The sequence below is a fragment of the Streptomyces sp. NPDC090442 genome, assembly GCF_044769405.1.
Lineage (GTDB): Bacteria > Actinomycetota > Actinomycetes > Streptomycetales > Streptomycetaceae > Streptomyces.
Genome location: NZ_JBIVXW010000026.1, coordinates 1 through 54,971 on the forward strand (window position 1 = coordinate 1; position 54,971 = coordinate 54,971).

56 protein-coding genes, 1 pseudogene and 2 riboswitches (1 of these 59 running past the window's edge) are annotated in these 54,971 nt (G+C 70.2%); of the genes and pseudogenes, 38 read left to right on the forward strand and 19 right to left on the reverse strand.

Features of this window, described 5'->3' with window-relative positions; genetic code table 11:
- Positions 1-385, forward strand: a 385-nt coding sequence (locus tag ACIQU6_RS19375; protein ID WP_403482854.1) for a DNA-directed RNA polymerase subunit alpha C-terminal domain-containing protein, incomplete at its 5' end; no start/stop codon positions are given.
- A gap of 235 nt (positions 386-620) precedes the next feature.
- Here ACIQU6_RS19375 and ACIQU6_RS19380 read toward each other — a convergent pair.
- Positions 621-1,019, reverse strand: coding sequence for a VOC family protein (locus tag ACIQU6_RS19380; protein ID WP_403482855.1), 399 nt, complete (start codon positions 1,017-1,019; stop codon positions 621-623).
- 92 nt (positions 1,020-1,111) lie between these two features.
- Here ACIQU6_RS19380 and ACIQU6_RS19385 point away from each other — a divergent pair, with 92 nt between their 5' ends.
- Positions 1,112-2,101, forward strand: coding sequence for a helix-turn-helix transcriptional regulator (locus tag ACIQU6_RS19385; RefSeq protein ID WP_403482856.1), 990 nt, complete (start codon positions 1,112-1,114; stop codon positions 2,099-2,101).
- A 117-nt stretch (positions 2,102-2,218) separates the two neighbouring features.
- Here the strand turns inward: ACIQU6_RS19385 and ACIQU6_RS19390 are convergent.
- Positions 2,219-2,638, reverse strand: a pseudogene (locus tag ACIQU6_RS19390) (MBL fold metallo-hydrolase); the annotation flags it as partial.
- A gap of 200 nt (positions 2,639-2,838) precedes the next feature.
- Here ACIQU6_RS19390 and ACIQU6_RS19395 point away from each other — a divergent pair.
- The gene (locus ACIQU6_RS19395) at positions 2,839-3,699 is read left to right on the forward strand and encodes a helix-turn-helix domain-containing protein (RefSeq protein ID WP_403482857.1); all 861 of its coding nucleotides are present in this window, start codon (positions 2,839-2,841) and stop codon (positions 3,697-3,699) included.
- Between the two features lie 91 nt (positions 3,700-3,790).
- Here ACIQU6_RS19395 and tpx read toward each other — a convergent pair whose 3' ends face one another.
- The 3 genes from tpx to ACIQU6_RS19410 form a co-directional block, all read right to left on the reverse strand.
- The gene (tpx, locus tag ACIQU6_RS19400) at positions 3,791-4,291 is read right to left on the reverse strand and encodes a thiol peroxidase (protein WP_403482858.1); all 501 of its coding nucleotides are present in this window, start codon (positions 4,289-4,291) and stop codon (positions 3,791-3,793) included.
- A 160-nt stretch (positions 4,292-4,451) separates the two neighbouring features.
- Positions 4,452-5,156, reverse strand: a complete 705-nt coding sequence (locus ACIQU6_RS19405; protein ID WP_403482859.1) for a WXG100 family type VII secretion target — start codon at positions 5,154-5,156, stop codon at positions 4,452-4,454.
- Positions 5,157-5,322: 166 nt separating this feature from the next.
- On the reverse strand, positions 5,323-6,039 hold the full coding sequence (locus ACIQU6_RS19410; protein WP_403482860.1) for a ferric iron reductase: 717 nt from the start codon (positions 6,037-6,039) through the stop codon (positions 5,323-5,325).
- 30 nt (positions 6,040-6,069) lie between these two features.
- A riboswitch (cobalamin riboswitch) is annotated at positions 6,070-6,240 on the forward strand.
- A 36-nt stretch (positions 6,241-6,276) separates the two neighbouring features.
- Here ACIQU6_RS19410 and ACIQU6_RS19415 point away from each other — a divergent pair.
- The 9 genes from ACIQU6_RS19415 (at position 6,277) to ACIQU6_RS19455 (ending at position 16,517) form a co-directional block, all read left to right on the forward strand.
- On the forward strand, positions 6,277-7,263 hold the full coding sequence (locus tag ACIQU6_RS19415; protein WP_403482861.1) for an ABC transporter substrate-binding protein: 987 nt from the start codon (positions 6,277-6,279) through the stop codon (positions 7,261-7,263).
- Positions 7,260-8,285, forward strand: coding sequence for a FecCD family ABC transporter permease (locus ACIQU6_RS19420; protein WP_403482862.1), 1,026 nt, complete (start codon positions 7,260-7,262; stop codon positions 8,283-8,285). Before ACIQU6_RS19415 ends, ACIQU6_RS19420 begins: the two co-directional genes overlap by 4 nt.
- A 73-nt stretch (positions 8,286-8,358) precedes the next feature.
- On the forward strand, positions 8,359-9,123 hold the full coding sequence (locus ACIQU6_RS19425) for an ABC transporter ATP-binding protein (RefSeq protein ID WP_403482863.1): 765 nt from the start codon (positions 8,359-8,361) through the stop codon (positions 9,121-9,123).
- Positions 9,124-9,206: 83 nt separating this feature from the next.
- Positions 9,207-9,381, forward strand: a riboswitch (cobalamin riboswitch).
- Between the two features lie 216 nt (positions 9,382-9,597).
- A complete protein-coding gene (locus ACIQU6_RS19430; RefSeq protein ID WP_403482864.1) occupies positions 9,598-11,121 on the forward strand; it encodes a CoA-acylating methylmalonate-semialdehyde dehydrogenase in 1,524 nt (507 codons plus the stop codon).
- 5 nt (positions 11,122-11,126) lie between these two features.
- Positions 11,127-12,275, forward strand: coding sequence for an acyl-CoA dehydrogenase family protein (locus ACIQU6_RS19435; RefSeq protein WP_403482865.1), 1,149 nt, complete (start codon positions 11,127-11,129; stop codon positions 12,273-12,275).
- On the forward strand, positions 12,272-13,351 hold the full coding sequence (locus ACIQU6_RS19440; RefSeq protein ID WP_403482866.1) for an enoyl-CoA hydratase/isomerase family protein: 1,080 nt from the start codon (positions 12,272-12,274) through the stop codon (positions 13,349-13,351). The genes ACIQU6_RS19435 and ACIQU6_RS19440 overlap by 4 nt, the downstream gene beginning before the upstream one ends.
- Complete coding sequence (gene mmsB / locus ACIQU6_RS19445; RefSeq protein WP_403482867.1) at positions 13,348-14,247, forward strand: 3-hydroxyisobutyrate dehydrogenase; 900 nt, start codon at positions 13,348-13,350, stop codon at positions 14,245-14,247. The genes ACIQU6_RS19440 and mmsB overlap by 4 nt, the downstream gene beginning before the upstream one ends.
- Positions 14,244-15,038, forward strand: a complete 795-nt coding sequence (locus ACIQU6_RS19450; protein WP_403482868.1) for an enoyl-CoA hydratase — start codon at positions 14,244-14,246, stop codon at positions 15,036-15,038. Before mmsB ends, ACIQU6_RS19450 begins: the two co-directional genes overlap by 4 nt.
- 345 nt (positions 15,039-15,383) lie before the next feature.
- On the forward strand, positions 15,384-16,517 hold the full coding sequence (locus ACIQU6_RS19455; protein ID WP_403482869.1) for a glutamate--cysteine ligase: 1,134 nt from the start codon (positions 15,384-15,386) through the stop codon (positions 16,515-16,517).
- 76 nt (positions 16,518-16,593) lie between these two features.
- On the opposite strand, the gene ACIQU6_RS19460 is transcribed toward ACIQU6_RS19455, so the two are convergent.
- The gene (locus ACIQU6_RS19460; protein ID WP_403482870.1) at positions 16,594-17,748 is read right to left on the reverse strand and encodes an AAA family ATPase; all 1,155 of its coding nucleotides are present in this window, start codon (positions 17,746-17,748) and stop codon (positions 16,594-16,596) included.
- Positions 17,749-17,799: 51 nt separating this feature from the next.
- Positions 17,800-18,822: an ETX/MTX2 family pore-forming toxin gene (locus tag ACIQU6_RS19465; RefSeq protein WP_403482871.1), complete on the reverse strand. Its 1,023-nt coding sequence runs from the start codon at positions 18,820-18,822 to the stop codon at positions 17,800-17,802.
- Positions 18,823-19,244: 422 nt separating this feature from the next.
- Here ACIQU6_RS19465 and ACIQU6_RS19470 point away from each other — a divergent pair, with 422 nt between their 5' ends.
- Positions 19,245-19,535, forward strand: a complete 291-nt coding sequence (locus tag ACIQU6_RS19470; RefSeq protein ID WP_403482872.1) for a hypothetical protein — start codon at positions 19,245-19,247, stop codon at positions 19,533-19,535.
- A gap of 81 nt (positions 19,536-19,616) precedes the next feature.
- Here ACIQU6_RS19470 and ACIQU6_RS19475 read toward each other — a convergent pair whose 3' ends face one another.
- Positions 19,617-20,126 carry an NUDIX hydrolase gene (locus tag ACIQU6_RS19475; protein ID WP_403482873.1) on the reverse strand — a complete coding sequence of 170 codons (510 nt, stop codon included), beginning with the start codon at positions 20,124-20,126 and terminating at the stop codon, positions 19,617-19,619.
- 68 nt (positions 20,127-20,194) lie between these two features.
- On the reverse strand, positions 20,195-20,740 hold the full coding sequence (locus ACIQU6_RS19480) for a MarR family winged helix-turn-helix transcriptional regulator (protein WP_403482874.1): 546 nt from the start codon (positions 20,738-20,740) through the stop codon (positions 20,195-20,197).
- 357 nt (positions 20,741-21,097) lie between these two features.
- Here ACIQU6_RS19480 and ACIQU6_RS19485 point away from each other — a divergent pair, with 357 nt between their 5' ends.
- The 5 genes from ACIQU6_RS19485 (at position 21,098) to ACIQU6_RS19505 (ending at position 24,820) form a co-directional block, all read left to right on the forward strand.
- Entirely contained in the window at positions 21,098-21,532 is a 435-nt protein-coding gene (locus ACIQU6_RS19485) for a hypothetical protein (RefSeq protein WP_403482875.1), read from the forward strand.
- Between the two features lie 69 nt (positions 21,533-21,601).
- Positions 21,602-21,796 (forward strand): hypothetical protein, encoded by a 195-nt coding sequence (locus ACIQU6_RS19490; protein WP_403482876.1) that lies wholly within the window; start codon positions 21,602-21,604, stop codon positions 21,794-21,796.
- Positions 21,797-22,004: 208 nt separating this feature from the next.
- Positions 22,005-22,214, forward strand: a complete 210-nt coding sequence (locus ACIQU6_RS19495; protein ID WP_403482877.1) for a ferredoxin — start codon at positions 22,005-22,007, stop codon at positions 22,212-22,214.
- Positions 22,204-23,574 (forward strand): NAD(P)/FAD-dependent oxidoreductase, encoded by a 1,371-nt coding sequence (locus tag ACIQU6_RS19500; RefSeq protein ID WP_403482878.1) that lies wholly within the window; start codon positions 22,204-22,206, stop codon positions 23,572-23,574. Before ACIQU6_RS19495 ends, ACIQU6_RS19500 begins: the two co-directional genes overlap by 11 nt.
- A gap of 31 nt (positions 23,575-23,605) precedes the next feature.
- Positions 23,606-24,820, forward strand: coding sequence for a cytochrome P450 (locus ACIQU6_RS19505; protein WP_403482879.1), 1,215 nt, complete (start codon positions 23,606-23,608; stop codon positions 24,818-24,820).
- A 29-nt stretch (positions 24,821-24,849) separates the two neighbouring features.
- On the opposite strand, the gene ACIQU6_RS19510 is transcribed toward ACIQU6_RS19505, so the two are convergent.
- The gene (locus ACIQU6_RS19510) at positions 24,850-25,761 is read right to left on the reverse strand and encodes an MBL fold metallo-hydrolase (RefSeq protein WP_403482880.1); all 912 of its coding nucleotides are present in this window, start codon (positions 25,759-25,761) and stop codon (positions 24,850-24,852) included.
- Positions 25,761-26,339 (reverse strand): TetR/AcrR family transcriptional regulator, encoded by a 579-nt coding sequence (locus ACIQU6_RS19515; RefSeq protein ID WP_403482881.1) that lies wholly within the window; start codon positions 26,337-26,339, stop codon positions 25,761-25,763. The genes ACIQU6_RS19510 and ACIQU6_RS19515 overlap by 1 nt, the downstream gene beginning before the upstream one ends.
- 513 nt (positions 26,340-26,852) lie before the next feature.
- On the opposite strand from ACIQU6_RS19515, the gene ACIQU6_RS19520 reads away from it, so the two are divergent.
- From ACIQU6_RS19520 to ACIQU6_RS19595, 16 genes are all read left to right on the forward strand, one after another.
- On the forward strand, positions 26,853-27,614 hold the full coding sequence (locus ACIQU6_RS19520) for a chitinase (protein ID WP_403482882.1): 762 nt from the start codon (positions 26,853-26,855) through the stop codon (positions 27,612-27,614).
- Positions 27,615-27,786: 172 nt separating this feature from the next.
- Positions 27,787-28,428, forward strand: coding sequence for a TetR/AcrR family transcriptional regulator (locus ACIQU6_RS19525; RefSeq protein ID WP_403482883.1), 642 nt, complete (start codon positions 27,787-27,789; stop codon positions 28,426-28,428).
- A 145-nt stretch (positions 28,429-28,573) separates the two neighbouring features.
- Entirely contained in the window at positions 28,574-29,410 is an 837-nt protein-coding gene (locus ACIQU6_RS19530; protein ID WP_403482884.1) for a class I SAM-dependent methyltransferase, read from the forward strand.
- 155 nt (positions 29,411-29,565) lie between these two features.
- Positions 29,566-29,943: a VOC family protein gene (locus tag ACIQU6_RS19535; protein WP_403482885.1), complete on the forward strand. Its 378-nt coding sequence runs from the start codon at positions 29,566-29,568 to the stop codon at positions 29,941-29,943.
- Positions 29,944-30,431: 488 nt separating this feature from the next.
- On the forward strand, positions 30,432-30,839 hold the full coding sequence (locus ACIQU6_RS19540) for a YciI family protein (RefSeq protein ID WP_403482886.1): 408 nt from the start codon (positions 30,432-30,434) through the stop codon (positions 30,837-30,839).
- Between the two features lie 20 nt (positions 30,840-30,859).
- Positions 30,860-32,005 carry an RNA polymerase sigma factor gene (locus ACIQU6_RS19545; RefSeq protein ID WP_403482956.1) on the forward strand — a complete coding sequence of 382 codons (1,146 nt, stop codon included), beginning with the start codon at positions 30,860-30,862 and terminating at the stop codon, positions 32,003-32,005.
- 323 nt (positions 32,006-32,328) lie between these two features.
- Complete coding sequence (locus ACIQU6_RS19550; protein ID WP_403482887.1) at positions 32,329-33,306, forward strand: metal ABC transporter solute-binding protein, Zn/Mn family; 978 nt, start codon at positions 32,329-32,331, stop codon at positions 33,304-33,306.
- 9 nt (positions 33,307-33,315) lie between these two features.
- Positions 33,316-34,257, forward strand: coding sequence for a metal ABC transporter ATP-binding protein (locus ACIQU6_RS19555; RefSeq protein ID WP_403482888.1), 942 nt, complete (start codon positions 33,316-33,318; stop codon positions 34,255-34,257).
- The gene (locus ACIQU6_RS19560; protein WP_403482889.1) at positions 34,244-35,149 is read left to right on the forward strand and encodes a metal ABC transporter permease; all 906 of its coding nucleotides are present in this window, start codon (positions 34,244-34,246) and stop codon (positions 35,147-35,149) included. Before ACIQU6_RS19555 ends, ACIQU6_RS19560 begins: the two co-directional genes overlap by 14 nt.
- Entirely contained in the window at positions 35,146-36,021 is an 876-nt protein-coding gene (locus tag ACIQU6_RS19565) for a metal ABC transporter permease (protein WP_403482890.1), read from the forward strand. Before ACIQU6_RS19560 ends, ACIQU6_RS19565 begins: the two co-directional genes overlap by 4 nt.
- A gap of 25 nt (positions 36,022-36,046) precedes the next feature.
- Positions 36,047-36,499 (forward strand): Fur family transcriptional regulator, encoded by a 453-nt coding sequence (locus ACIQU6_RS19570; RefSeq protein ID WP_403482891.1) that lies wholly within the window; start codon positions 36,047-36,049, stop codon positions 36,497-36,499.
- Between the two features lie 770 nt (positions 36,500-37,269).
- Positions 37,270-38,760 carry a sensor histidine kinase gene (locus ACIQU6_RS19575; protein WP_403482892.1) on the forward strand — a complete coding sequence of 497 codons (1,491 nt, stop codon included), beginning with the start codon at positions 37,270-37,272 and terminating at the stop codon, positions 38,758-38,760.
- A 50-nt stretch (positions 38,761-38,810) separates the two neighbouring features.
- Positions 38,811-39,188, forward strand: a complete 378-nt coding sequence (locus ACIQU6_RS19580) for a roadblock/LC7 domain-containing protein (protein WP_274919391.1) — start codon at positions 38,811-38,813, stop codon at positions 39,186-39,188.
- Between the two features lie 5 nt (positions 39,189-39,193).
- Complete coding sequence (locus ACIQU6_RS19585) at positions 39,194-39,565, forward strand: DUF742 domain-containing protein (RefSeq protein WP_274918603.1); 372 nt, start codon at positions 39,194-39,196, stop codon at positions 39,563-39,565.
- Positions 39,546-40,169, forward strand: coding sequence for a GTP-binding protein (locus ACIQU6_RS19590; RefSeq protein WP_403482893.1), 624 nt, complete (start codon positions 39,546-39,548; stop codon positions 40,167-40,169). The genes ACIQU6_RS19585 and ACIQU6_RS19590 overlap by 20 nt, the downstream gene beginning before the upstream one ends.
- A complete protein-coding gene (locus ACIQU6_RS19595; protein WP_403482894.1) occupies positions 40,166-41,635 on the forward strand; it encodes a cytochrome P450 in 1,470 nt (489 codons plus the stop codon). Before ACIQU6_RS19590 ends, ACIQU6_RS19595 begins: the two co-directional genes overlap by 4 nt.
- 102 nt (positions 41,636-41,737) lie before the next feature.
- On the opposite strand, the gene ACIQU6_RS19600 is transcribed toward ACIQU6_RS19595, so the two are convergent.
- The 8 genes from ACIQU6_RS19600 to ACIQU6_RS19635 form a co-directional block, all read right to left on the reverse strand.
- On the reverse strand, positions 41,738-43,432 hold the full coding sequence (locus tag ACIQU6_RS19600; RefSeq protein ID WP_403482895.1) for a hypothetical protein: 1,695 nt from the start codon (positions 43,430-43,432) through the stop codon (positions 41,738-41,740).
- A gap of 556 nt (positions 43,433-43,988) precedes the next feature.
- The gene (locus ACIQU6_RS19605) at positions 43,989-44,768 is read right to left on the reverse strand and encodes an SDR family NAD(P)-dependent oxidoreductase (RefSeq protein ID WP_403482896.1); all 780 of its coding nucleotides are present in this window, start codon (positions 44,766-44,768) and stop codon (positions 43,989-43,991) included.
- Positions 44,769-45,179: 411 nt separating this feature from the next.
- Positions 45,180-45,749: a YbaK/EbsC family protein gene (locus ACIQU6_RS19610; RefSeq protein WP_403482897.1), complete on the reverse strand. Its 570-nt coding sequence runs from the start codon at positions 45,747-45,749 to the stop codon at positions 45,180-45,182.
- On the reverse strand, positions 45,749-46,558 hold the full coding sequence (locus tag ACIQU6_RS19615; RefSeq protein WP_403482898.1) for a hypothetical protein: 810 nt from the start codon (positions 46,556-46,558) through the stop codon (positions 45,749-45,751). Before ACIQU6_RS19615 ends, ACIQU6_RS19610 begins: the two co-directional genes overlap by 1 nt.
- Entirely contained in the window at positions 46,545-47,297 is a 753-nt protein-coding gene (locus ACIQU6_RS19620) for a class II glutamine amidotransferase (RefSeq protein WP_403482899.1), read from the reverse strand. Before ACIQU6_RS19620 ends, ACIQU6_RS19615 begins: the two co-directional genes overlap by 14 nt.
- Before the next feature lie 21 nt (positions 47,298-47,318).
- Positions 47,319-48,611 carry an acetyl-CoA carboxylase biotin carboxylase subunit family protein gene (locus ACIQU6_RS19625; protein ID WP_403482957.1) on the reverse strand — a complete coding sequence of 431 codons (1,293 nt, stop codon included), beginning with the start codon at positions 48,609-48,611 and terminating at the stop codon, positions 47,319-47,321.
- 2 nt (positions 48,612-48,613) lie between these two features.
- Entirely contained in the window at positions 48,614-50,140 is a 1,527-nt protein-coding gene (locus tag ACIQU6_RS19630) for a PqqD family protein (protein WP_403482900.1), read from the reverse strand.
- Between the two features lie 442 nt (positions 50,141-50,582).
- Positions 50,583-51,512, reverse strand: coding sequence for a LysR family transcriptional regulator (locus ACIQU6_RS19635; RefSeq protein WP_403482901.1), 930 nt, complete (start codon positions 51,510-51,512; stop codon positions 50,583-50,585).
- Between the two features lie 105 nt (positions 51,513-51,617).
- Here ACIQU6_RS19635 and ACIQU6_RS19640 point away from each other — a divergent pair, with 105 nt between their 5' ends.
- The 4 genes from ACIQU6_RS19640 to ACIQU6_RS19655 form a co-directional block, all read left to right on the forward strand.
- On the forward strand, positions 51,618-52,523 hold the full coding sequence (locus ACIQU6_RS19640; RefSeq protein WP_403482902.1) for an EamA family transporter: 906 nt from the start codon (positions 51,618-51,620) through the stop codon (positions 52,521-52,523).
- Between the two features lie 484 nt (positions 52,524-53,007).
- On the forward strand, positions 53,008-53,535 hold the full coding sequence (locus ACIQU6_RS19645; protein ID WP_403482903.1) for a thiamine pyrophosphate-binding protein: 528 nt from the start codon (positions 53,008-53,010) through the stop codon (positions 53,533-53,535).
- A gap of 2 nt (positions 53,536-53,537) precedes the next feature.
- Complete coding sequence (locus ACIQU6_RS19650; protein ID WP_403482904.1) at positions 53,538-54,125, forward strand: thiamine pyrophosphate-dependent enzyme; 588 nt, start codon at positions 53,538-53,540, stop codon at positions 54,123-54,125.
- On the forward strand, positions 54,122-54,971 hold the 5' portion of the coding sequence (locus ACIQU6_RS19655; protein ID WP_403482905.1) for a hypothetical protein. It continues 161 nt past the right edge of the window; 850 of the gene's 1,011 nt are visible here — the first part of the coding sequence; it begins with the start codon at positions 54,122-54,124; its stop codon lies off the right edge, out of view. The genes ACIQU6_RS19650 and ACIQU6_RS19655 overlap by 4 nt, the downstream gene beginning before the upstream one ends.

Sequence of the window (54,971 nt, forward strand, 5' to 3'; positions counted from 1 at the left end):
CGGTAAGACCCTGGTGGAGCTGTTCGGCCTCGCCCGCGAGCTGAACATCGACGCCGAGGGCATCGACATGGGCCCGTCCCCGACGGACGCCGCGCAGGCGGCCGATCTGGCAGTGCCGATCGAGGAGTTGGAGCTCACCGTCCGCTCCTACAACTGCCTCAAGCGCGAGGGCATCCACTCCGTGGGCGAACTCATCGCACGGAGCGAGGCCGACCTGCTCGACGTTCGCAACTTCGGTGCGAAGTCGATCGACGAGGTCAAGGCGAAACTCGCCGCCATGGGCCTGACGTTCAGGGACAGCCCACCCGGGTTCGACCCGAGCGCCGCGGCCGACGCCTTCGACGCGGGCAACGACACGGGCTTCACCGAGACCGAGCAGTACTGAACCGCGACGCGGTGTCATCACGCGGCTGAGTTGTGGAAGGCCGCGTTCAACGTCCGGCTATCGCCCCCGCCGCCCTTGTTCGCCACTTACGGGTTGCCTGCCGCTGCCGTAAGTGGCCGCTGCGGGGGCGATCAGCCGTCCGCCGCGGCCGAGCCACCGTGCTGTGACTTGTGGCGCGTGTCGAGCGGGAGCCCTGGAATCTCATGGCTCCCGCGTGGGTGGCCGCGTGCGGGCGTCAGCGTGCGAACTTCTGGATGGCCGCTGGGGTGATGGGCGTGAAGAAGTTGACGAGGTTGCCGTCGGGGTCGCGGAACAGCAGCGACCGGTTGCCCCACGGCATCGTGGTGGGCGCGGTGACGAAGTCGGTGACGAAGCCGGACAGGTTCTGGTGGACGCGGTCCACGTCGTCGACGAGGAACTCGGTGATCACGCTGTGGTTGGCCGCCGGGCGGGCGGAGCCCGGGGCGAACAGCGGGACAGTGCGGGTGCTGGCGATCGCGAGGGTTGCGCCCGCGGTCCTGAGTTCGGCGAAGTCTTCGGTCGCCCACGTCGCCGGCGTCCCGGTGGCTCGCTCGTAGAACTCGACGAGGCGCGCTATGTCGCTGGTGATGATGCGGATCGAGACGAAGTCCATGGGATCTCCTTGGCTGTGCTGGGGGCGTGTACTGCGCAGGCTAGGAGCAATAGTGGACAGAATCGGTCCTGTATTCGCGTTATGTTGTGCGCATGCCTCGACCCACCGGCCGCGTGCTGACGCTCCTGGAGCTGCTGCAGTCCGGAGGAGTCCGGACTGTGGCCGAACTCGCCGACCGGCTCGGCGTCGAAGGGCGCACCGTGCGGCGGTATGTGGACCAACTGATCGACCTCGACGTGCCCGTGGAGTCGGTGCGCGGCCGCTACGGCGGGTACCGGCTCGCGCCCGGATACCGTTTGCCTCCGCTCATGCTCAGCGACGACGAGGCGCTGGCCGTACTGCTCGGCCTGATCGCCGGTCGCCGAGTTGGGTTGACGACGACGGAACGCACGGCCAACGAGACGGCGGCGGCGAAGATCCGGCGAGTGCTGCCCAAGCACATCGCCCGTCGCCTCGACACGCTCCTGGAGACCCTCGCCTTCACGGATCAACCCGGCGAGTTCGACACCCCGGACACCGGGGTCCTGCTCACCCTCGCCGATGCGGTGCGCCACCACCGACCGGTCTCCGTCCGCTACACCGACCGCGACGGACGGCACAGCGCACGCACGCTGCACGCTTACGGGATCGTCGCCCATTCGGGCCGGTGGTACGTCACGGGCAAGGACGCCCAGCTCGACGAGGACCGAACCCTCCGGCTCGACCGCATCGCGGACGCCAGGACCCTGCCCGGCTCCTTCGAAGCACCCGCGGGTCCCGGTCCGGCACAGCGTGTGGTGTCGGGGTTCGCCACGGCTGAGTACCAGCATGAGGTGACCCTGCGGATCCACGGGACAGTTGAGCAGATCCGCGCCCAACTTCCCGCCAGCGTCGCGCGCTTGGAGGAGCGCGGGTCCGCGGCGGGCCAGGACCGGGCCACGGAGCGCTGGTGGCGCGTCGAGCTACGGGCCGAGCGGCTCGACTGGTTGCCTCCGGTGCTCGCCGCACTCGACCGGCCGTTCGCCATCGAGCGCCCCGATGAACTGCGCGACCTCGGCAGCGCGTTCGCCGATCGCCTCGCGTCCTATGTCCGCCAGGTCTGAGGTGACGGCTGGGGCGGCCAGCCTTGTCGAGGGGCGCGGGGAGTTGTCAGGTGAGGCCGGCCAGGGCGAGGAATTCGCCGCGTGTGCGGGCGTCGTTGCGCAGGGTGCCCAGGAGGGTGGAGGTGAGGGTGCTGGAGCCGGTGCGTCGAGCCGGGTGTTCCAGCCGACGTGGTCGACGTGGAGATGGGTGTTGATGACGAGGTCGACGTCCTCCGGTCGGACGCCGGCCCGGGCCAGTTCGCCGAGGAAGTCGGTGTCGAGACGGCTCCAGACCGGCGAGTACGGGCGTTCCTTGTGGTTGCCGACGCCGGTGTCGACCAGGATCGTGCGGCCCTCGCTGCGCAGCAGCCAGGTCTGGATCGCACTGACGCAGACGTTCGCGTCGGGGTCGACGAAGTCCGGTGCCAGCCAGCCGCGGTGCTCGTGCCAGGCACGCTCCGGCGCCTCGGGGAAGAAGGTCGCCGGGGCCAACTCGACCGATCCGTAGTACTCGACGATCCGGGTGATCGAGACGTCCCCGAGCACGATGTCCTGCATGGCTGATCCCGTCCTGTTGCCGATGTTGCGGGTGCCTGGCACCACTGTTGTCCGGTGTCCCTGTTGTCCGGCGCTCCGGATGCCTGGTGCTGTGCGGCTGCCTCCAACCTGGCGTCGGAGGGCGGTGGAGACCAGTCCCGGGTTGTGCCTATGCACGGCAGGGGCAGGCTGACGGACGGGGCGGCGGGCATACTCGGGACATGGCGGATTCCCTCCAACTTGGCGCGTTCCTACGGGCCCGACGGGCGCGGCTGCGGCCCGACGACGTGGGCTTGCCGGCGTCGCCCGGCGTGCGGCGGGTGGTGGGGCTGCGGCGCGAGGAGGTCGCGCAGTTGGCGGGTGTGAGCGTCTCGTACTACACCCGCCTCGAACAGGACCAGCCGGTCCGCGCCTCCGACGGCGTGCTGGCGGCGCTCGCCGGCGCCCTACGGTTGGACGAGCACGAGCGGACCCACCTGCGGGAGCTCGCCGTCCGGCGCCCACGGTCCCTCGGCCGCCCTCCCGCGGAACGCGTCGACGCCCTGACCCGCGACCTGTTGCGGTCGGTCGGGCCCACCCCGGCGCTGGTCCTGGGCCGCCGTACCGATGTGTTGGCCTGGAACGCCCCGGCCCGTGCCCTCCTCGCGGGTCACCTCGACCCCACCGCGCCCGACCGCCCCGCCGACCGGCCGAACCTGGCCCGCATGGCCTTCCTCGACCCGCACACCAGGCACCTCTACGCGGACTGGGCACGCAAGGCACGGGCGGTCGTCGGGCATCTGCGGCAGGTTGCGGGACGCCATCCCGAGGACGTGCTGTTGGCCGCGCTGGTCGGCGAACTGTCCGTGCAGTCCGCGGAGTTCGCCGCGCTCTGGGGCGACCACCGGATCCGGCCGTGCGAAGCGGAGGCGTATCGGCTGCGCCATCCGCAGGCGGGCGAGCTCACGGTCACCCAGCAGATCCTCGTGCTCGCCCGCACGCCCGACCAGTCACTGGTCCTGGTCACCGCGCAGGAGGGGAGCCGCTCGGAGGACGTGCTCAGGGCGCTGGTGCAGGGCGCCGCGTCCGACCCGGCGCACTGATGGCATGCGTCGGCCCGCCGTCCGTCCCCGGGCGGAAACGGACGGCGGGCCGGCATCATTGCCCTGCTCCGGGCTCGGCCCGGAGGCGCGCCTACTTCAGCGCGGCGAGGGCGGCGTCGTACTCCGGCTCCTCGGAGATCTCCGAAACGAGCTGTGCGTGCACGACCTTGTCGTCGGCATCCAGCACGATCACGGCACGGGCCGCCAGGCCGGCCAGCGGGCCGTCCTCGATCGCGACGCCGTACTCGGTGAGGAACTCCCGGCTGCGGAAGGCGGACAGGTTGTGGACGTTCTCCAGATCCTCCGACCCGCAGAACCGCGCCTGCGCGAACGGCAGGTCGGCGGAGATGCACAGCACGACCGTGTCCGCGAGCTCACTGGCCACGGAGTTGAACTTGCGCACGGAGGCCGCGCACGTGGGGGTGTCGACGCTGGGGAAGATGCTGAGGACCTTGCGCTTGCCGGCGAAGTCCTTGAGGGAGCGGTCCGCCAGGCCCGCGCCGACCAGCGTGAATGCCGGAGCGGTGTCGCCCGGCTGGGGGAGGGAGCCGCCGACCGAAACCGGGTTGCCCTTCAACGTGACCTTCGCCATGAGAAAACGCCTCCTGAGAGTGCTTGTGCCAACGCCCCGATCCTATCGAGCGCGCACGAGTGCACCCCGGGCGAGGCGTCGCCTCGACCGCTGGGCGGGCAGCGGCCCCGGCCGCTCCCCGGTGATCCGGGTCCGGAGCGTCAGTCGAAGCTCACACCGCTCACCTTGCTGGTGAAGGTCTCGGCGTGCGAGGCGACCGTCTGGGCGTGCGAGGCCAGCGTCTCCGAGCGGGCGTGCAGTGGGGATGGACGGAGAAGCTGCCGCCCGCCCCGCCTCCGCCGGCGGGCACCCCGAGGGCCTTGGCGGTGCCCTCGTAGACGAGCCCGCTCACCGCCTTCCCGACCACCTCGACGAGCGGAGTGATGGCGGCCTCGATCACCTCACCGATGACGTACTGCTCCAGCTGCTGTTCCAGATAGCTCGTCGCCTTGCGGGCCGCCGCGATGATGCCGGCCTCCGCCGCCTCGGCGATGCCGAAGGTGACGGCCGCGGCGGCCTGGTCCGCGACGAACGAGATGGCCAGCGCCACCAGTTCGGCGATGGCCGCCACCTTCATGCCCACGATGACGCCGGCCGCGGCGTCCAGGGCGGTCGCCACGGTGTTGCACGCCGTGATCAGCTCCTGCATGTGGCCGGACGACATCTGGCTCCACTTGGACATCAGGGCCTCGTAGGACTGGCCCTGATAGACCTCGGAGAGCTGCTCCACCAGCGAGCTGGCGTCCTGGTGGCTCTGCTGGAGGTTGTTGCTGAACTCCCGCACGTGCTCGGCGAACTCGCGGACCTTGTCCTCGTTGACGTTGGGCCAGTGGACGCCGATGAAGTCGAGAAACGACACCACCGCGTCGGGTAGTTCCAGTGCCACCGCGTGCTCCCCCCGAATCTGGTCTGCCCCGTCGTTGCAACGTAGCGCCGGCACTCAAAAGCAGGGCAAACGGACGGTCAGGTTTCGTCCAGGAGACGCGGTGGACTACCGTCATCGACGTTCGACGATGATCGATGCCGGGTGCCGGCGGTCCACGGCCCCGGAGTCACCGGTCGCGGCCGCGCAGCACGCAGTCCCCGCATGGCGAAACGCCGGACTTGCGGTGGTAGAGGCAGCAACTCAAGCGCCGATAGCCGAAGTTGGGCCGCGGCGAACCGGGTATCCAGGTGCCCAGTCCCGCATGTCGGTCGTGCTCGGTGAGTGCCGCGCCCAGCTCCCGGGCCCGTTCCGTCAGGTCGGGACGGGCCGCGGTCACGGCGCCGAGCGCCTCGGCCACCGTGGACGCGGAGTTGCCCCACAGCACCCGCGGGGAGATCGGCAGCAGCTCCCGCAGCCCGTCCGCGACCGGCTCCAGCAGGCGCAGGCCCCGTGCGTACACCGCGGCCGGTGTCGCGTCGCGGTGCACGGCGGGCCGGGCGCAGTGCAGCGGCACCGCGCCGCCCGGCGCGGGGAGCCAGGCAAGCGTGTCGGGGGAGAGGTCGAGCAGGGCGTCGTGGCAGAGGTGGGAGCCGATCAGCGGGGACCAGACCCGGGCCGCCAGGCCCTGGAACATCACCGAGGTCGCCACCCGCCGTTCCACCGGGGCCAGGCGGTGCGCGACGCCGTCGACCCGGTCGGCGAGCGCGACGCGGTCGGTCGCCAACTCGGCCCAGGGGCGGGCCTGGAAGGGAACCGCACCCGTACCGACGTCGAAGAAGCGGCCGAGGCCGGCGAGTTGCGACAGGATCCGCGGGGCGCGGTCGGTGTCGGGGGAGGCAGCCATGGCCGGACATCCTGTCACACGCCAGGAAAACCGACCCCTTAGAATGTCGGCGGATGCCAGGAAGCCGGTGCAAATCCGGCGCGGTCGCGCCACTGTGACCGGGGAGCGAACCTCACCAAAAGGCCACGGCCGCAAGGCGGGAAGGCCGAGGGGAGCGTTGATCCGGGAGTCAGGAGACTGGCCCACTGCCGTACCCCGACTCCGGCCCGGTTCCGGTGAGAGGATCTCCCCTTCGTCATGCGCATACGCGTGCTTCCCGGCCTGGCCGCGGCCCTCAGCCTGCTGCTGGTGGCCGGTTGTGGCTCCGCCACTTCCCAGACCCGCCCGACCTCCTCGGCGCCCGCCGCCAAGGGCTTTCCGTACACCGTGCACAACTGCGGCGTCACCACCACCTACCAGCGCCCACCGACCCGGTCGGTGACGCTCAACCAGCACGCCACGGAGATCATGCTGGCGTTGGGACTCCAGAAATCCATGGTCGGCACCGCCTACCGCGACGACACCGTGCTGCCGCAGTACCGGGCCGCCTACGACGGGATCAAGGTGCTGGCCAAGCGGTACCCCGACGAGGAGACGCTGCTGTCCGCCGAACCGGACTTCGTCTACGGCGGTTTCGCCAGCGCCTTCGACCAGTCCCAGGGCCGCGGCCGGCCCACGCTCGGCAAGGCCGGCATCGACACCTACCTCAACATCGAGAACTGCCCCGGCGGACCGGTGACCCAGGAGACCGACGACCGCGAGATCCGCACCATCGGCCGGATCTTCGGAGTGCCGGACCGGGCCGAGAAACTGATCGCCTCCCAGCACCGCACCCTGGACGGCGTCGCGTCCCGACTGGCCGGCACCCAACCGGTCAGGACGTTCGTCTACGACAGCGGGGAACAGACCGCGTTCACCGCGGGCGGCGCCGGCATCGGCAACGACATGGTCAAGCGGGCCGGTGGCGGCAACGTCTTCGCCGACCTCAAGAAGACCTTCGGCAACGTCTCCTTCGAGCAGGTCGCCCAGCGCGCCCCCGAGGTCATCGTGCTCTACGACTACGGTGACACCCCGGTCTCCGCCAAGAAGGACTTCCTGCTCTCCCAGCCCGCCCTGAAGGACGTGCCGGCCATCCGTCACCAGCGGTTCGCCGTACTGCCGTTGAGCTCGACGGTGTTGGGCGTGCGGGTGCCGGCGGCCGTCGAGACACTGGCCCGGCAGCTCCATCCGGACTCCTTCCGGTGACCCGATTCCGGTACGGGGCGGTGGTGGCCGGCCTGGCCGTCCTGCTGCTGGCGGCGGCCACCTGCGCGGTCGCGCTCGGCTCGGTCGCGGTGCCGCCCGGGGAGGTCTGGCGCATCCTGGCCCACCGGGTCGTGCCGTCCCTGGTCGACGCCGACTGGCCGCGGGTACGGGAGACCATCGTGATGGACGTCCGGATGCCCCGGGTGCTGCTCGGCGCCACGGTGGGCGCCGGACTGTCGGTCTGCGGCATGGCGCTCCAGGCACTGGTCCGCAACCCACTGGCCGATCCCGGCCTGTTGGGCATCTCCTCGGGCGCCGGCGTCGGCGCGGTCCTGGTGGTCGTCTGCGGCGTCACGGTCTTCGGCCACTACTCGGTCTCCGCCGCCGCGTTCCTGGGCGGACTGGCGGCCCTGCTGATCGTCTACGCCCTGGCGCGGGCCGGCGGACGGATGACCACGGTCCGCCTGATCCTCGCCGGCGTCGCCACCGGACAGGTCCTGTCGGCCGTCGCCAGCTTCCTGATCGTCACCTCCGACCAGGCGCAGAAGGCCCAGTCGGCGCTCCAGTGGATGCTCGGCGGACTGGGCGGCACCGGCTGGGACGCCCTGTGGCTGCCGGCCGCCGTCGTACTGCTCGGCACCGTCGCCCTGTTGGGCACCGCCAGGCACCTCAACGTACTGCTGGCCGGTGACGAGGCAGCCGCCGCACTGGGGTTGAACGTCGGTCGCTTCCGGGCCCTGCTCTTCGTCCTGTGCGCCCTGCTGACCGGGGTCATGGTGGCGGTCAGCGGAGCGATCGGCTTCGTCGGCCTGATGATGCCGCACATCACCCGGCTGTTGGTCGGCGCCAACCACCGCCGCGCCCTGCCCGTCGCCGCGCTGCTCGGCGCGGTCTTCCTGATCGGTGCGGACCTGCTCGCCCGTACGGTGATCAGCCCCGAGGAGATCCCCGTGGGCATCGTCACCGCCCTGGCCGGCGGTCCCACCTTCCTGTGGCTGATGTACCGCAAGGGTCTGGCATGAGCGAGCACAGCGAGCGACTCGTGGGAAGGTGCGCGCCTGGCGCGTGCGACGGCGAGCGAAGGGAGGTTTCGGCATGAGCGAACTGCGCATCGAGTCGGTGACCGTCGAGGTGGCCGGCCGCACCCTGGTCGACGGCGTCTCGCTACGGGCCGGACCGGGCGAGGTGGTCGGCCTGGTCGGTCCGAACGGAGCGGGCAAGTCCACCCTGCTGCGCACCTGTTACCGGGCCCTGCGGCCGAGCTCCGGCCGCGTCCTGCTCGACGGCACGGACATCCGGAGCCTGCCGGCCCGCCACGTCGCCCGCACGCTCGCCGCGGTACTCCAGGAGATGCCCTCCGACTTCGGCCTGACCACCCGGGACGTGGTGGCGATGGGGCGCGCCCCCTACCGCCGGGCGTTCCAGGCGGACGGCCGGGACGACACCGAGGCCGTCGACTCCGCGCTGGCATCCCTGGGCGTCGCCGAACTGGCCGACCGACGCTTCGACCGGCTCTCCGGCGGTGAGAAGCAACGCGTGCTGATCGCCCGGGCATTGGCCCAACAACCGTCGGTCATGGTGCTCGACGAGCCGACCAACCACCTGGACCTGCGCCACCAGCTCGACGCCCTGCGACTGGTCCGGGCGCTCGGCGTCACCGCCGTCATCGCGGTCCACGACCTCAACCTCGCCGCGGCCTTCTGCGACCGCGTCTGCGTCCTCGACCAGGGCCGACTGCTCGCCGACGGCCCCCCGGAGGCCGTACTGACCGAGGAGTTGATCGCCGACGTCTACGGCGTGCGGACGGAGGTCAGCATCCACCCGGTGAAGGGCAAGCCGAACATCGTCGCGCTGCCCTGAGGGCCTGCCCTCGTACCGCCTGCGGCCAAGCAGGCGACCGGTGTGCAGTCAAGGGTAGATTTACTAGGACGTCCAACTATATATTCGAGAGCGAAGCCCACGGTGCAGGGAAGCCGGTGCGAATCCGGCACGGTCCCGCCACTGTTACCGGGGAGCACGCCGTCGAGCAGTACGCCACTGACGTGTAAGCGGTCGGGAAGGCGGACGGCGCGCGCCGATCCGGAAGTCAGGATACCGGCCGTGGGGTGTTCCGTGTTGTCCACGAGGATGGAGCAGACACGCATGGCACTGGTGCGCACCCGCGACCCTGGTCAACCGCCCGGACGGGCAGGGAGGACCGCCTCCGCGGCCCCCACCGTCTGAGCGGTCCTTCCGCCATACGCGATTCCGCGTCCCCACGGCCCGCCCGCCTCCGCGCGCGTGCCGCGGACCGGCGCGCCATCCCCGGATCCCACCTGACGAGAGCAGGCAACCATGGTCCGTGCACACACCCCCCAACCCGTCCGCGAACTCACCCACTTCGTCGGCGGCAAGCCCACCCCGGGAACCTCGGGGGCCCACGGCGACGTCTACGACCCCAACACCGGCGAGGTCCAGGCCCGCGTCCCGCTCGCCACCCGCAGCGAGACCGAGGCCGCCATCGCCGACGCCACCGAGGCCCAACGCGCCTGGGGCGAATGGAACCCGCAGCGCCGGGCCCGGGTCCTCCTGCGCTTCCTCCAACTCGCCGATCGCGACAAGGACTCCCTGGCCCGCCTACTCTCCTCCGAGCACGGCAAGACCATCCCCGACGCCCACGGCGACCTCCAACGCGGCCTGGACGTCGTGGAGTTCGCCGCCGGTATCCCGCACCTGCTCAAGGGCGAGTTCAGCGACAACGCCGGCACCGGCATCGACGTGCACTCCCTGCGCTCACCGATCGGCGTGGCCGCCGGGATCACCCCGTTCAACTTCCCCGCGATGATCCCCCTTTGGCAGGCAGCCCCCGCCCTGGCCTGCGGAAACGCCTTCATCCTCAAGCCCTCCGAGCGCGCCCCCTCGGTCCCGCACCGGATCGCCGAACTGTTCCTGGAGGCGGGCCTGCCGCCCGGCGTGCTCAACGTCGTCAACGGCGGCAAGGAAACCGTCGACACCCTGCTGACCGACCCCCGCGTCGGAGCCCTCGGCTTCGTCGGCTCCACCCCGATCGCCGCCCACGTCTACGCCACCGCCGCCGCCCACGGCAAGCGCGCCCAGTGCTTCGGCGGCGCCAAGAACCACCTGATCGTCATGCCCGACGCCGACCTCGACCAGGCGGTGGACGCCCTCATCGGCGCCGGTTACGGCTCCGCCGGCGAACGCTGCATGGCCGTCTCGGTCGCCGTACCCGTCGGCGAAGAGACCGCCGACGCCCTGGTCGCACGACTGACGGAACGCATCGCCCAACTCCGCGTCGGCCGCAGCGACGACCCGGACGCCGACTTCGGTCCGCTGGTCGGCCGGGACGCCGTCGACCGGGTGCGCTCCTACGTCGACCTCGGCGTCGAGGAGGGCGCCGAACTCGTCGTCGACGGACGGGACTTCACCCTCCCCGGCCACGAGGGCGGCTTCTTCGCCGGCCCGTCACTCTTCGACCGCGTCACCCCGGACATGCGGATCTACCAGGAGGAGATCTTCGGCCCGGTCCTGTCCGTCGTGCGCGCCGCCGACTACGAAGAGGCGCTGCGCCTGCCCAGCGAACACCCCTACGGCAACGGTGTCGCCCTCTTCACCCGCGACGGCGACACCGCCCGCGACTTCACCCGACGCGTCAACACCGGCATGGTCGGCGTCAACGTCCCCATCCCGGTCCCGGTCTCCTACTACACCTTCGGCGGCTGGAAGCGCTCGGGCTTCGGCGACCTCAACCAGCACGGCCCGGACGCCATCCGCTTCTACACCCGCACCAAGACCGTCACCTCCCGCTGGCCCGCCGGCATCAGGGAGGGCGCCAGCTTCACGATCCCGGTGATGAGGTGACCACGGTGACCACGACCTACCTCACCGAGGACCAACTGGCCCTGGTCGAAACCACCTTGGACTTCACCCAGGACCACCTCGCCCCACACGCCCTGGACTGGGACCGCGACAAGCACTTCCCCCTCGACGTGCTCCGCAAGGCCGCCGGCCTGGGACTCGGCGGCGTCTACGTGCGCGAGGAGTCCGGCGGCAGCGGACTCACCCGCGCCGACGGCGTCCTGATCTTCGAGACCCTCGCTTCCGGCTGCCCCGCCATCGCCGGCTACCTCTCCATCCACAACATGGTCGGCTGGATGATCGACCACTACGGCAGCCCCGACCAGCGCGAACGCTGGCTGCCCCGGCTGTGCGCGATGGACGACCTCGCCAGCTACTGCCTGACCGAACCGGGCGCCGGCTCCGACGCCGCGGCCCTGCGCACCCGCGCCGTCCGCGACGGCGACGACTACGTCCTGACCGGTGTCAAGCAGTTCATCTCCGGCGCCGGCGCCTCCCAGCTCTACGTCGTCATGGCCCGCACCGGCGACGAGGGCCCGCGCGGCGTCTCCGCCTTCCTCGTCGACAAGGACGACGCCGGCGTCTCCTTCGGCGCCAACGAACGCAAGATGGGCTGGAACGCCCAACCCACCCGCCAGGTCATCCTCGACGGCGTCCGCATCCCCGCCGAACGGCTGCTCGGCGGCGAGGGCCAGGGCTTCCGGATCGCCATGAACGCCCTCAACGGCGGCCGCCTCGGCATCGCCGCCTGCTCCCTCGGCGGCGCCCGCAGCGCCCTGGACCGCAGCCTGGCCCACCTCGCCGACCGCGAGGCGTTCGGCGCCCGCCTGCTGGACGCCCAGGCGCTGCGCTTCCGCCTCGCCGACATGGCCACCGAACTCGCCGCCGCCCGGGCCCTGGTCCACCAGGCCGCCCAGGCACTCGACCGCGGCGACCCCCAGGCGCCCCAACTCTGCGCGATGGCCAAGCGCTTCGCCACCGACACCGGCTACTCCGTCGCCGACCGCGCCCTCCAACTCCACGGCGGCTACGGCTACCTGGCCGAATACGGCATCGAGAAGATCGTGCGCGACCTGCGCGTCCACCAGATCCTGGAAGGAACCAACGAGATCATGCGCGTCATCGTGGCCCGCGGCCTGACGGAGGCGTTCCAGTGACCGGCGCCGACGACCAGCCGGTCCTGCTGGAGACCCGCGGCCGGGCCGGCTATCTGACCCTCAATCGCCCCCGCGCCCTCAACGCCCTCACCCACACCATGGTCCGCCGCATCGACGAGGCCCTCACCGCCTGGGAGAACGACCCCGGCATCGAGACCGTCGTACTGACCGGCGCGGGGGAGCGGGGCCTGTGTGCGGGCGGCGACATCCGTGCCGTCCACGACGACGCGCGCGACGGCGACGGCACCGCGTCCGCCGCCTTCTGGGCCGACGAGTACCGGCTCAACGCCCGCATCGCCCGCTACCGCAAGCCCTATGTAGCCCTGATGGACGGCATCGTCATGGGCGGCGGCGTCGGCGTCTCCGCCCACGGCAGCGTCCGCATCGTCACCGAACGCTCCCGGATCGCCATGCCCGAGACCGGCATCGGCTTCGTCCCCGACGTCGGCGGCACCTACCTCCTCGCCCTCGCACCCGGATCGCTCGGCCTCCACCTCGCGCTGACGGGCGCTCAAATCACCGCGGCCGACGCCCTCTTGTGCGGACTCGCCGACCACTACGTCCCCTCCGAGGGCCTCCCGGCACTCCGCGACGACCTCGCCGAGCGCCCCGTCCACACGGTCCTGGAACGCCACGTCCGCCCGGCCCCCTCCGGCCAACTCGCCGACCAGCGGCCGTGGATCGACGCCTGCTACACCGCCGACACCGTCGAGGAGATCATCGACCGGCTCTCCTCCCACGGCGACCCGGCGGCCAAGGAAGCGGCCGAGACGCTGCTCACCAAGTCACCCACCTCCCTCAAGGTCACCCTCACCGCCCTCCGCAGGGCCCGGCACCTGGGCTCCCTCGAAGCGGTACTCGACCAGGAATACCGCGTCTCCTGCGCCTCGCTGACCGCCCCCGACCTGGTCGAGGGCATCCGTGCCCAGATCGTCGACAAGGACCGCACCCCGCGCTGGTCCCCAGCCACCCTCGCCGACGTCACCGACGAGCACATCGCCCGCTTCTTCGCCCCGCTGGGCGCCGACGAGCTGGGACTCGCCCAACCCGGCACGACACAGGAGGTCCCCTGGTGACCGTGACCCTCGCCTTCATCGGACTGGGCAACATGGGCGCGCCGATGGCCGCCAACCTCGCCGCGGCCGGCCACCGCGTGCGCGGCTACGACAAGGTGGCCACCTGCCTGGACGCGGCCGCCACCGCCGGCGTGACGCCCGCCGCATCCGCGACGGAGGCCGTGGCCGACGCCGACCTGGTCTTCACCATGCTGCCCGCCGGCCGCCACGTCCTCGCCCTCTACGACGACATCCTCGCCGCCGCCCGCCCCGGAACGCTCTTCGTCGACTGCTCCACCATCGACGTCGGCGACGCCCGCGCCGCCCACGACAAGGCCACCGCGGCCGGGATGCGGATGCTCGACGCACCGGTCTCCGGCGGCGTCGTCGGCGCCGAGGCCGGCACCCTCACCTTCATGGTGGGCGGCGAGCCGGACGACGCCGCCCAAGTCGCCCCGTACCTCGACGTGTTGGGCCGCAAGACCGTCCACTGCGGCGGCCCGAGCGCCGGCCAGGCCGCGAAGATCTGCAACAACATGATCCTGGGCATCTCGATGATCGCGGTCAGCGAGGCGTTCGTGCTCGGCGAGAGCCTCGGCCTCTCCCACCAGGCGCTCTACGACGTGGCCGCCACCTCCTCCGGCCAGTGCTGGGCCCTGACCACCAACTGCCCCGTCCCCGGCCCGGTGCCCACCAGCCCCGCCAACCACGACTACCGCCCCGGCTTCGCCGCACCGCTCATGGCCAAGGACCTCGGCCTGGCCGCCAACGCCGCCGAGGCCACCGGCGTCCGCACCGAACTCGGTCGACACGCCGCCGAGTTGTACGCCACCTACGCCCAACAAGCAGGCGTCGACGCCGACTTCTCCGGCATCGTCCGGGACATCAGGGAACAGCGCGACGGAGGACCGGCATGACCATCACGCCACCGACCGACACCTACGAGACGATCCTGGTCGAACGCACCGGCCGCACCGCCCTGGTCACCCTCAACCGCCCCGAGGCCCGCAACGCACTGAACCTCCGGCTCATGCACGAGGTCGTCGCCGCCACCGAAGCCCTCGACCGGGACCCGGACTGCGGCTGCATCGTCCTCACCGGCTCGGCCAAGGCGTTCGCGGCCGGCGCCGACATCAAGGAGATGCAGCCGCAGGGCTACCTCGACATGTACCTGAGCGACTGGTTCGGCGCCTGGGACCGGCTCGGCCGACTCCGCACGCCGACCGTCGCCGCCGTCGCCGGCTACGCCCTGGGCGGTGGCTGTGAACTGGCCATGCTCTGTGATGTGTTGCTCGCCGCAGACACCGCCGTCTTCGGCCAACCGGAGATCAAACTGGGCGTCCTGCCCGGCATCGGCGGCTCGCAACGGCTGACCCGGGCCATCGGCAAGGCCAAGGCGATGGAGATGTGTCTGACGGGCCGCACCATGGACGCCGCGGAGGCCGAACGCTCCGGCCTCGTCTCCCGCGTGGTGCCCGCCGACCAACTGCACACCGAGGCGCTTGCGGTCGCCGAAACCATTTCGGGCATGTCACTTCCGGTCGCAATGATGGCCAAAGAAGCGGTCAACCGGTCCTTCGAAACCACCCTCGCCGAAGGCGTCCACTTCGAACGCCGAATCTTCCACGCGGTCTTCGCCACCGCGGACCAAAAGGAAGGCATGACCGCCTTCATCGACAAGCGCCCACCCCACTTCACCCACCGCTGACCCGCACGAACTCCCCGTCGGGCCGCCCGCCCCGATCGCCGCGCACCCCGCACGGCTCCCCGGCAGGCGGCCCGATTGTGCTGCGGGCAATTCCCACTCCACCCCTCACCACCGCCCCGCACACTCACGTCACCCCCACCCCTGAAGCCCCACTAACTACCCCAAATTGTTGGCTACTTACCCGGGCACCGCGACGGTGGCATCGGGATATACGATCTTGATCATGCTTCTCAGTCCCCCGAGTGCCTCCGCTGTGCCCTCCCCCGACACCCCCGCACAGCCGACCGCCGACGGGCCCCGCCGCCCCACCCAGGAAGCAGGCCCCCGCTCGTGAGGCCGGCATCGATGCCCGCCGAGGCGGCCGACCACTCCTGGCCCGTACCCACCGTCGGCGTGGAAGAGGAGTTCCTCCTCGTCGACCCGCACAGCAGGCGACTGGCGCCCAAAGGCCCGGAGGTCCACGCGGCGCTGTCGTCCGCCGTCCCGCACGCCGAGCCCGAAATGCACGCCGCACAACTGGAACTCGTCACCGGCGTCTGCCACGACCTGGAAGAACTGAGAAGCCAACTGGTCTCCGGACGCCGACGATTCGCCCAGGCCGCCGAGGAGAACGGTTGCCGACTCATCGCCGTCGGCATGCCACCGGTCGAGAGCCCGCCCCTCTTCACCCCCAAAGACCGATACGCCTACATACAGGAGACCTACGGCTCGCTCGCCCACACCTCCTGCGTCGGCGGCGCCCACATCCACATCGGCGTCGACGGTCTCAACGAGGCCCTGCACGTCTGCAACCTCATGCGACCGTGGCTCCCCACCCTGCTCGCCCTGTTCGCCAACTCCCCGGTGCACAACGGCACCGACACCGGCTACGCGAGCTGGCGCACCATGGTCTGGTCCCGGTGGCCGACCGCCGGACCGCCCCCGCACCTGCCCGACGCCGCCACCTACCACGGCACCGTCGACCAGCTCGTGCGCTCCTCCGCCGGCCTGGACGAGGGCATGCTCTACTGGTACATCCGCCCCTCGGTCAGATGGCCGACCGTGGAGCTCCGGGTCGCCGACGTCTCCCTCACCGTGGACGAGGAGCTGCTGCTCACCGCCCTCTGCCGCGGCCTGGTCCAGACCGCCCTACTCCCCGCGAACCGCATGCCCACCGACCCACCGATCCGTAGCGAAGTGCTCCGCGCCTCCTGCTGGCGCGCAGCCCGCTACGGAATGACCGGAGACCTGCCGGACGCCACGACCGGCCACCTCGTCCCCGCCTGGCAAGCCGTCGACGCGCTGACAGCCCACATACGACCGGCCCTGCTGGACTCCGGCGACCTCCCCTTCGTCGAGCAGGCCACCGGATGGCTGCGCACCCAAGGCAACGGCGCCCAGCGACTCCGCGAGGTCTACCAGCGCTCGGGCCGGAACCCGGCGGACGTCGTCGACTACGCGATCCAGGCCACCAGGAGCGCCCCGTACCGCCTCAACTAGGGCCACCACGCATGCCGCCGTACCGCTGGCCGCCCTCCTGGCAGGAACCGTCGCCCTCCTGCTCGTCCGCCGCCACTCACGGATCGAGCATCCCGCCCAGGACGTCGGCCCCGCTGAGGACGGCCTCGGCCACCTCCGCCGCGGTGCGCCCGTCGGTGGCGATGCGTACTGCGCCGACCCCCCTCGCGTCCAGTGCGGCGGCCGACGTCACCGCCCGGTCGGCCACCCGGAGTAGTTCCGCCTCGGAGCGCCCCCGCAGCGGATCACCCGGTTGATCCCAACTCCCGCCGTCTGCACGGGACATGATGCGACGCGTCAGTTCCTCCGGTCCGGCGTGCAGGCGGCAGATCGCCAACTCCGCGTCCGACAGGGCTTCCGCGTACACCGCGGCCGTGGCCTCGTCCTCAACCGGTCCGGACATGATCAAGCACTGTGCTCCGGCCGCCCGACAAGTTCCCCACACCGCACCCAAGTTGCTGGCCTTGAGCCGGTGATTCCCCGGATCGTCGCCCGACACCGGGTGGCAGAAACCGAGCTGATCGAGATCGAGGTAGGCCGCGACGACTCCGGCGCGCAGCACCCTCTGGTAGACCTCGAAACCGACCGTCGACTTGCCGACGCCCGTCGCCCCGCACAGCCACAGCACGGGCGGACGGCCGGCGGCCGTGGCCAGCGGCGGGGCCGAGTGCACCTCCGCGGCGACCGACCGGCCGGCGGCCGGCGCAGGCCACCCACCCGTCCGCTCGCCGACCAACCGCGCCACCTCGCCCACCCGCAAACCGCCGGTGTCCACACAGACTTCCGCGAAGTCACTCGCGTCCAGCGCGTCGGCCTCCCGCAGCACGGCATCGACCAACCCGGCGGGACCCCCGCGACCGAGGAACCGCTGCCGCAACACCTCCCGGTCGGCACGCAACCGACACACCGTCACCGCGGCCTGCGCAACGTCCTCCGGGCGTACCCCACCGGCGGGGTCGACGACGCCGGAGACGATCAGGCACCGGACGCCCGCGGCCCGGAAGCCGGCCACCACCGCACCGAGATTGCGCGCCTTCAACCGGTGCCGGCCCGGATCCGTCGCGGGGGCGGGATAGCACATCCCGAGCTGGTCGATGTCGACGTAGCCGACCGTCCCGCGCCCGCCACGCGTTGCCTGGGAGTACAGCTCCCAGGCAACCGTGGTCTTCCCGACCCCCGGCGGACCACAGATCCACAGCACCGGCAGCACCATGGCCCGGATTATCCCCAGCCCGGGACGCGGCGTCGACGGAATTACCGACCGTCAGCGACCGGCGTGGATGACCTTCTTCCCGCTCTGGCTGAGCGGCACGGGCGTCATCCGCGCGACGTTGCCGCGACTGGTCCCGTCGAGGTCCTTCTGTGCGACGTTGACGTTGAGGGACACGCCCTGCCCGCCACCGAACGTCCCGCTCGCGAAGGCGTCCACGCCGTCCGCGGTGATCTCGTATCCGGTGGTGTCCACGATGGAGTTGGCGCGGCAGTCGCGGAACACCTCCTCGATGGGGACGAACCACAGCCAGTGGCGGTCACCGTCGTGGTTGAGGTCGACCTTCTCCTCGAACCAGATCGCCACGTTCCCGGTCATGTTCACGGTGGCGGACCAGTCGATGTCGTACTGCTGGGTGCCGACGACGAGCGACGCCTCGATGAGCGACTTCGCCGGGATCCTGAGCGGGAGGTCAACGCTCCAGGTCTGCGTCTCCTTGTGGGTGAACTCCTGCGTGGACGAGAGGTTGGTCTCGATCGAGGTGGTCTCGCTGACCTTCGCCACCGCAGGGATCTCCGCCGACACCTCCATGCTGATGCCGATCTTCAACGACTCGGTCACCGATATCCGCAGGTTCTGCTCGGTCGTCTTGCTCTGCTTGTACGTGACGGTCTGCTCGACCGCGGAGCCGTTGCGGTAGTTGGTGGTGACGGAGCTGACCTGGCCCGGGACGGGGGAGGGGGCGCTGGGGTCGTAGGTGATGCCGCGGTACTTCGCGCCGACCTGGTAGCGGTGGTAGTCGTTGAGCGCGCTCTGCTTGCCGTACTCGGTGGACGCGGTGAAGCGGCAGCCGTTGGAGGCGGGGAAGCGCTCCTTGGCCATCCACGTGCCCCAGGCGTCCGTGATCTCCTGTAGGGAGCGGGCCGCGGCCTTGCTCTTCTGGGCGCTCCGCGCCGCGTTCGGCCGACTGGGCGCGGCCGCCGCGGCGTTGGGCGCAGCGAGGAAGCTGGGCAGCGCTCCGGCGAGGCCGGCGGCTGGGGCGAGGGCGAGAACGCGCCGTCTGGAGACGTGGCTCATGGGGGGTCCCAATGCGGTAGGGGCGGAAGGGGAAAAGCGACCGGCCGGCTTGGACAGCAATGCAATCGGTGATCTTCCGCCCCGCATAGGGACTTTGGTCCCGAATCGCCCGACTTCTTGGTCGGAGCACGCCAAGGAAACCCGTCGGTGAAGGCCGTCGTGAAGCCCGCCCACGTCGTGGCCGGATGGTGCGGCTCGCGCTCCCGCGTCGAGAAGGATCACTGCGGTGACTCCCGCCTGCGCGCACGGCAGTTGACGCGTCGGTCGACGAGGCGGTTGGCGTGTCGATCGACGAGAAACCACGCGAAATTGTGAAGCCGCACGGACCCCCCTCCCGGTAAGGTTGCGGTATTGCGCACGTGGGCAAGTGTTGTGCACTGGGCGACTACGCATCGAGGAGGCTGTAGGTGGCACGGGGCGGGATGTCAGGGACAGGCAGCACCAACCTGCGCATCGGCGCGGCGGTGGCGCAGATCGAGGGCCTGTACACCGCGTTGCGTAGCGCGCGCAACGAGCGCGAGCGGGAGCGCATCCTGGCCGATCTCGCGGACGCCGGGCGGCGCCTCACCGCACGCTCGCTTGCACCGCGGGGCACCCAGGCGGCCAGCGCTCGACCGCGCTCCCGCTGGGAGCGGCGGCGCCTCCTGGCGGCACGCGGCGCCGACCTGGTGGCGGCGCTGGCCACAGGGGAGCGGCGCCGGGGCAAGGAGTAAGTCGGCAGCCGGGGCACGCACGGCGGGGGCGTGCCCTTGTGGCGGTCTACTGCCCTCCTGAGACGTATCAGAGACCAACCATCAGTGATGCCAGGGGAGTTGGCGGGGCGTCGCCGGAATCCGTCCGGCGACCAGCTCCGCCGCCAAGTCGCCGAGACCAAGCGGATAGATGGTCTCGCCGCTGTCGCGCAGCTCGTCCACCGTCCACCAGCCGTGCCCCGCATGAGAGGCGCGCTCATGCTCCTCCTGGCCGTCGATCCGGACCCGGTGGTCCGTGACCCGACAGTGGAAGAAGACGTCCCGGAAGTTCCCCGCGGCCCCACCGAGTTCGGCGTACCCGGAAGCCTCGGCCACCTGCGGGCCGAGCGCTTCCGGGGCGACGGCCAGTCCGATCTCCTCGCACAGTTCCCTGGCGGCGGCCTCGGCCAGGCTCTCGTCGGCTTCCACGCCCCCTCCGGGCGTCGTCCACCCGTGCCCGTCCTCGGGCCGTCCCGGCGTGACGCGGAACTTGAGCAGCAGGACCCTGTCCCTCGCGTCGATGAGCACAACACGGGCCGACTGCCGTCGGTCATTCGTCCCCTGATCACGCATCGGCCCAGGCTATCGACCGATCCAACCCACGTCCGCACGCGGGGTGTTGGGAGTCCTCCGGTTGCCTCTCAGGAGGGAGCGGGCGAACCGACGTACCCGCAGGGGGCATCCCCTCCCATGCCCCACGGGTTCCTGGCGCGCTCGACGTTGGAGATCATCCTGCGCAGCACCCTGAGCGCGACGACGTACTCCTCGTCGCTGATGCCGTCGTGGACCACGGTGCGAAGCTCGGTCACCAGCTCGCGCAACCGCATCCTGGCGGCTTCTCCCGCCTCGGTGAGGTACAGACGGTGTCCGGCGTCGGTCCGTAGCCAGCCGCGGTAGATCAACTGGGCGATGACGCGGGGGATCTCGTGCTCCCCGTCCGCCAGGGGCAGCAGCTGGGCGGCCACCTCCTCGCAGCTCGGGCCCGCAGGCCCGTACTTGACGCTGTTGAGCACCCAGTACTGCGGCTGCGTGACATCGATCCCCGCCATGGCGTCACGTAGCTGCCGGGTAACGGCCGCATGCGCCTGACCACTCCAGTAACCGACGGGCTGGCTGGCCAGCATGTCGTCGGTGGCGGCGGGATCGGCCGGTGCCTGGTCGACGGCGGAGCTATTCGAGGAGTCCATGATCACGACGCTACCTCCGCACGCCCGGTCTCAACACTGCCGAGGCCGCGTCAACACCGCTGGAGACCACGCCTCGAAGCTCCGCCCCGCCCGTAACGCAGTTCTGGCCGCGCAAGCACAGGACCAGTTCGCCCGACTCCCCGCCGAGCTACCGGGGGTGCTTTGCCTCCTTCGAGTGGTCTCATTCCAGCTACCAGCGGCCCCGACTCCTCCCGTGCACCTGCCCAGACCGCGCCACGGTGCTCGGCGCGGGACCGGCGCCGGATGACGTGATCCGGTAACAACGGCAAGCACCATGAGTCCCGTTCCGGCCACAGTGGCGGACGGGGCTCCGCGTATCCACTTATGGTGGAGCACGTGATCAACAAACAGTGCGCACGCGCCGCCGTCGCGGTGATCGCTGCTGCCCTCAGCCTGTCGGCATGCGGTTCCACGACCTCCGGGCAGAGCGGAAAGCCACCGACGACGAGCGCAAGCACGAGCGCCGCCGACCCCGCCTCGGCCGAGAAGCCGTCACAACCTGATGGCGCGCCGTCGCCGAATGCACAGCAGACACAGACCCTCATGGCCGCCCTCAAAGCCGTAGACCCTGCCCTGGGCGACAACGAGGCGTGGGCGGTTACCGGGGCCAAGACCGTCTGCGCAGATATCCAAGCGGGCCAGGCTGACGCCGACGTGCAGCAGGGGGCGCAACTGCGGTTCACGGGGACCAAGCCCGGCACCGTGCCCAAGCTGACGAACGATCAGGCGGCGCGCATCGTCGCAGCCGTCAAGTCGTCGTTCTGCAAGTAGGCCGGAGAGTCAGCCCCGTTCGGCCAGAGTCCGGGCGGGGCTGTGCCGTGCCAGGGAACCGTTCACCGATTGCTCGACCACCACGGCTACGGCAGTGGCAATGGCAACGGCGACGACTGCGATCAACGCCGTGCCCCGCGCGTTGCCGCATGGGACGACGGCTCGCGCGAGGTGATCACCCGCGCCTTTCGGGAAGCCCACCGCGCTGGTGATCTCCTGCTCGACACCGACACCCCCTGGAGAGCCTGCGCCTCACCGACCTGATCGAGCCACGAAGGTCCCCAGCACCCCAGAGGGGCCCGTAGAAGCGCAGGTGAGTCCGCCAAGCCCGGAGGGTAACCCGCATAGGAACCCGTACGAGCGCATACGCGCGGAGGGCGGGCCCCGTACCCCCAACACCGTTGTCAGGCGAGCCCGCGCCTCTTCCCTCACTCTGGAGGTGAGGGGGTGTGGCGACCGAGGGAGTGGTGGGATGCAGATCGTCGTTGACCTCACGCGCTGCCAGGGCTATGCACAGTGCGTGTTTCTCGCCCCGGAGATGTTCCAGTTGCACGGGGAGGAAGGGCTGCTCTACGCCCCGTCCGTCCCCGAGGACCAGGAGGAGCGCGTGCGCCAGGCCGTGGCCGCGTGCCCGGTCCAGGCCATCCTCATGGGCGAGGGGGTGAAGGCCGATGGACAGTGACCTGCACGACGGGCGCATCGTCATCATCGGGGCCTCACTGGCCGGACTGCGCGCCGCCGAGAAGCTGCGCGAGGAGGGTTTCACCGGCTCACTGACCGTGGTCGGGGACGAGCCCTATCCGCCCTACGACCGGCCACCGTTGTCCAAGCAGGTACTGCTCGGGCACGTGCCGGCGGACACCACCGGCCTGCCCATGCGCCGCGATCCGAAAGCCGTCTGGCGGCTCGGGGTGCGCGCCACCGGACTGGATCCCATCGCCAAGCGGGTGTCCCTGGCGGACGGTGAAGCGCTGCCGTACGACCGGCTGCTGATCGCCACCGGGACCCGGGCACGACCCTGGCCCAACCCCGAGGAGGCCGCCCTCGACGGGGTGTTCACCCTGCGCACCCGCGACGAAGCGGCGGGTCTGGCCGCGCACCTTGCCGCCGGGCCGCAACGCGTGCTGGTGATCGGGGCCGGGTTCACCGGTTCCGAGATCGCCTCGGCCTGTCGGGAGCGCGGTATCGAGGTGACGGTCGCCGAACGCGGCTCGGCACCCCTGGTGGGCGCGGTCGGCGGGACCCTGGCCAAGCTGGCCGTCGGCATGCACCGTGAGCACGGCGTGGACCTGCGCTGCGGGGTGACGGTCACCGCCCTGCGCGGGGACGGCAACGGCCGGTTCGTCGGCGCCGACCTCTCCGACGGCAGCCACCTCGACGCGGACGTGTGCGTCGCCGCGCTCGGGGCGATCCGCAACGTCGAGTGGTTGGCCGACTCCGGACTGGCAGCGGGCCCGCGCGGCCTCGCCTGCGACGCCGGATGCCGAGCCTTCAACATGTACGGGATCGTCACCGACGACATCTTCGTGGCCGGCGACGTCTCCCGCTTCCCGCACCCGCTCTACGAGTACCAACTCCTCTCGCTGGAGCACTGGGGCAATGCGGTCGAACAGGCCGAGGTGGCGGCCCACAACATGGTCAATCCGGGGCCGCTGCGACGCCCGCACCTCGCCGTCCCGGTGTTCTGGTCGACCCAGTTCGGCCACAACATCAAGTCGGTGGGCGTCCCCACCTTCTCCGACCACGTCGTCATCGCCCAGGGCACGTTGGAAGCGGCTCGGCTGGCGGTCGTGTACGGCTATCGCGGACGGGTCACCGCCGCGGTCACCGTCAACATGGCCAAGTCGCTGGAGCACTACCGGAACCTGATCGAGTCCGCTGCCCCGTTCCCGCCGGAGCCCGGCGCCGCGGACCGCCCGCTCGCGGCCGAAATCGCGATCCCCTCCGACGTGCCGGATCCCAAGGGGCTTTCGCACGGCCCCACCGTGGCACTCACCGGCCACCTGCCGGACCGCCGGCTGGTCACGGTGCAGCACGGCTGAGCGCGTCAGCCAACCCGAGGAGCCCAATCCCATGCCCGCCGAAACCCTGTTGGCACGCATCACCGACTACGCCAACCGCCCCAACCCCTACCCGTTGTACGCGGAACTCCGCGAGGCCGGCCCCGTCGTGCGGCAGACGGACGGCACCTACCTGATCGGCACCTACCACGTCCTCAGCGCACTGCTCCACGACCCGCGCATGAGCGCCGAGGTCCGCGGCCGCGACTTCTCCGCGGATCCGTCCCAGGAGCCGGTGAAGCCCTCGTTCCTGCAGCTCGACGACCCCGAACACCACCGGCTGCGCACGCTGGCCATGCGGCCGTTCGGTCCGCCGCACAGCCCTGGGATGGTGGACTCGATGCGCGGCGAGATCAACACGATCACCGAGGAACTCCTCGCCGGGATCCGGGACCGCTCCGAGATCGACCTCGTCGACGACTTCGCCTATCCGCTGCCCGTCACGGTCATCTGCCGACTGCTCGGCGTCCCACGCGAGGACGAGCCGACGTTCCGGGAGTGGTCCGACGCGCTGGTCGCGGCCGCCGACATCAAGCCCGGCGAGGAAGCGGCCAAGCCGGACCAGGCGACCCTCCAGACCATGGCCGAGATGGGCGGCTACCTGGTCAATCTCGCCGAGCAGCGCCGCGGCCACCCCAGCAACGACCTGCTCTCCGCCTTCGCCAACGAACCGGATCCGACCATGCGGCTCACCCGCGACGAACTCGCGCAGACCGCCGTGCTGTTGCTCATCGCCGGACACGAGACCACCGTCAACCTGATCACCAACGGAGCGCTCACCCTGCTGCGCTACCCCGACCAACTCGACCGGCTGCGCCGCGAACCCGACCTCATGCCCAGCGCGGTGGAGGAGCTACTGCGTTACGAACCCCCGGTCCACATGCGCCAACGCATCGCCCTGGCCCACATGGAGGTCGCCGACACGATCATCCCCGAGGGCAGCAAGGTCGTGCTCGCGTTCGCCTCGGGCAACCGCGACCCCGCACAGTTCCCCGACCCCGACCGCTTCGACCCCGCCCGCCAGGACAACCAACACCTCGGCTTCGGCAGCGGCATCCACCTCTGCTACGGAGCGCCGCTCGCCCGCATCGAGGCCCAGACCGCACTCAGGGCGCTGCTGCCCAGCCTCAGCGCCACCACCCTGATGCAGGACCCGCCACCCTACCGCCAGAACGCGATGCTGCGGGGACCTCGGCATCTGCCGCTCGCCATAAGGGAGTTCGCGTGATCACGGGAGTTCGCGTGGTCGTGTCGTGATCAGTTGGTCGTCTTCGGCAGGGGGCTGAGGGCAGCATTCTGACGGCGGTACTCCGCGGCGCTGTGCGCGGAGAAGATCCGGACCTGGTCGCGGCTGCGGTCGCGGTGCGAGTCGTGTCCACCGCGCTCACCGTGCTGACCGCGTTGGCCGTGCTCGCGGGCCAGTTCGCGCAACCGTTGCCGGTTGTGCAGCCGGGCCCGCTTCTCGGTCTGCGCCGTCGACTCGAACATGGCCAGAGCGGGCGGGCAGTGTGGTCGGACCGGGTCGAGTTCGCCCGGATGGAAGTAGGCGTCGCCGGCGTGCAGTAGCCAGCCGCGGCCGGTGTCGACGGCGACCCCGGCATGGCCGCGGGTGTGGCCGGCGAGTGGGACGAGCAGGATCTCCGGCGGTAGTCCGTCGAGTTCCCGGACGGCGTCGAAGCCCCACCACGGCTCGCCGAGTCCGGCGTGCGGTGCCCACTTCGGCCCGTGAGCGAAGTGAACCGCCCGGTACCTGTTGCGCTCCTGTGGGGTGCGGGGCTGTTGGGCCGCGCGGAGCTCCTCGGCGTAGACGTGGACGGTGGCCTGGGGAAAGTCCACGAGCCCGCCGGCGTGATCGAGGTCGAGGTGGGTGAGGACGATGTGTCGCACGTCGGCCGGGTCGAATCCCAGGCGGGCGATCTGTCGGACGGCCGAGTGCTCGATATCGGTGATCGGGTTCGTCCGACGCACGAACTTCCGGCCGAGCCACTCCTCGGGCCGGTGACTGGCCGGGGTCCCGAACCCGGTCTCGACCAGCACCAGACCCGCATCGGTCTCCAGCAACAGACAGTGGCAGACCAACTCGGCGCGCCGGAACAGCCCCGGCTCGCCGTCGATCAGCCGACCGCCGAGCGGCCGGAGGGGCCCGCAGTTGAGGTGGTGGACGCGCATCAGGGGAGCTCCCTCTCGATCGTGGCGCGCAGATGGTCGGCGACCGCGCGCAGCGGAGCCGTGTCGTGACTGGCCTTCGCCAGTAGCAGGCCGCCCTCGATCGAGGCGAGAACGACGGTTGCCAGCGCATCCGCCCGGTCCGTGGCCAGTCCCCGGCTGCCGAGGAAGTCGGCTATCAGCTCGCGCCAGGAGCCGTAGCCCTCGGCGCATGCCTGCCGGATCGGTTCGCTGTCCGCCGCGGCGTCCAGGGTGACGGCAGCGAGGGGGCACCCACGTTGGAAACCGGAGCCGGTCAACGCGCCGATCAGGACCTCCACGACCGCGTCGATCCCGCTCGCCGCATCCGGGGCCCCGGACATCATCTCCCGCATCGCCTCGTGCAGTTGACCGCCGGACATGCGCAACGCCTCGGCCGCCAACTGCTCCTTCCCGCCCGGGAAGTGGAAGTACAGCGACCCCTTCGGGGACCCGCTGGTGCTGATCACCTGGTTGAGGCCGGTGGCGTGGTAACCCTGCGTATGGAAGAGCTCGGCGGCGGACTCCAACATCCGCTGCCGGCTGTCAGTTCGACGAGCCATGCCCGGAACGCTAGCCCAACTATGATGACCGGTCTAGTTATTTGGGCTGGCTCATGGGGGTGAACTGTTCCTGGCGGCCCGACGAAGATCCGCCAACTTCCGTCAATGTCCCTGTGAGGGTGGGGGAGTTGAGATGGGATGGATGGTGCCGGCATCCGGCGCATGGAGTCCGGCGATCACCTGGTAGGCGATTATGTGACCTCCAAATAGCCTGCCAAATAAGGATGTTGGGGACTATTGGGGGATTCCCCATCTCGTGGCCGAGCTCGGCCGCCTCGGGTGTTTCGCCCGCGCCCCCGGGCATGCATTGGTATGGACATGTCGGCACGCTCGCTCGTAATGTGACGCTGGTCTAGACCGCCGTTGTCCGTCCGGCCCCGGCCGCAACGATGCCCTCTGCGCCCCCATGGGAAGTCAACTCGCCAGATCCGTACGGGACATGTACGTCAACCCCCACCGCGGCCGCTCGACCCCGTCGTCTGCGGGACCCGGCCGCACGAAGGAGTCACCGCCATGAAATCCCGCCTCGCCGTCCTCCTGAGCGCCACCGCCATGGCCGCCGGACTCGCCCTCTCCTTACCGGCTTCGCCCGCGGTGGCCGCGGCGGGTTGCGCCCCCTCCTGTACGGCCCGGTCCGACGCCGGTACCCGGGCCGAGGGATTCGTCGTCAGCGAGGCGCAGTTCAACCAGATGTTCCCGAACCGGAACCCGTTCTACACCTACAACGGCCTGGTCGCCGCGCTGAGCGCCTACCCGGCGTTCGCGAACACCGGCAGCGACACGGTCAAACGTCAGGAGGCCGCGGCCTTCCTCGCCAACGTCGGCCACGAGACCGGTGGCCTGGTCTACGTCGTGGAACAGAACACCGGCAACTACCCGCACTACTGCGACGCCACCCGCCCCTACGGGTGCCCGGCCGGCCAGGCCGCCTACTACGGACGCGGGCCGCTGCAACTGAGCTGGAACTTCAACTACAAGGCCGCGGGCGACGCGTTGGGGATCGACCTGCTCAACAATCCGTACCTGGTGGAGCGGGACGCCGCCGTCTCCTGGAAGACCGCGCTCTGGTACTGGAACACCCAGAACGGCCCGGGCACCATGACCGCGCACAACGCCATGGTCAACGGCGCCGGCTTCGGCGAGACCATCCGCAGCATCAACGGCTCCATCGAATGCAACGGCGGCAACCCCGGCCAGGTGCAGAACCGCATCGACAACTACCAGCGCTTCACGCAGATCCTCGGCACCACGCCGGGCGACCACCTGAGCTGCTGACGCCAACAGGCCGTTGATCCGGGCGCGTTGACTCGAAGTCGTTGGCCCGTAGAGCGTCGCCGGGGTGGGCCCGTGATCCCGTGGTCCCCGCCCCGGCGCGCGGCAGTGCCGTTCCCGACCTTCCCACACCCACCCCTGTACCGATCCCAGTCGCACGTATTATGTCGACCGTATGGGAAACGAGGGTGCGGAGAGCCAGAAGATGCCGAAACAGGTGGACCACCGCGAACGCCGCGAGGAGATCGCCCGCGCGCTCTGGCAGGTGGTGGAGCAGCGCGGCGTCTCACAGTTGTCCGTGCGCGAGGTCGCGAAGGAGGCGGGTATCTCCCACGGGGCGTTGCAGCACTACTTCACGTCCCGCGAGGCGATGCTCTCCTTCGCCATGGAGTTCGCGACCGAGCAGCGCACGCTGCGGGTCAACCAGGGCCTCAGGGAACTGGGCGACCAGCCACACCCCCGCGACGTACTGCGGGTGATGCTGACAGAGATGCTCCCCCTGCACACCGACGCCCGCGCGGCCAGTCGGATGAGCGCCGCCTACGTCTTGGAGGCGCTGCACAACGACACCATCCATGCCCAGGCACGCGAGGGGATGGCCCACGGGCGCCTGCTTGTCGAGCGGTTGATCCGTCAGGCGATCGCCGACGGCCACATCGCCTCCGACCGCGACCCGGTGGCCGAAACCAACATCCTGCTCGCCCTCACCGGCTTCACCACCCTCATCGAACTGGACGTGGTCGAGCCCGCCGAAGCCCTCACCGCCATCGACCAGCACCTGAACCGGCTGTTCGCCGGCGACGACGGGCCCGCTTGACCCGGTCGCCGTTCCGCGCGGACTTCCCTCCCCAGTGGCTAGGGCGCTTCTGACGCCGCGGAGATCCGTCAGAAGCGCCCTAGGTGAGCAACTCGCACCCCAGGCGCCCTCCCGTCCCGGCGGCGCCTCGTCTACCGTGACGGGCATGCCGCACGGGATCCCGGGCAACGACCCGACATCGGGGACAGGGGAGCGCCGCCACATCTTCGGCGAGGACGCCGAACAGTACGACACGGGCCGACCCGACTACCCCCACCAACTCGTCGCAGACGTCCTGGACTTCTCCGACCTGGGCGCGGGCGACGCGGCATTGGATGTGGGAGCCGGGACGGGCAAGGCGACGCTGCCCTTCGCCCGCTCCGGAGTACCCGTGACATGCGTCGAACCGGATGCCCGGATGGCCCGGGTGCTACGTCACCGCTGCGCGACACTGCCTCAAGTCACCCTTGCCGTAGCCGACTTCGAGAACTGGCAGCCGGTGCGACGCTACGGGTTGCTGTACTGCGCCCAGGCATGGCACTGGGTCGACCCGGACATGCGCTGGACCCGGGCGCGGGCCGCGCTCTCTCCCGGCGGAGCGATAGCCCTCTTCTGGAACCACTGGCTGCTCCAGAGCGACGAACTGGTGCACCAGTTGACGGCCGCCCACACCCGGCACGGTATCGAGGTACCGCCGGACACCCTCCTCGCTCCCCACCCGCGCCCCGCGCGTCGCGGCCCCGACGCCCGCCAGTGGCGCGACATGACCGCGAACGGCTTCGTGGACCCGGACCACCGCCTCTACACCTCCGTACACGAACGCTCCACGCCCGAGCTCATCGAGCTGCTCGCCTCCTTGAGCGGCTACCGGGTACTCCCCGCCGACGCCCGCGAGCGGATCTTCGCCGAGACCGCACGCATCGTGGACGCCCACGGCGGTCGCGCACAGGTGGAGGTCATCACCAGCCTCTTCCTGGGCCGGGCGGGGACCGCGCCCCGGTGAACGGGGGCGCAGCCGCAGGAAGCGGGCGCGGCTGGACAGGGCGAGGCACGAGCACGCGCTGATCGGCGCGCCGAGTGGGCAATGACCTTCGCCCGCTCCCCACCGACACCAGAATGTGCCCCATCCCCGTCTCGCAACGAAGAAGGGCATCTCCGGTGGCTCTGACCAACCTCAACCTCGTCTCCGTCCCGGTCTCCGACCAGGACCGCGCCAAGCACTTCTACGCCGAGGTCCTCGGTTTCACGGTGCTGATGGACAACCCGATGGGCGAGGACATGCGCTGGGTGATGCTCCAACCCCCGGGCGCCTCAACCAAGATCACCCTGGTCACCTGGTTCCCGACCATGCCCGCCGGCTCCCTCAAGGGCTCGGTACTGTCCTGCGACGACCTGGAGTCGACCCTGCGCGAACTGGAGCAACGCGGCGTCGTCTTCCACGAGCAGGAAATCCAACAGGCCCCGTGGGGACGCTGGAAGTCCTTCGACGACCCAGACGGCAACGGCTGGATCGTGCAGCAGAACGCCGCCTTCTAGTTCCTCCGCTGTCTCGGCGCGTCCAACGCGGCCGTCGCCGTCGGGCTCGCTGGCGCCCATGGCACGTTGACCGTGGGCAGGTGCGAGGCACGTCCGGGTGGACCGCACAGCCGGCCGTCGAGGGAGTGCGAGGGCGTCTTCCGGCCGGATGGTGATCGCGGGTCGGGCAGTGGTGGGGGCGGTGGTGAGCGGGGTGATGAGGACGGCGGTGGGCGGGGGCGCCGGCGGGGATCGGGTCGTGGACGTTGCAGCCGGGCCGGGTGATCGCGGTGTGGCAGGAGATCGGCGGGTGTCTGCCTTCCGGCGACAGTAGCTGTCGACTCTCGTGCCGAGTCCGGGCCCCGGAAACCGCGTGGGGGCTCACCCGAACTTGGGCTCAGCCACGCGTGTCAAAAAAATCCGATGGCGATGTCGAGAACCCGTGGCCGGCTCCGTCCCCGAGGTGAACGCGACCAGAATGGGTCGCACCCGCACCAAGGAGAACCACGATGGCCAAGTACTTGCTGCTCAAGCACTACCGCGGCGCTCCGGCCCCGGTCAACGACGTGCCGATGGACAAGTGGACGCCGAAGGAGATCTCGGCGCACGTCCAGTACATGCAGGACTTCGCGGACCGGCTTGAGAAGAGCGGCGAGTTCGTCGACGGTCAGGCGCTCGCCCCCGAGGGGACCTGGGTGCAGTACGGCGGTGCCGGGCGTCCGCCGGTCACCGACGGCCCGTTCGCCGAGACCAAGGACCTCATCGCCGGCTGGATGGTGATCGACGTCGACAGCTACGAGCGCGCGGTCGAGCTGGCCGGGGAGCTGTCGGCCGCCCCCGGGGCGGGCGGGCGGCCGATCCACGAGTGGTTGGAGCTGCGCCCGTTCCTGACCGAGCCGCCCACCATCTCGGAGTGACCCTCCAGGTGACCTCTGAGATGGATGAGGCCCTGCTGAGGAGCCTCACCCCGAGTGTGCTCGGGATCCTCGTCCGCCGCGGAGCCGACTTCGAGGCGGCCGAGGACGCCGTGCAGGACGCGCTGGTCGAGGCGGTCCGCGGCTGGCCGGCCGACCCTCCGCGGGATCCGAAGGGTTGGCTGGTCACCGTTGCCTGGCGCAAGTTCCTCGACGCGACCAGGGCGGACGTTGCCCGCCGCCGGCGTGAGGACCGCGTCGACGAGGAGCCGGCGGCGGGACCCGCGCCCGCGGTGGACGACACGCTCCAGCTCTACTTCCTGTGCGCGCACCCGTCGTTGACCCCCGGGTCCGCGGTCGCGCTCACGCTGCGCGCCGTCGGCGGGCTCACCACCCGCCAGATCGCCCAGGCGTACCTGGTGCCGGAGGCGACCATGGCCCAGCGCATCAGCCGGGCCAAGCGGACCGTCTCCGGAGTGCGGTTCGACCAGCCCGGCGACGTCGGCACCGTGCTGCGCGTCCTCTATCTGGTCTTCAACGAGGGCTACTCCGGCGACGTCGACCTCGCCGCCGAGGCCATCCGTCTCACCAGGCAGCTGGCTGCCGCGATCGACCACCCCGAGGTTGCTGGGCTGCTCGCCCTCATGCTGCTGCACCACGCCCGGCGGGCCGCCCGGACCGCGCCCGACGGCAGCCTGGTGCCGCTCGCCGAGCAGGACCGCGGCCGGTGGGACACCGCGTTGATCGCCGAGGGCGTCGAGATCTTGCAAACGGCCCTCGCCCGCGACCGGCTGGGCGAGTTCCAGGCCCAGGCCGCCATCGCGGCCCTGCACGCCGATGCGCCCACCGCCGGGGAGACCGACTGGGTGCAGATCGTCGAGTGGTACGACGAGCTCGCGCGACTGACCGACAGCCCGGTCGTCCGGCTCAACCGCGCGGTGGCCGTCGGCGAGGCCGACGGACCGCGCGCGGGCCTGGCGGCGCTCGCGGCACTGGACGGCTCGCTGCCCCGCTATGCCGCGGTGGCGGCATACCTCCACGAGCGCGCCGGCGACCTGGGGGAGGCGGCACGGCGGTACGCGGAGGCCGCGCACAAGGCGCCCAACCTCGCCGAACGCGACCACCTGACGCGTCAGGCCGCCCGGCTCAACGCTCGTCGGAATCACTGACTGTTCGTCACGAAGGTTGTGTCGTCGCGGGGTTGGCCTCCCAGCGTCCTGGCCCCGCCGGTTGGGCTCCGGGTCAAGGCGAGTGGCCCCGAGCCGAAGGGCCGCCGAGTCGCCTCTCACCACCCGACGGTCCCCTGTGCCGAAGCCGAAGCCGAAGCCGCATCGCAGGGCGGCTCGACGTGCGCACGCAAAGAGCCAGGCAAGAGATGGCAATGGTTTTCATCTGTGATTGAGATGAAAATCGTTTCTGTCTAGCGTGTGATGCGTCGCCAAGTGGCTGGATCGCGCCCTTCCGTGTCCGGCGCCGCCCGAAGGAGTCCCGTATGTTTCCCATGCCGTTTCCCACTCCGCGTTCCGGTCGACGAACCGTGCGCCTCACGCTCGGTGTCGCGATGGCCGTCGTGGCCGCCGCGACGGCCACGGCCTGCTCGACCTCGTCGGCGAAGGGCAGCACCACCGCGGCCGCCGCCGGCGGCTCGGGCAGGACGATCGAGGTGGTGGCGGGCGAGAACTTCTGGGGCAGCATCGCCACCCAACTCGGCGGCAGCCACGTGAAGGTGACCAGCATCATCACCAACCCCAACACCGACCCACACGACTACGAAGCGACCGCCGCCGACGCCCGCACCGTGGCCGGCGCCCGGTACGCGATCGTCAACGGCATCGGCTACGACGCCTGGGCCGACAAGCTGCTCGCCTCCAACCCGGCCAGCGGGCGCGCCGAACTGAAGGTCGGAGACCTGGTCGGGATCAAGCCAGGCGGCAACCCGCACCGTTGGTACTCCCCGGCCGACGTCCACAAGGTGATCGAGCGGATCACCGCCGACTACAAGAAGCTGGACCCGGCCGACGCCGCCTACTTCGACCGGCAGAGGACGACCTTCGAGACCAAGACCCTCGCCGAGTACAACAAGCTCATAGCCGACATCAAGGCCAAGTACGCGGGCACCCCGATCGGCGCTTCGGAGTCGATCGTCACGCCGCTCTCGGAGGGGCTGGGGCTGAAGATGCTCACCCCCGAGACGTTCCTGGACGCGATGAGCGAGGGCTCCGACCCGACGGCCAAGGACAAGGCCACCATCGACCGGCAGATCGCGGACCGGCAGATCAAGGTCTACGTCGACAACACCCAGAACTCCACCCCGGACGTGCAGGCACAGGTCAAGGCCGCCAAGGCGGCAGGCATCCCGGTCGCCGCCGTGACCGAGACCCTCGCCCCGGCGGGCGCCACCTTCCAGCAGTGGCAGACGACCCAACTGCGAGGCATCGAGCAGGCGTTGGCCAAGGCGATCGGGAAGTGAACTGACGCCATGAACCCGACAGCGAAGGTACGCGAAGGCGCCACCCGAACCGACCGCGGCGGCACCACCGTCCCGGCACCCCGAACCCACGCCCCGGCCGCGGAAACCGGAAGCGGCCCGGTGGTCGCCCTGCGGGACGCCGCCGTGCGCGTCGGCGGCCGCACGCTGTGGTCGGGCGCGGACCTGAGCGTCCGGCCCGGCGAGTTCACCGCCGTCCTCGGCCCCAACGGCGTCGGCAAATCCACCATGATCAAGGTCCTGCTCGGCGCGCTGCCCGTCGCGGCCGGCGAGGTCCGCGTGCTCGGCGCCCGCCCGGGGCAGGCCAACGACCGGATCGGCTACCTGCCGCAGCGCCGCAGCTTCGACGCCTCGATGCGCATCCGCGGCATCGACGTCGTCCGCATGGGTCTGGACGGCGACCGCTGGGGCGTGCCCCTGCCGTTCCCGACCGCCCGCCGGCGGGCCGAGCGCGAACGCGTCGCCGGGGTCATCGAGTTGGTCGGGGCGTCGGGGTACGCGCGCCGCCCGATCGGCCGGTGCTCCGGTGGCGAGCAGCAGCGGCTACTGATCGCGCAGGCGCTGGTCCGCAGGCCCGAACTGCTCTTGCTGGACGAGCCGTTGGACAGCCTTGACCTGCCCAACCAGAGTGCGGTGGCCGCCCTGATCGGCCGCATCTGCCACCAGGAGGGGGTGGCGGTGGTGATGGTCGCCCACGACGTGAACCCGATACTCCACCACCTGGACCGGGTCGTGTACCTGGCCGAGGGCGGCGCGGCCACCGGCACCCCGCAGGAGGTCATCACCTCCGAGACGCTGACCCGGCTCTACGGCACCCCGGTCGAGGTACTGCGGACCTCCGGCGGGCGGCTGGTCGTGGTCGGGCAGCCGGAGGCACCCGCACTCCACAGCGACCGCCACGAGACCCCGGGAGACGCCCATGTTGCTGGCTGACGCCGCCGCGCCCGCCTGGTCCTGGAACCTCATCGCCGACGTCCAACAGATGTGGTCGTTCCCGTTCATGGTCAACGCCTTCCGCGCGGGGGCGATCACCGCCGTGGTGTCGGCCGTGGTCGGGTGGTTCGTGGTGCTGCGGCGGCAGACCTTCGCCGCGCACACGGTCTCCACGGTCGCCTTCCCCGGCGCGGCCGGAGCGGTCCTGCTCGGAGTCGGCGCGGTCTACGGCTACTTCGCCCTGTGCGTGGCCGCCGCGCTGGTCATCGCGGCCCTGCGCGGCAGCGGCGACCGCGAGGGGGCCGCGCTCACCGGAACCGTCCAAGCCTTCCTCCTCGCCGCCGGCTTCCTCTTCATCGCCCTGTACAAAGGGCTGTTGGAGGGCCCGCAGACGATCCTGTTCGGTACGTTCCTCGGCATCACCTCGGCGCAGGTGACCGTGCTGGCGGGGGCCGGCATCGCAGTGCTCGCCGTACTGGCGCTCATCGGACGTCCGCTGCTCTTCGCCTCCGTCGACCCCCAGGTCGCCGCCGGACGGGGAGTCCCGGTCCGCGCCCTCTCGGTACTCTTCCTCGTCCTGCTCGGCGCGGCGACCGCCGAAGCCAGCCAGATCACCGGAACCCTGCTGGTCTTCGCGCTGATGGTCATCCCCGCCGCCACCGCCCAAACCCTCACCGCACGACCGGGACCGAGCCTCGCGCTCGCCGTGCTCCTGGCCTTCGCGGCCACCTGGCTCGGCCTGACCGCCGCCTACTACGCGCCCTACCCGCTGGGCTTCTTCGTGACGTCGTTCGCCTTCGCCGGCTACGTCCTCGCCCGGGGCGGGCAGGCGCTGTACGCGATCCGCGGCCGCCTCCGGCCGTCCTTGCCGGCCAAGGAGGTCACGGCATGACCAGTCTGCTGGCCGCTTCCCCGCTGGCCCAACCCTTCTTCCTGCACGCCCTGTTGGCCGGGACCGCCATCGCCGCAGCCTCGGGTCTCGTCGGCTACTTCCTCGTCCTGCGCGCCCAGGTCTTCACCGGCGACGCCCTCAGCCACGTCGCCTTCACCGGCGCCATGGTCGCCCTCGCCTTCGGCTACGACCTCCGCCTCGGGCTGTTCGCCGCCACCGTCGCCATCGCGCTGCTCTTCGGCGCCCTCGGTCGCTCGGCACGCCCCGACGACGTCGTCATAGGCAGCGTCTTCTCCTGGCTCCTGGGCCTCGGCGCCTTCTTCACCACCCTGTACACCACCTCTCGCAGCACCACCAACGGCAACGCCGGCGTCAGCGTCCTGTTCGGCTCGATCTTCGGCATCTCCGCGAGCAGCGCGGTCGTGGCCGCCCTGGTCGCCGCCGGCATCTGCCTGACGGTGCTGCTCATCGCGCGCCCCCTGCTCTTCGCCACCCTCGACGAAGCCGTGGCCGCCGCCCGCGGAGTGCCCGTCCGGCTGCTCGGCCTCGGCTTCCAGGCGATCGCGGGCGTCAGCGCCGCCGAGGCCACCCAGGCCGTCGGATCGCTGCTCCTGCTCGGCCTGTTGGCCGCCCCCGCCGGCGCCGCGATCCGACTCACCGACCGCCCCTACCGCGCGCTCGCCCTCTCCGCCGTGCTCGCCGTACTGGAGATGTGGACGGGACTCTTCGCCGCCCACGCACTGCCGCAGATTCCGCCGAGCTTCGCCATCATGACCGCCGCCACCGCCGTCTACGCCGCCACCTTCCTGATGCGACGCCCCGTCACCCGCACCCGCACCCGCACCCGTACCCCGGCCCCCGCGGGGGCATGAACGAAAGCACGGTGGGAGCACGGTCATGGCAGGCAACCGACCGCACACCTCCGCGCCGGCGCCCGAACTGGCCCTGATCGGCCGCCTCACCCAACAGCGCGCCATCGTGCTGGCGGCCCTCATGGCGGTGGAAGGCTTCGTCGGCGCCCAGGCCCTGCACAACCAACTGACCGACGACGGAACCCCGGTCGGCCTGTCCACGGTCTACCGCACCCTGACCGCCTTCGCCGACGCGGGCCGCGCCGACGTCGTCCGCGACACCAACGGCGAACGTCTCTTCCGCTACCGCCCCGGCCCCGACCACCGCCACTACCTGATCTGCACCGCATGCGGCCTCAGCCTCGCGGTCGACTCGGAACCCGTGGAGACCTGGGCCGACAGGGTCGCCCGGACCTCCGGCTTCGCGGACGTCCGCCACACCGTCGAACTCGCCGGCCTCTGCCCGGACTGCAAACAGGGGCGGGCGCGGGTGCGATGACAGTTCCCGCCCCGCAGCCTGGTAATTCTTCCGCGTTTCCGCGCCGATCGCGCCGTCAACAACGGACCCGACACAACGACTGACGGGCTTTTTCGGAATGGGCCTTCGGGCTCAAGAACGCGTCAAGCCATCCTCAAGAGCGCAAAGACGGGGCGGGCGTGGCCGCGGAGTATCGAGCGGGTCAACCTGCGCCGTCAACCTCATGCGCTCCGTGGATCACCCGGGCTCAACATTCCTCCCTCCCCGGCGGCCTCTTCCGTCGCCCGGTGGCCGGCCGCGCCAGTCGATCTCCCTCGCCTCGCGGTGTGCTTGCTCGTGCACCGGGTGCGAAATCAACGCTCGTAAGGGGGCGTTGCTCGACGTCAACACCGCCTCCCCGTTGACCCGGCAGGAGATCGCCTCGTCGCCGATTCCGTCGAAGCCCCAGACCGAAACGATTCTTCGGGATTTCGTACACGAGTGCATTTATGTGTTATACGCACTCAGGCCACAGGATCACGCCGCCCCCGCTATGCTCGCTGTCGCGCAGCGAGTTGTGGCGATTACCAAACGTCGCGACTGGCTGTCGTGGTGCCGCTGATCGCACAAGGGCTCGGGCGTCCTGGGACCCGGCCCCATGCGTGCGGAACGCCGCCGTGGAATGCGCTGCGGCCAAGAAATTGGTGAGCGTGATCCCACGGTCGTCGCTCTCGTGCAGGCGGCCTTCTCGTGGTGCCTACATCCCCCAAGTACGGCGCCCTGTCCATTCCTTTAGCACTCTGAGGAAGCCGATGGTTCGTGCTGGTTCGCCCTCCGGAGGGCCGAGTCCCGCCTCCACTCCAATATGGCTGTTGCCATCCACACTCCTGGCCGTGGGCACGTCCGTGGCGGCGTCGTTGACGCCCGCCGTGGCCCTCGCCCCGGTCATCTCGATCGGTGCCGTTGCGACGCTGGTGGTGGCCGTCGCGACCGGGAAAACGGCACGCCAGACACGCGCGCTCGAAAGGCTGCGAGCACAGAGCGCCGAGCGCGAGGCCGTCCTGAAGGGCCACCTGGCCCAACAGGAAGCCGAATCCGTACGGATGGCCAAGGAGACCCTGCCCGCGGCCCTGGCCCGCCTCCAACAAGGCGACCGGGCCGAAGAGGTGATGCAGAAGATCGTCCATGTCTCCGCCGTCAGCCCCGAGTTCGAAGCCGCGTACCGGGCGGTGCTGCGCTACGTCCTGGAAGCCGTCGAGGTCGAGGAGGACCTGCGCGACTCCGCACAGCGGGCCTTCGTCAACATCGCGCGGCGCGTCCAGGCCATCGTCCACCAACAGTCCCAGGAACTACGGGAAATGGAGGACAAGCACGGCCACGACCCGGACGTCTTCGGTGACTTGCTGCGCCTGGACCACCGCACCGCGCTGATCGGCCGCCTCGCGGACAGCATCGCCGTACTCGGCGGGGCCCGACCCGGCCGCCAATGGCAGCAGACCATCCCGCTGTTCAACGTGCTGCGCGGCGCGATGTCCCGGATCCTCGACTACCAGCGCGTCGACCTGCACTCCGTGGCCGAGGTCGGCATCCTCGGACGAGGAGTCGAGCCACTGATCCACGCCCTGTCCGAACTGCTGGACAACGCTACCCGTTACTCACCGCCCCAGACCCGGGTCCATCTGACCGCGACCGAGATCCAGACCGGTGTGGCCATCGAGATGGAGGACGCCGGGATCGGCCTGACCGACGAGGCCCGCACGCGCGCCGAGCGGGCCCTGGCACAGGACTCGCCCACCGGACTCGACCTCGACGACCTGGGGGAGTCGCCACGACTCGGCCTGGCCGTGGTCGGCCGACTGGCCCGCACCAACAAGTTCAAGGTCTCCTTCCGGAGTTCGGCCTACGGCGGCGTCCGCGTCGTCCTGATCGTCCCCCCGGAGCTGATCACCGCGACTCCGGTGCCCGGTGGGGCCATCGCCAAGGCCACCGTCCTGCCGCCGCCGCGACGTCACGGCGGTCCGATGCGCCGCTCGCCGGGGATCGAGGAGGCCATGCCGGCCGTCGCTCCGCGCAGCGTCAACGGGCTTCCGCAGCGCAGGCGTCGTACCCGCGCCGTGATCCCACCCCTGCGGCAGAAGCCCGCGCCCTGCAGCACCGGACCCGACACCCAGGTGTCGGCCGGTCCGCCCCCGCAGGCCGGACTGTGGCTGGCCGCTTTCCAGGAGGGCATCTCCGGTGAGTCCCGGGTCGATTCCCCGAACCGTCCCGAAGGCCCGAGCGATGAAGAGCCCGAGAGTAACTGAGTCATTAGGTAAGGATGAGTAAGTAAGTGGCGACACAGCAGCGGCTCAATATGAATTGGATGCTGGAGGGCCTGGCGTCCAGCGTTCCGCACACCCGCGATGTCGTGGTGCTGTCCTCGGACGGTTTGTGCATGGCCCAGCACGGTACGGACGAGGAGACCGCGGATCGCCTCGCCGCGGCCTGTGCCGGTCTACAGAGCCTGTCCGCGGCCATCGCCACGGAATTCCCCAACGGCGACGGGCAGATGAAGCTGGTCGTCATCGAGGTCAACGGCGGCTTCTTCTACCTCATGGCCGCCGGCGCCGGGGCGTACCTGGCGGTTCTGGCCGATGACGACGTGGACGCCGGCCTCATGGGACAGGGAATGCGGGACCTGGTCGCCCGGATCGGCCAACACCTCACCAGCCCGCCGCGGGCCGACCAGTAGGCCCGATGAGCGACTCGAAACCAGAAGAGCACGGGCATTGGGAAGAAGGCGGCCCCGAACGCCTCTACGTCCTGACCTCAGGCCGGAGCGTACCGGGCGAATCGGCGCCCCTGGACATGGTCACTCTGATCGTGACCCGCAACCGTGCCTCTTCGAGCATGCAGCCAGAACAGGCCGCCATCCTGCGGATATGTGACTACCCGCTGTCGATCGCCGAGATCTCCGCGTACGTCCATCTCCCGGTCAGCGTGGTCACGGTACTGCTCGCGGATCTCTTGGAGAGCGGTCATATCGAAGCCAGGGCACCGATTCCGACCGCGTCGTTGCCCGATGTCGAAGTGTTGGAGGCGGTGATGCATGGACTGCAAAATCTCTGAGCCCGTCGTCGGCCCCCGGAGCGAGGACATCCTGCCGGCTACGGTCTCGGCCGCGGTCAAGGTGGTGATCGTCGGCGGTTTCGGAGTGGGCAAGACCACCCTGGTCGAATCGGTCAGCGAGATTCGCCCGCTGACCACCGAGGAGACCATGACACAGGCCGGTGTGGGGGTGGACGACCTCGCCGGAGTCGAGCGCAAGACCCAGACGACCGTGGCGATGGACTTCGGCCGGATCAGCCTGAGCAACGAAATGGTGCTGTACCTCTTCGGCACCCCGGGCCAGCAGCGCTTCTGGTTCCTGTGGAACGGCCTCTTCGAGGGCGCGTTGGGCGCGGTGGTCCTGATCGACTCCCGACGCCTGGACGACAGCTTCGACGTGGTGGGGCGGCTGGAGGAGCGCGGCCTGCCCTTCGTCGTCGCCATCAACGCCTTCCCCGACGCCCCCTCCTACCCCATGGCGGAGCTCCGCGCGGCCATGGACCTCCCCGATGACGTACCCATGGTCGACTGCGACGCCCGCGACCGTGCCTCCAGCCGCGACGCACTGCTGACCCTCATGCACTACCTGTACACCCTCACCACCCAAGCCTCGGAGACCCGGTGACCTCCTTTCACACCAACCAACCCAGTACGACCCCGGCATCCGGACCGCCGCCTCAATGCCCCGCCCATGCCCGCACCGGGACCACCGACGGCCTGGCACGGCTCTTCGGCCCCGAGATCGCCGACGACGCACCGGGCTTCTTCGAACGGCTACGGACCCAACACGGCCCCGTGGCCCCCGTCCTCGTGGACGGCGACCTGCCGGCCTGGCTCGTCCTCGGCTACCGCGAAAACCTCGAAGTGCTGCGCACGGCCTCCCGCTTCTGCCACGACTCACGCATCTGGCACTGCTTCAAGGAAGGCCGGGTCCCGGCCGACTCACCGCTCATGCCGGCCCTCGCCTGGCAGCCCGTCTGCCTCTTCATGGACGGCGAGGAGCACGAGCGGCTCCGCGTCGCGATCACCGAGAGCATGGGCCGGTTCGACCGCCGCGGCATCCGCCGCTGCGTCACCCGATCCGCCAACCAGCTCATCGACGACTTCATCGCCGACGGACAGGCCGACCTCGTAAGCCAGTTCGCGGTCCAACTGCCCCTGCGCGTGGTGGCACAGCTCCTCGGGATGGCGGAGGAGGACGGACCCAGGCTGGTCGACGCAGCCCGAGACCTGCTGAAGGGCACGGAGACGGCCGTCGAGAGCAACACCTACCTGATGAAGTCGCTGGAGCAGCTCGTCGCCGCCAAACGAGCCGTGGCCGGCCCCGATTTCACCTCGTGGCTGATGGCACACCGGGCCCAACTCACGGACGAGGAAGTAGCCCACCACCTACGGATCGTCCTTCTCGCCGCGAACGAGAACACCACCAACCTGACCGCCAACACCCTGCGCATGGTCCTCACCGACCCGCGCTTCCGAGCATCGCTGACGGGCGGCAGCATGACCCTGCCCGACGCCCTGGAACAGATGCTGTGGGACGAACCGCCGACCGCGGTGATGCCCGCGAGGTGGGCCACCGGCGACACGGAACTCGGCGGCCAGTCCATCAAGGAGGGGGACATGCTCCTCCTCGGCCTGGCCCCCGGCAACAGCGACCCCGCGATCCGCCCCGACCTCTCGGTCGCCATGCAGGGCAACCGCTCCCACCTCGCCTTCAGCGGCGGGCCGCACGAGTGCCCCGGCCAGGACATCGGCCGGGCCATCATCGACACGGGCATCGACGTTCTGCTGACGCGGTTGCCCGACATCGAACTAGCTGTTCCAGAGCGCGAGTTGAAGTGGGTGTCCCACTGGATCGCCCGCCACCTGACGGAGCTGCCGGTGAAGTTCACCGCGGGCCCCGGCACGACTCGCCCCACGCCGGCCGGTACGGCGGGCCATGCCGAGCAGAGTGAACACGTCATTCAGGGTTCCCCGTCCGGTGGTCCGGTCGTCGCGGATGGGGCGTCCGGAACAACTCCCGCAGCCAGTGCGCCCGGGGCGCGTCCGTCCTGGTGGGGTCGGTTGAAGGGGTGGCTGTCAGGAAAGTAGTCCGGTGCCGAGGGGCGTGCGGTGTGCGCCCCTCGGCGCGGTGCGGGGCACCGTTGCTCCCGTCTCACCCGTGCGGCCACAGTGGTTCCGCAGGCCCGACCGTCAGACTCTCAGAGGTGTGCCGGCCTCGTCTGCCGGGGCGGATTGCGGTGCGTACACAGTGCTGTAGGAGTTCGCGGCCAGAATCCGGTCCAACCCTCCGGCCGCCACGAGCCCTTGGTATACCAGCTCGATCACGGCATCCTCACAGGACTCTCCGCAGGGGCTGGCTACGGCCGAGAGTAACCACCCTGCGACGTCGTGGATGACGTCAGGCTGGTGCCAGCCGTTCGCGTAGTCCAACCCCATACTGTCCGCGTCACGATGCGCGGCCAGACGGACGGCACTCGCCGCACAGGGCTTGTGGACCGGGCAGTTCCGCAACTGCCGGAGCAAGTCCTGCCATGTCGTCGCCGAGGCGTCGAACGCGGTGGCGTGGATGCTCGGGCGCCGGGCTGCTGCCATGCCGGCCGCGGACTGCGCCCTGGCCAGTCTCTCTGCGAACCGGTGCCGTTCCCCCACCAGCCCGTACATATCGGAGGTCAGCAGCACCAGGCGCGGCGGCCAGTCCCGCGCTGCGCAGATCAGCCCGCGCACTCCCAGGATCAGGGCGACTCCGGGGCCCATCCAACGGGCGGTGTTCCCGGTCTCGCCCATTTCGATGAACTGGTCGTAGATGTCCGCGACCGCTTTGGAGTGTCCGCTGGACAGCAACCGGCGTCGAACAGCCTGGATGTCCTCTTCCAGAGCCGGGAGCGGACCCCATTCGATGACGTTGCTCAGCATCCCGGTGGCCTTGACCAACTCCCGGGCGCCGATGGGCAGGTGCACCTCGTACCACGGGACATCCCCCCACGCCAGATCCGTGATGGCCCGAATCTGCAAGGCGTCGCGTACCAGGTACATCCTCCGGCACAGGAGGATCAGGTCATCGAGGGTGTGCGTGGCATCGTCGGGGATCTTGTCCAGTCTCGTCTCGATGTGCCTCCGCAGCTCACGGCCCTGGTCCCAGTTGCCTTCCCCGTAGTCGGAGAAGCCGTAGTAGAGGTTGATCAGCGTCGCGAGCTGCTGGACGTTCTCCGACTCTCCCCGTCGCCCAAGGCGTGACGTGAGCCCCCAACCGAGGTGGATGGACAGGCTGGTGCGGGGCTTGCCGTCCTCCATTCTCGGAGTCTCCTTCCAAGAGACGAGGTCGCTGTGGGCGAGGCCGTCGTCCGGTCGTGCATGGGCGATGTGGACGCACGAGTTCAGGACGGTGGCGAACCACGCTCCTTTGTGCACGTCCCACTCGAACCGTTCGTTCTCGCCCTTGGCGTACCCGAGGCCGCACACGGCGAGCCCCTGCCGTAGGCAGGCGTCGAGGTCACCGTTGCGGGCCAGCGCTTCGCGCACCACGCGGTGGGCTTCGAGGGAGAGGGCGTCATCGGCACGCCACCAGGAAGCATCGGTCCCGGCGGCACGGGACTTCCCCATCAGCCTCGCGTACAGGTCGCGCAGGGCGAAGTCGAGTGCGGTGTCCCCCGGGTCGGTGCCCAGAAGAAGTTCGCTGGCGCGCGCGATCCAGCGGATGCCGGTGCACACCAGGCAACTGTCAGAGTCCTTGGAGCGGACTCCGTGGGTGCGGTACGGCGCGTTCTTCCCGAACCGGGTGGCCGTACAGAGATCGAGGTCATAGGCCAGCCGGTGGGGCACGAGGGTGCTGTCGGCCTGCCAGGCCGGGGCATCCAGCAATGCTCGCAGGGCGTCCTTCCGTCCCATCGCAAATCCTCCGCTGACGTAGAAACAGGAAGACCTTGCCGCCAGATCGAGGCAGGTGTCGGCGACAGCCGACCAGCCTCAGTCCGCAGTTCTGGCCTCAGCCGTCCGGCTGCAACACCGCTGTGGCCGAGAAGGGGTGAGCGCGGGTCGCAGTCGACTGCGAGGCGCGCTGGGGATCGCGATCCGCCGGTTCGGGCGGGCAATGCGCCTGGCAGCCCACGGGCGAGGGCGGACGGCATCGATCATGAGGTGGTACGTCCGGTGCGTCCAGTACGTGCACCAGGGATCCGGTGTGCGGCACAGCAAGGCTCCTCACGAACGTGGTAGAGCACCTGGCGCACTTGCCTCGGGAATCGGCCACTTGGTTCGAAGGGAACAGAATCGCGCAGCATCGCACCGGTGTATAGAGGGCTTCCCGAGTCACTGCACGTCAACGATGCGCGCCTTTGGCCGATTTGTGAGCACAAGGGGGCGCCGTGCAGCAGGTGTGGTGGTGCGTGGCTCAGCTGAGTTCGGTTCTACTCTGAGGCAACGACCGGGAGTTCGGGGCGGGGGATCACCCGTCCGTGATCGGGCCGAGGTAGGTGCCGCCGGAGGCATCGATGCTCTGGCCGGTCACCCAGCGCCCCCGGGGACCCGCCAGGAAGCCCACCACATCCGCGACGTCTCCCGGCTCGCCGATCCGTCCGAGCGCGGTGATCGCCTCAAGTCCGGCCATCGCCTCGGGAGAGCCGGTCCACTCGGCGGTCAGGTCGGTCAGCACCACCCCGGGCTCGACCGTGTTCACCGTGATCCCGCGCCGGCCCAGTTCGTTGGCGAGCGACGGGCCGAGGGCAGCCAGCGCGGCCTTGCTGACGGTGTAGCCGATCTGGAGCGGATTCGCGATCCTGGTGGCCGCCGAGCCGACGTTGACGATCCGTCCACCCTCTCTCAGCAGCGGCAGCGCCCGCTGGATGACGAAGATCGGCGTGCTCACGTTGACCGCCAGGAGGCGCGCCAACTCCTCCTCGGTGAGCTGCCCGATCGAACTGGCCGAGTGGATACCTGCGTTGTTGACGAGGATGTCCAGGCCGTCCGCGCCGTGGTCCGCCAATCCGGCGGTGAGCCCGTCGAACAGTGCGTCCACCGCACCGCTCTCGCCGAACCCGGCCTGCACCGCGAACGCCCGCCCCCCGGCCTTGCCGATCAGTGCGACGGTCTCCGCGGCGGCTGCTTCGTTGCCGCCGTAGTGGACCGCGACCAGCGCCCCCTCGGCGGCGAGCCGCAGGGCGACCGCGCGCCCGATCCCGCGCGAGCCGCCTGTCACCAGTGACGTCTTGCCGTCCAGTTCCCCCACGATCGCCTCTCCCCTCGTGCTGCCCCGGCCGAATCCGGGACCGATCTCAGGTACGTCCGAAGTCCCGCGCTGGCAAAGGGACGAAGGTGTCCAAGACCGGTGTGTGACGATCGGCCTGAACACCCTCTCGACCGCACTGTACGTGAGGATCGGCGGCGAGATCGGGGGAACGGGAGAGCCGGGCCGGCTGTGCCACCGCACCCCTCACTCCCGCGGTTGACCGAGTCGGCCAACGACAGCCTCAAAGGCCAGCCCGACCTGGCACAACACGACGGGCTGACCTTCGAGGGTGTCGCGATCAGGGTTACCCGGCGAGTGCTGGTGAGGGGCGCCGGCGTCTGGCAGAGCAACCAGGCCGGTGCGCCTTGTGTCGGGCGGTCTGGGTGCGCGGGCGGGCCACCGGCGTCATGGTCACGGCGCCGCTTCCGCCGCGGACTCGGCGACCGGTGCCACCCGCGGCCGGGCCAGCCGGCGGTAGTCCTCCGTGTCCAGGGCGAGGGACAGGTGCAGTTCGGCCGCGTTGAAGAAGATCTCGCGGTGGGCGAGGAGATCGGGGTCGACGATCAGCTCCAACTCGGGGTCGAAGGAGAACGGGACGATGGAGCCGCTGACGCAGCCGGAGAGGCGTTCCGCGGTGGCCTGGTCGGCGAAGGACACGTGGCGCGCCTCGTACAGTTCCTTGATCCGGTCGAGGTCCACCCGCCGGTCGCCGGGGACGACGGCGAGGGCGAACCGCGAGGACTTCTTGGTGACCTTGACGCGCATGACGATGCACTTGGCCGCCTGGTCCAGGGGGTGCCCGCGGAGCTCGCTGACGATGTCCGTGCGGCCCTCCGGGGCGTGTTCGATGAGGCGGTGGCGGGCCCCGCCGTCCTGGAGCAGGGTCAGGAGCCGGTCCGACGTGGTGACGGGGGTGCCGTCCGCCGGCAGGGTCGGGTCCGCCGGTGCGTGGGTTTCGGGGGTGATCGTGTCTGTCGCCATCAGCCCCACACCACCGCGGAGTTGAGCGACTCGTCGGCGAAGCCCATGAAGAAGCCCATGGTGAGGCGGTCGGTGCCGGTGACCCGCTCGATGGAGTGGTACCGCGTGGGGTTGATCAGGTACACGTCCCCGGTCTGCGGCTTGAACTCGTGGCAGGGGTGGCCCCCGACCACGGTCTCGTCGTACCCGAGACCGCCCTGGATCTTGTACGTCTCGTCCTCGGACTGCCAGGGCTTGCGGTACATCCGCAGCTCGCCGCCCTCGTCGCACTCCTGGAGACAGACCACGCAACTCAGTTGGTAGGCAAGGTCGGTGAGGGCGATCCCGGTGCCCCGGGCGTCCCGCATGATGTTGTCGTTGTGCAGCGGGTTGCGCACGCCGTCGGCGTGGATGCGCACGACGGAGGCGGCGTAGTCGCGGCCGTCCGGTTCCTGCGCGACGGAGACCGCAGCCAGGCCGAAGGCGTGCTTGAGGCCGGTGCGGACCTGGTCGGCGAGGTCGAAGTCGGCGGTGTCGAGCATGCTGCGGGCCTCGTCGGCCGCCTGGAAGTAGCCGTCCAGGTCGTCGAGGTACTTGGCCAGGTAGGGGCCGATGGTGGTGAGGGCGCCGTTGGCGTAGCTCGTGGTGGAGGCGTTGGCGAAGAGCTTGCCGACGCGGGTCAGGTTGTCGGCGAACGCCTCGGCGGGCAGCAGGTTGCGCAGTACGACCACCGCGGTTTCGCCGTGGGCGAGTTGGCGGAGCAGGTCGGGGTCGGGCCGCTCGGCGGCGGTGTCGATGACGACGCGGGTCCAGGTGTCAGTCGTGGGCATGGGTCGGCGCTCCTTCGAGGTCGTAACGGTTGCGGGGGCTGGAGCTCGTGGTCCACGGGATCTCCGTGACGCTGTCGGGCTTCAGCGGCTCCCAGTGGTCCGCGGGGGCGAGGTCGGGGATGACCTCCGAGGAGATCACCAGCGAGCGTTCGGTCTGGAGCCGGAACATGCCGAAGTAGCGCGGTGCCATGGTGTCCGGCGAGGTCCAGTGGATGACATAGGCCCCGTAGGGGTTCACCGCGATGGCGTTGCCCGAACTCCCGCCCCGGGGAATGGCGTTGAGGCGGTCCAGGGTCTCCTGCTCGTCCAGTCGACGGGTGCCGGCGGGGACGATGTAGTCGAAGTACTCGCGGGAGTCGAACTCCGAGCTCTCCATGCCGAGCAGGCGGTGGACCGTCGGCTGGAAGCCGTTGTGCAGGAACAGCCAGGGGAAGGAGCCGGCGCGTTCCAACGGGTGGGTGAACTGCGGTCCGTGGTTCTTGGCCAGGGTGGCGTGGCGGGCGTGCACGGCCAGGAAATCGGTGGAGAGATGCGGCACGGGCGATGCCTGGCTGCTCTCGGCGAGCGGACGGACGTCCCGGTGGTACCCCAGTCCGAACGGGGCGTCCGACTGGCGCCAGACCGCGCCCCAGCCGTTGGGGTGCACATCGGTGGGTCCGTCGTGGTCGGCGGTGCGGCCACAGCTCATCGCCTCGGCGGCGGCCAGGATGTCCGCGGCGCGGAAGTCCCCTGTGGCCACGATGAGTCGGCACATGGTGGGTCAGCCTCGCAATCGGTGGGCGACGAGTGAGTGCAGCAGTGCGGGGACGCGGTCGGCGGGGCCGCCGCTGACGACGACCCGGCCGGCCGAGCCGGTGTGCCTGGCGAGGTCGGAGGCGAGCACCGACAGGTCGTCAGCGGGCAGTGCGGAGTGGTCCGGAGGGGGAGCGGCGCGTCGGATCTCGACGGTGATGCCCGGCTCCTGGAGGGCTTCGGCGGCGGCCAGTTCGGCTTCGGACACGGCCGAGATCTGGCCGGCGACGCCACCGGTGCCGGTGCCGGTGTCTGGCGACGGCGCGCGCAGCGGTGCCGCGTCGCCGAGGTGACTGGCGAAGGCCAGTTCCGCCCAGTCGGCGCCGGTCGTCTTCTCGACGAGCGCCACCAGTCCGCCGCCGGAGAGCCGGAACCCCATCTCCACGAAGACCGGGCCGGTCGGGCCCTGGAGGACGTCGAGATGGAAGGGGCCGGCGCGGTAGCCGACGGCGTCCAGGCATGCCTGGGCCAGTGCGTGCAGCTCGGGCGGCGCGTCCGTGCCTGGCCGGGCCACGTGGCCGACCTCCCGGAAGCCCGACAGTCCGGGCTCGCCAGGCACCTCCTCCAGGCAGGTGAGCTTCTCGCAGACGCTCAGCAGCACGGCACCGCCGTGCTGGGCGACGCCCTGGAGCGAGAGTTCGGGGCCCTTGACGAACTCCTCCACCACGATGCCGGAGAACGCGCCGCCGCCGTAGTTGGCCAGCGCGCGGATCCGGTCCAGGGCGCGGCCGCGCTGTGCCGCGCCGTCCACGAGGAGTACGCCGAGCCCGCCACCCCCGTCCGCCGGCTTGATGACCTGCGGGAAGCCGAGCCCATCGGCCGCGTCCTGGTCGCCCAAGTCCATGGGGAGGAAACGGGGTTGGGCCACCTGCGGGGCGCCGCGCAGCAGGGCCTCGCGCTGCTCGCGCTTGTCCAGGGGGCGGAAGTCGACGCCGGCGCCCGGCCACGGTGTCACCCGCAACGCCTCGGCCAGAGCGAACCCGGCGTAGACGTAGCGCTCGAAGCCGGTCAGGACCAGGCCGGGCACCACTGCGGCCGCGGTGAGTGCGGCGCGGACTGCGTCCGGGTCCTGCGGCCGGGCCACGGCCACCTCGACGTCGAACTCCCGCCGGCCGAGCAGCCGTCGCCAGCGCAGATAGGCGGGTGTCTCCACCAGCACCGCCCGCATGCCACGGCGGCGCGCGCAGTCCAGGTACGGGTCCAGGCCGTCGCGGGTGGCACCTACTTGTACGAAGTCCCCCGGGGGATTGCCGGTCGTCATGGTCACCGGCCGGAGAGCAGCTCGGGCACGACGGGGCCGTCGGCACTGTGCCGGGTGTGGACGATCTGCTTGTGCGGGTCGCCTTCGAGGATGGCGTCGATGAGTTCGCCGCCGACGGGGGTGGGACTGGGCAGCCGGAGCGAGCTGGCGTACAGCACCTTGAGCTGATCCATCGTCAAACCCGTGATGCTTTCGAGGTGTTTGGCGACCTGGGCGGCCGCCACGCCCGTGGTCGGGGTCGAGCCGCCCAGGAGTTCGTGGATGAGTGGGGCGTGGGGGAGGAGGTCCGGCTGCTCGGCGGTGAGGTACGACTCCAGGTTCGTGCCCTTCTCGGTGAACGGCGCGTGGACCATGGCGACGAGCTGCTCCTCGGTGAGGCCGTATGCCTGGGCCGCGTAGGCGTCCATGGCGGCCCGCATCTGGTCGGCCCGGCCCTCGTAGCGCTCCCGCATGAGCGTGACGAGCTGCGGCGGGAACTCCTTCTTGTGCATGAGGGAGATGGCGAACTCGACGTAGCCGGTGAGCCCTTCGGCGTAGGACTGGCCGTAGCGGTGTTCGCACTTGAGGGCGCGCAGGTGTGCCATCAGCGCGGGGTTGCCGCAGTCGGACTCGGTGAAGCTGAAGGCGATGTCGTCGAAGCGGAAGCCGAGGTGCTCGGTGAGCAGTTCCCAGTGGTCGCCGGAGGCGTAGGCGGTGTCGTCGTAGATCGAGAAGAACTGCAGGCCGGTGCGGACGTCGGTGGTGATGGCGTGCTCGGCGACGACCTCCGGGGCGTCGGGGCCGTGGATGTCGGTGAAGTACGCCTGCGAGATGTTGTTGAGCGAGGCGAGGAAGCCCTGGAAGCCGGCGCGCATGTCGCGCGGCGGCTGGAGGCCGAACCGCCGGGCGAGCCGGGTGACCCACAGGTAGTAGTCCCGCTGCTCCTGTTGGGAGTCGCCGGTGATGATCAGGTCGACGCCGCCGTCGTACCCCGCGGCCAGGCCGAAGGAGTTGACCATGCTCAGGTTGCAGGCGTTGCAGAACGTCGGGCGGGCGTCCGCGGCCGTGCGGTGGCCGGTCATCAGGATGTCGAGGCGGTTGCGCCCCACGACGTCGTCCGTCTGCGGCAACGTGGCGTCGAAGGGGCGCACCTGCTGGCCGTCGATCAACAGCAGCTCGCAGTCGGGGTCGTTGAGCAGGTGCAGGGAGCGGTAGGCGCGGTCGATGTTGTCCATCACGGCCTGCGGCATGCCCGCGTGCCGGTTGGTGGCGACCCGCATCGTGAAGGTCCGGCCGTGCTCCTGGGAGAGGATGAGCTGCATGGTCCGGACGAAGGCGAGGGTGTAGGAGCTGTCCTTGCCGCCGCCGTAGGCCACCAGGACGACATTGCGGGCGAGTTGGTCCTTGTCGGGGAGGGCGTCGTAGAGGCGGGCGGCGCAGCGGACGGCGCCCTCGTAGTTCTCTTGGGACAGCACGGCCCGCAGCTCCCGGAGGGCCGTGGCGTGGTCGGGCGCCGCTGAGGGCGCGGTCGTGGACACGTCAGTCGTCATGACGGACAAGCACCTCTTTCAACCGTACTAACGGTGGGCCGGCACCATGAGCAGGCGCGGGTCAGGGAGAAACTGGTCTGATGGCCTGGCGGTTGCGCCAGAAGAAGGGAGGAAAGCAAGGCGGCCGGGCGGGATCACCCGTCAACTCGACGCGGAGTGAAGGGAATTCGGCTCAGCGCGGCCAGGTGCCTGCACGAGAAACACCCGATGACACACCAGGAGATCTGGTGCGGTCCCGCAGGGACGCACCATCAGGTGTGCGGGAGAAAAGGAAAGCCATCCGGAATGTGCCCCCGTCCGGAAACTTCAGTGCTTACGGACTTGCTGTCCGGGGCCCACTCTTGATCACGAATCTCAGCCTTGTCAATCATCTCGTTTCAGGATGTGGACCGCCCGAGTAATCGTTAAATGATGAACAGGGCGGCGGGAGTTGGCTCGTTGTTCACCCGGCGTCTCGGGTTGATTGGCCGGAATTGGTTCCCGGCCAGCGCCCGCGCAATGCCGCCAATGCGGCGTGGAGCGCGGGCCGGCGGCCGGCCTGGGAGCGCCAAACGGCCGAAACTCGACGGTTGGGCGGGGGCTGCATCGGCACGACGCGAACGGCGGACGGCAGGTCGCCGCGGCCCAACCGGGGCAGCATCGTGACTCCCAACCCGGCCGTCAGAAGGGCGATTTGGGACTCGTATTCCTCGATCTGATAGGCAATGTCCGGTTCGATGCCGAGATCGGAGAAGCAACGCACCAGCCACTCATGGCACATGGCCCCGGAGCCCTGCCCGATCCACCGCTCTTCCCGCAGGTCGTACGGGGTGAGTGCGTCCCGGTCGGCGAGCGGGTGGCCGGCCGGCAGTGCCACGTCGGCGATGTCCTCGCCCAGTTCGACGACCGACAGTGAGGCCGGCAGCGTCAGCGGGGTGTTGTGCCAGTCGTGCACCACCGCGAGATCCGCCTCGCCGCGCACCACCAGGCTGACGGCGCGGTTGGGGTCGGATTCCAGCAACCGGCAGTCCAGCGCGGGATGGCGCCCGGCCAGCCCGGCGAGCGCGGCGGCGACGAAGCCGCGGCAGGCGGTGGGGAAGGCGGCGAGCACCAGGCGCCCGGTGGGCTGATCGCGCTGTTCCTCCAGGCGGGAGCGGGTCCGCTCCAACACCGCAACGACCTCGTCGGTGGCCTCCGTGAGCAGCCACGCCGCGGGGGTGAGCTCCACCTTGCCGCCCTGCCGGTCGAGCAGTACGGAGCCGGTCTCGCGCTCCAACTTGGCGATCTGCTGGGAGATGGCTGACGGGGTGTAGCCCAGTGCCGAGGCGGCGCCCGTCATCGTGCCGTGGGTGGCCACGGCACGCAGGGCGCGCAGGCGGTTGAGGTCGAACATGAAGCGATGCTAATACCCCACCTTCAGCAGCCTTCGCTGGCCCTGACGTGCGAAGACTGTTGAGATGGGGCCTCCAGAAGGAGCACGTCCACAGGAGCCACCGGCATGAAGCCCGTACACGTTGCCTTGGCGGTGGTCGTAGCCGCCGTATGGGGCGCCAACTTCGTCGTGATCGACGTGGGGTTGCGCGATTTCCCACCACTGCTCTTCTCCGCGGTGCGATTCCTGTTGGCCGCCCTGCCGGCGGTCTTCTTCGTCGGACCGCCAAGGGTCCCCTGGCGCTGGGTGATTGCGGTCGGCGTCGCGCTCGGCATCATGAAATTCGGCATGCTGTTCATCGGCATGCACGAGGGGCTGCCCGCGGGCCTGGCCTCCCTGGTGCTCCAGGGACAGGCGGTGTTCACCGTGCTGTTCGCCGCCGTCCTGCTCAAGGAGCGCCCCCGGCGGGTGCAGATCGTCGGCATGGTCATCGCCGCGGCGGGCATCGTGCTCGCCGGGCTGGACTCGACGGCCGGCACGCTCGGCGGATTCCTGCTGGTCGTGGGCGCGGGAGCGTGCTGGGGCGTGTCGAACATCGCGATGCGCAGGGCCAGTCCGCCGGACACCTTCCGCTTCATGGTCTGGGTGAGCGTCGTGCCGCCCGTCCCGCTCGCGCTCATCTCCCTCCCCTTCGAGGGCTGGGACGCGGACCTGCGCGCGCTACAGCACCTCAACGTCAGCGGAGTGGGCGCCGCGCTCTATGTGGCGTGGGGGGCAACGCTGTTCGGGTTCGCTGCATGGGGATTTCTGCTGCGCACCTATGACGCGCCGACCGTGGCACCGTTCTCGTTGCTCGTCCCGATATTCGGCCTGGCCTCCGCCTGGGTTTTCCAGGGGGAGCGCATGACGGCACTGACCTACTGCGCCACCGCCCTCGTCATCGCCGGCATTGCGGTCGGAATGCTGCGCCGCCCGAAGAAGGCCGTAGCGCTGGAAAGCGAGCCGACGGCCGCCCCGGTCGCGGCGCCCTGAGTCGCCTACGGCAGAAGGTTTCGCCAACGCACCACGAGGACCGCCCCTTTCGCGGGGGCGGTCCTCGTCGTGTGTGCGCGGCCGGCCGCCTTGGGTAATTCGATGGGATCGATTGACCCCTTCCGGGAAGTGAATTTACCTTTTATTTAGCGGGAGTTCACTCTCCGTGAATGGCGAAGTGCAGTTGCTGTGACGACCGTCTCACGCCCGGTTTTCGAGCCCTTGCAACATCGTTCCCGACCCCCGAAAAACCGGGCATACGGGCGCAATTACTCGGTGTGATTGATCTTGACGTCGCGACTTTCCGACTGTCAGGCTTACGGGAATTCGACGAGGGCGGCCCTCAGTTGCCGACTCGTCAGGCGTAGCAGCGGCGATTGCCGGCACGCGCCAACGGGGGCATTTCCGCGAAGGGGCATCGAGGTCCCGCGCACATTTCTCTTCCCCGGTGTTTCGCACATCGTCAATCGAGGGGAATCCACCCATGTCCGTAAAGACCGCCGAGCCGCCAGTGTCCGCGCCGGCCGACGCCGCCGAGGCCGTGGTGCGTGAATTCCTCGACCAGGGATTCAGCCACTTCACCGGCGTCCCCTGCTCGTTGCTCAAGGGCATCTTCCGCTACCTGGAGAGCCCGGCCAGCCCCGCCACCTACCTGCCCGCACCCCGCGAGGACAGCGCGCTCGGCGTCGCCTCCGGGCTGGCCGTGGCCGGCGAACGCCCGGTCGTCCTGATGCAGAACTCCGGGCTCGGCTACTCGCTGAACGTCCTCACCTCCTTCAACCTCATCTACGACGTCCACCTCCCGCTCGTCGTGAGCTGGCGCGGTCACGACGGCAACGACGCGGTCGAGCACGACGTCATCGGCCGCGAACTGCCCCGCCTGCTGGACGTCTTCGACCTACCGTGGACGGTGCTCGACCCCCAGGCACCCCGCCGCTCGGTCCGGGAGTGCCTGGCGCACCACGACGGCGGCCGCCGCACCTCCGTCCTCGTCGTCCGGGAAGGGGTGTGACCATGCTGGACATCCGCGAGGCCATCACGGCCCTCCTCGACCGCGACCCCACCGCCCTCTCCGTGTCGACCTGCGGGTACATCACCCGCGACGTCTACAACATCGCCGACCGCCCGGGGAACTTCTACCTCGTCGGCTCGATGGGCATGGCGGCCCCGATCGGCCTCGGCGTGGCCCTCGCCCGCCCCGACCGTCGGGTGGTGGTCCTCGACGGAGACGGGTCCTTCGCCATGAACCCCGGCTGCCTGCCGATGATCGCCGAACACCGGCCCGACCTGCTGCACGTCGTCCTCGACAACGGGGCGCACGAGAGCACCGGCGGACAGCGCACCGCCGCACTGGGCGACCCCGCAGCCCTGGCCCGCGCCGCCGGCTACCCCGCCGCCCACACCGTCGACAACCTCGACGGACTCGCCGCCGCCTACCCCGCCCGCGGCAACGCCGGCCCCACGCTGCTGCACCTGCGCTGCCACCCGCGCACCCACAAGGCCGGCAGGCGCGTCGAGTTGACGCCCCAGGAACTCGTGACGCGCTTTCGCACCGAGGCCGCCGCCCCCGTGCCGGCCGCCGTCGAAGGGAGCCCGCTGTGAAGAAGCCCGTCCTGCTCGACTGCACCCTGCGCGACGGCGGCAACCAGAACAACTGGGAATTCACCCCGACCGACGTGCGGACCCTCGTCACCACCCTGGACGCCGCCCGCATCGACGTCATCGAGGTCGGCTACCGCGGCGGCTCCGGCAGCCGCAGCAGCGCCGACGCCGGCATCACCGCCCACTGCACCCCCGAGTTCCTCGCCGCACTGCCCGAGGTCCACCACGCCGAACTCGCCGTCATGGTCGTACCGACCGTCTGCCCCGTGCAGGCCATGGACGACCTCCCCGACAGCCCCATCGGCATGGTCCGCATCGCCGCGTACCCGTGGAACATCGCCGGCGTACCCGAGTACGTCCGCGCCGCACGCAACCTCGGCCTGCGCACCGGCGTGAACCTGATGGCCGTCAGCTACGCCGACCCTGCCCAACTCACCGAGATCGCCCGCACCCTACGCGCCGAACAGCCCGACGTCTGCTACGTCGCCGACTCCTTCGGCGCCCTGACACCCGACGACGTCCGCACCCGCGTCGCGGTGCTGCGCGAACACCTCGACTGCCCGATCGGCCTGCACGCCCACAACAACCTCGGCCTGGCCGCGGCCAACGCCCTCGCCGGCCTGGACGCCGGAGTGGACTGGCTGGACGCCTCGCTGTGCGCCATGGCCCGCGGCGCCGGCAACCTCGCCACCGAACAGGCCGCGGCCTTCCTCACCGCCTGGCCCAAGTACGCCACCCACACCGACCTCGCCCAGGTCTGCGCGGCCGCCGAATACGTCGCCGAACAGGTCCTGCCGCGGCCGATGGTGGTGCGCCGCCAGGAGATCGCCGCCGGCATCAACGACC

What these genes read in the sequence shown, in the direction of transcription:
- ACIQU6_RS19380 (WP_403482855.1), bottom strand. Translation starts at nt 1,019, where the DNA reads ATGGACTTCGTCTCGATCCGCATCATCACCAGCGACATAGCGCGCCTC.
- ACIQU6_RS19385 (WP_403482856.1), top strand. Translation starts at nt 1,112, where the DNA reads ATGCCTCGACCCACCGGCCGCGTGCTGACGCTCCTGGAGCTGCTGCAG.
- ACIQU6_RS19395 (WP_403482857.1), top strand. Translation starts at nt 2,839, where the DNA reads ATGGCGGATTCCCTCCAACTTGGCGCGTTCCTACGGGCCCGACGGGCG.
- tpx (WP_403482858.1), bottom strand. Translation starts at nt 4,291, where the DNA reads ATGGCGAAGGTCACGTTGAAGGGCAACCCGGTTTCGGTCGGCGGCTCC.
- ACIQU6_RS19410 (WP_403482860.1), bottom strand. Translation starts at nt 6,039, where the DNA reads ATGGCTGCCTCCCCCGACACCGACCGCGCCCCGCGGATCCTGTCGCAA.
- ACIQU6_RS19415 (WP_403482861.1), top strand. Translation starts at nt 6,277, where the DNA reads ATGCGCATACGCGTGCTTCCCGGCCTGGCCGCGGCCCTCAGCCTGCTG.
- ACIQU6_RS19425 (WP_403482863.1), top strand. Translation starts at nt 8,359, where the DNA reads ATGAGCGAACTGCGCATCGAGTCGGTGACCGTCGAGGTGGCCGGCCGC.
- ACIQU6_RS19430 (WP_403482864.1), top strand. Translation starts at nt 9,598, where the DNA reads ATGGTCCGTGCACACACCCCCCAACCCGTCCGCGAACTCACCCACTTC.
- ACIQU6_RS19450 (WP_403482868.1), top strand. Translation starts at nt 14,244, where the DNA reads ATGACCATCACGCCACCGACCGACACCTACGAGACGATCCTGGTCGAA.
- ACIQU6_RS19455 (WP_403482869.1), top strand. Translation starts at nt 15,384, where the DNA reads ATGCCCGCCGAGGCGGCCGACCACTCCTGGCCCGTACCCACCGTCGGC.
- ACIQU6_RS19460 (WP_403482870.1), bottom strand. Translation starts at nt 17,748, where the DNA reads ATGGTGCTGCCGGTGCTGTGGATCTGTGGTCCGCCGGGGGTCGGGAAG.
- ACIQU6_RS19465 (WP_403482871.1), bottom strand. Translation starts at nt 18,822, where the DNA reads ATGAGCCACGTCTCCAGACGGCGCGTTCTCGCCCTCGCCCCAGCCGCC.
- ACIQU6_RS19470 (WP_403482872.1), top strand. Translation starts at nt 19,245, where the DNA reads ATGTCAGGGACAGGCAGCACCAACCTGCGCATCGGCGCGGCGGTGGCG.
- ACIQU6_RS19475 (WP_403482873.1), bottom strand. Translation starts at nt 20,126, where the DNA reads ATGCGTGATCAGGGGACGAATGACCGACGGCAGTCGGCCCGTGTTGTG.
- ACIQU6_RS19480 (WP_403482874.1), bottom strand. Translation starts at nt 20,740, where the DNA reads ATGGACTCCTCGAATAGCTCCGCCGTCGACCAGGCACCGGCCGATCCC.
- ACIQU6_RS19495 (WP_403482877.1), top strand. Translation starts at nt 22,005, where the DNA reads ATGCAGATCGTCGTTGACCTCACGCGCTGCCAGGGCTATGCACAGTGC.
- ACIQU6_RS19500 (WP_403482878.1), top strand. Translation starts at nt 22,204, where the DNA reads ATGGACAGTGACCTGCACGACGGGCGCATCGTCATCATCGGGGCCTCA.
- ACIQU6_RS19505 (WP_403482879.1), top strand. Translation starts at nt 23,606, where the DNA reads ATGCCCGCCGAAACCCTGTTGGCACGCATCACCGACTACGCCAACCGC.
- ACIQU6_RS19510 (WP_403482880.1), bottom strand. Translation starts at nt 25,761, where the DNA reads ATGCGCGTCCACCACCTCAACTGCGGGCCCCTCCGGCCGCTCGGCGGT.
- ACIQU6_RS19515 (WP_403482881.1), bottom strand. Translation starts at nt 26,339, where the DNA reads ATGGCTCGTCGAACTGACAGCCGGCAGCGGATGTTGGAGTCCGCCGCC.
- ACIQU6_RS19520 (WP_403482882.1), top strand. Translation starts at nt 26,853, where the DNA reads ATGAAATCCCGCCTCGCCGTCCTCCTGAGCGCCACCGCCATGGCCGCC.
- ACIQU6_RS19525 (WP_403482883.1), top strand. Translation starts at nt 27,787, where the DNA reads ATGGGAAACGAGGGTGCGGAGAGCCAGAAGATGCCGAAACAGGTGGAC.
- ACIQU6_RS19530 (WP_403482884.1), top strand. Translation starts at nt 28,574, where the DNA reads ATGCCGCACGGGATCCCGGGCAACGACCCGACATCGGGGACAGGGGAG.
- ACIQU6_RS19540 (WP_403482886.1), top strand. Translation starts at nt 30,432, where the DNA reads ATGGCCAAGTACTTGCTGCTCAAGCACTACCGCGGCGCTCCGGCCCCG.
- ACIQU6_RS19545 (WP_403482956.1), top strand. Translation starts at nt 30,860, where the DNA reads ATGGATGAGGCCCTGCTGAGGAGCCTCACCCCGAGTGTGCTCGGGATC.
- ACIQU6_RS19550 (WP_403482887.1), top strand. Translation starts at nt 32,329, where the DNA reads ATGTTTCCCATGCCGTTTCCCACTCCGCGTTCCGGTCGACGAACCGTG.
- ACIQU6_RS19555 (WP_403482888.1), top strand. Translation starts at nt 33,316, where the DNA reads ATGAACCCGACAGCGAAGGTACGCGAAGGCGCCACCCGAACCGACCGC.
- ACIQU6_RS19560 (WP_403482889.1), top strand. Translation starts at nt 34,244, where the DNA reads ATGTTGCTGGCTGACGCCGCCGCGCCCGCCTGGTCCTGGAACCTCATC.
- ACIQU6_RS19565 (WP_403482890.1), top strand. Translation starts at nt 35,146, where the DNA reads ATGACCAGTCTGCTGGCCGCTTCCCCGCTGGCCCAACCCTTCTTCCTG.
- ACIQU6_RS19570 (WP_403482891.1), top strand. Translation starts at nt 36,047, where the DNA reads ATGGCAGGCAACCGACCGCACACCTCCGCGCCGGCGCCCGAACTGGCC.
- ACIQU6_RS19575 (WP_403482892.1), top strand. Translation starts at nt 37,270, where the DNA reads ATGGTTCGTGCTGGTTCGCCCTCCGGAGGGCCGAGTCCCGCCTCCACT.
- ACIQU6_RS19580 (WP_274919391.1), top strand. Translation starts at nt 38,811, where the DNA reads ATGAATTGGATGCTGGAGGGCCTGGCGTCCAGCGTTCCGCACACCCGC.
- ACIQU6_RS19585 (WP_274918603.1), top strand. Translation starts at nt 39,194, where the DNA reads ATGAGCGACTCGAAACCAGAAGAGCACGGGCATTGGGAAGAAGGCGGC.
- ACIQU6_RS19590 (WP_403482893.1), top strand. Translation starts at nt 39,546, where the DNA reads ATGGACTGCAAAATCTCTGAGCCCGTCGTCGGCCCCCGGAGCGAGGAC.
- ACIQU6_RS19600 (WP_403482895.1), bottom strand. Translation starts at nt 43,432, where the DNA reads ATGGGACGGAAGGACGCCCTGCGAGCATTGCTGGATGCCCCGGCCTGG.
- ACIQU6_RS19610 (WP_403482897.1), bottom strand. Translation starts at nt 45,749, where the DNA reads ATGGCGACAGACACGATCACCCCCGAAACCCACGCACCGGCGGACCCG.
- ACIQU6_RS19615 (WP_403482898.1), bottom strand. Translation starts at nt 46,558, where the DNA reads ATGCCCACGACTGACACCTGGACCCGCGTCGTCATCGACACCGCCGCC.
- ACIQU6_RS19625 (WP_403482957.1), bottom strand. Translation starts at nt 48,611, where the DNA reads ATGACGACCGGCAATCCCCCGGGGGACTTCGTACAAGTAGGTGCCACC.
- ACIQU6_RS19630 (WP_403482900.1), bottom strand. Translation starts at nt 50,140, where the DNA reads ATGACGACTGACGTGTCCACGACCGCGCCCTCAGCGGCGCCCGACCAC.
- ACIQU6_RS19635 (WP_403482901.1), bottom strand. Translation starts at nt 51,512, where the DNA reads ATGTTCGACCTCAACCGCCTGCGCGCCCTGCGTGCCGTGGCCACCCAC.
- ACIQU6_RS19640 (WP_403482902.1), top strand. Translation starts at nt 51,618, where the DNA reads ATGAAGCCCGTACACGTTGCCTTGGCGGTGGTCGTAGCCGCCGTATGG.
- ACIQU6_RS19645 (WP_403482903.1), top strand. Translation starts at nt 53,008, where the DNA reads ATGTCCGTAAAGACCGCCGAGCCGCCAGTGTCCGCGCCGGCCGACGCC.
- ACIQU6_RS19650 (WP_403482904.1), top strand. Translation starts at nt 53,538, where the DNA reads ATGCTGGACATCCGCGAGGCCATCACGGCCCTCCTCGACCGCGACCCC.